Origin of the sequence: Novosphingobium sp. PC22D (genome assembly GCF_002556635.1) — a bacterium.
GTDB lineage: Bacteria > Pseudomonadota > Alphaproteobacteria > Sphingomonadales > Sphingomonadaceae > Novosphingobium.
In genome coordinates, this window is sequence record NZ_MWMO01000013.1 from 1 (window position 1) to 50,000 (window position 50,000).

A 50,000-nucleotide genomic window follows, 5' to 3' on the forward strand; every position below is an offset into this window, starting at 1 on the left:
GGCTATACCAAGGACTGGCCGGTCGAACGCTACCTGCGCGACGCCAAGCTGCTCGACATCGGCGCGGGCACCAACGAGATCCGGCGCATGCTGATCGGCAGGGAACTGATCGGCGCCGGCACCTGAGATCGGCAGTCCGGGCCAGCGCCAGGGGCCGCTGCACCGCAGCTCAACAGGGCGCGAGACCGGACTTGGCGCCGATCGAGATGGCGATGGAATCGGCGCGGCGAAAGTGCTGGAGGCACCGCCGACCGACGTGGTCTGTCAGGATGACAAGATCATAATGACAAGGATGCACGGCGCGCGTTTCGACCCGCCTGATTCTCGGGTCAATTCGGTGCCGGCGCTTCATCCGCGATGCGTGGCAAGCGCCGCAGGCCTGACCCGCGCTTCACGAAACATATTGATATAATTTAATAAAATATCCCAAGCGCGGCTACCTTTGCTGCGCGTGCGGTCCGTCCTGTCCATCTTTTGACTTGCCAGCCAAATTTATTTCGATATCAATGTAATTCGTACTGACGCCCACCAGAAGGCGTCAACCTTTGGGAGAGGAGATGGTCATGCGGCCTTCAAGAAAGACGATGGGCACGAGTCTGTTCGCGGTTATGGCGACCGCCTTTTTTCCGGCCGCAGCATTGGCGCAGGAAACCGCTGGGTCGACGGATACCGGCCAATCACAGGCGACGAAGGCCAATGACGGCTTCGGCGAAATCCTCGTTTACGCCCAGCGCAAGTCACGGGGCGAAGCGTTGCAGGATGTGCCGATGGCGATCACCGCCGTGAACTCCGAGGCACTCGAACAAGCCCATGCCGTGGACATCCGTGACGTGGGACGCCTCGTGCCGAACGCGCAGCTTGACGGCGTCGGGACCTTCCCCGGCTTCGCCAATTTCTTCATGCGCGGTGTCGGCGTCAGCACCAGCGTGCGCTCGCTCGATCCCGCGATCAACATCGTTCAGGACGGCATGGTCATCGGCTATCAGGCCGGCGCCGTGCTCGACACGTTCGACACGGAAAGCGTCGAGGTGCTTCGCGGGCCGCAGGGCGTGCTGTTCGGTCGCAATGCGTCCGGCGGTGTCGTTAGCCTCCGTTCCAAGCGGCCGACCGGCGACTTTTCAGCGGAGCTGAAGCTGACGATCGGCAATGAAGGCACGGTCGAAACGCGTAGCGCCGTTGAAGGCGCTGTCGTCGAGGACAAGATTCTGGCGCGCTTCGCGGTGCTGACGCGAAACAACAACGGCTTCTTCACCAACGATAACAACGGCACCTTCGTGGTCGTGCCTTCGAGCGTGAACGTCAATCCGACCGGTGCCGACGCGGCCCGGCATGAGGTGGAGTCCGTCGCCGACACCAACGAGATCGTGGTCAAGTCGACCTGGGTGTTCAACTTGGCCGAGGGATCGCAATTCACCCTGCTCGGTCAGTATCTGAACTTTGACGACGGCGGTGGGCCGACCCGCACCTATTATGTGCCGGGCACGCCGGAGCGGCAGCTTCAGACCGTCTGGGGCTGGTATCCCGAACAGAAGAAATGGGGCGTGAACCTCGGCGATTCCGGCTACACCAAGATCAAGGGCTATCACCTGATCGGCGAGCTGGAACAGGATGCCGGACCCGGTACGCTGACTGTGCTCGGTGCCTATCGCCGCATCAAATATGATGCGACGCTGAACGTCGGCGGCGATCCGTTCAACGTCCTGCTGTTCCCCGACAACCGCGAGAAGGCGACGCAGGAGAGCCTCGAGGCGCGGTACAATGTCGATCTGACCGATCGCCTGTCGCTCCTCGTCGGCGGCTTTTACTTCCACCTCGACACCGACGTGACCGAAAAACGCCTGCTGCGTCTCGCCACGTCGACGACCGACAAGCGCTATACGCTGAACGTCTGGAACTAGGACATCAAGTCCTTCGCCTTCTTCGGCAACATTGATTACGAACTACTCGACAACCTGACGCTCTCCGCCGGTATCCGCTACAGCAAGGATACCAAGAAGATACACATCCTGCCGCTGACGAACTGCCCGGGCCAGAGCTTTGACTCCTGTCCCAGCGATTTCCTCGACGCGAAGCAGTCGTGGGACGATGTCTCGCCACGCTTCGTAGTCAATTATGCGATCAACCCGAATGTCCGCGTCTATGCAAGCTACTCGCGCGGCTATCGCGCAGGCAACTTCAACGCGCGCGCGCCATCGGCGGGCGGCGCTGTCACGCCGGCCAGTCCCGAGACGGTGAGTTCGTACGAGGCGGGCGTGAAGTCGGACCTGTTCGGCAACACGGTGCGGATCAACGTCAACTATTTCTACCAGAAGTATGACGATATCCAGCGCTTGGTCCAGTTCGCGGTGCCCGGTGAATCGCCGCTGCAGCAGTTGTTCAACGCGGCCTCGGCGACGATCCAGGGCATTGAGCTGGAAACGGCATTCCGGCCGGTTCGGGGGCTGCGGCTCGATGCCAACGTCGGATATACCGACGCGAAGTACGATTCCTTCGACAACCTGACGGGGCTCGAGCCCGGACAGGATTCGACGGACCTGAGGTTCGACCGCGTGCCCAAGTGGACGGCTTACGCCGGGGCCACATACGACATGGACGTGGGGGCCTCGGACAAGCTTTCGTTCCACGCCGGTTATTCTTGGCGGTCGCACGTCTACACCGACGTTCTCAACACGCCGGTGCTGGAACAGGATGACTACGGCCTGCTCGACGCGAGCGTGACCTATGAGCGTGAGAACTGGACGTTCGGCATTTTCGGTCGCAACATCGCAAACACCGAATATGCCGAGATCAAATCGGCGGGCCTCGGCTACAACGCGTTCGGCGGCAGTCCCCGCTACTACGGAGCCGAGATCGGAGTCCGGTTTTGATCCCCGCGCGGTCGCGCGAGACGGTCGACATGGCAGACCTCGCGCGCCGCGCGGCGCTCACCGACCTGCAGCTTGATTACGCCTTCGGGATCGATAGCCGCGACTGGGCGCGCTATCGATCCGTTTTCACCGACATCGTCGACATGGACTTTTCGAGCTGGCATGGGGGCACGGCCTTGCGGATTCCGGCGGACGAATGGGTCGCCCAGGTCCGCGACCGGCAGTCGGGTTTCGACGGCACCCAGCATCTGCTGTCCAACCACCGCTTCGCTTTCGACGATGCCGGCGCGACCGGCACCGCCTATGTCGTCGCGCGCCACTATCTGAACGTCGACGGCGAGCCCCACGTCCAGGCGATCGGCGGCTATTATTTCCATCGGTTCGTAAGCGCGGCTGACGGCTGGAAGATCGCCGCGTGCACGCTCAATTTCCTATGGACGCAAGGCGATCGGAACTTGTTCCGCCATGCCGCCCGCCGCTGGGCGGACAAGTCATAGCTTGGCCAGTTGCTGGTCCACTCGTTTCATCGCCCGCCGGACCATCTCGATGTCATCGGCGCCGATCGCGTGGAACACCACATCGGTAACGCTCCGGCTGAGCGCGTTGCCTTCCTTTGCAACCTGCCGTCCCGTCTCCGTCAGGCGAGCCATGATCCGGCGCTGATCGTCGGGCGTCGGCTCGCGCACGATATAGCCCAGTTTCTCCAGCCGTTTGAGTTGGTGCGAGACTGTCGATTGCGGTAGCGCCATCGTCGATACGATATCACCGGCTGACATCTCCCCCTGTTCCAGAATCGCGACCAACAGTCGCGATTCGGTGAGGTCGATGCCCCACCGCTTCAGCAGCGGCTTGGTCACACGCAACAGGTGCGCGTTGATCCGGTGCACCAGAAAAGAGATGCGATCGGTCAGCGGCACCTGGGCCGTCTCTGGGATGTGGGCCGGTTCCTCCGAACGGTCAGTTGTCGTCATTGTCGAACTCGGGATAGCGACCGAGCAGGAGGATACTCCCCGCGGCGAGCACGAACAAGCCTGCCGCGATGTGAAAGCTTGCCGCGTAACTGTTCGTCCATTCGTTCACCCTCGAGAAAGCCGTCGGTGCCGTCGCGCTGCCAGTCGCCAGCGCGACGTAGCTCAGTGAATAAATTCGCGAGTAGGATGCAAGGCCAAAATAGCGCGCCGTCAGAAATGCCAGGACGTCGAGTTCGGCGCCGGCCGCGAGGCCCAGCAGTCCGCAGGCCATGACGAGCAGCCCGACATGGTTCGAGCTGGCGAGGATCAGGCATGCCAATGCCGGCAGGCTCAGCACGATGGCGGCCACGAGCGGCGCCCAGATGCGATCCATCAGGAAACCCGAGAGAATGCGGCCCGGCACCATCGCGATCGCAAAGACGCTGGCAATGGCCGCTGCCTCCGACACGCCGATGCCGCGATCGGTGAAGGCCGGCATCAGATTGGGGCCGGCGCCCGAGATCGCCAGATAGCCCATCAGGATCGAGAAAGTGAGGATCCAGAAGCGATAGCCCGAGAGCGCCTGCCGGGCGGTCAGTCCGCCCTTGAGGACGATGCGAGACCGTCCGCCGGGAATCGACGTCGCCGGCAGGAGCAGGGCCACCACCGGAACCGCCACGACGATCGGCATGGCGGCGATGACGCGCAGCGTGAAGCGCCAGCCATGACCGGGTTCGATCGCCGCGACGAGGTTGGGCAGGAGGAATGCGACGCCGGCAGTGCCGATCAGCGCGAGGCCGAGCGCGGTTCCGCGCGCCTTGTCGAACGACGAGGCGATGACCTGCGACCACAGTACCGGATTGGACCCGGCGCCGAGGATCGCGGCGAGCGCATACCCCAGCCAGAAGCCCGGAAGTGATTGGGCCAACGAAGCGAAGAAGAGGCCCGCCGCGACGCCGAACAACGAGGGGACGGCGATCCGGCGCGCGCCGAAGCGGTCGATCATCCAGCCCGTCACCGGGGCGGTCAGCGCCCCGATGCCGGAACTGAACAGGATGGCGAACTGGATGCTCGACCGGGTCCAGCCCGTGTCCGCTTCGATTGGCTTGGTCAGAGGCCCGATCGAGTAGAAGGGCAGGGCGATCGCGCTGCAGGCGACGCCGATGGCGCAGGCCAGGAGGATGGGCCAACCCCGGCGCAACTCGTCCCAGCCGTGAAAAGCTGCGCTCATCGCGCCACCTCCAGTTCCGTCGGCGCGAGGCCGTCGATCTGCATGAGGTAGCGGCCGGGCTCGGTCAGCGGCACCGCCGGCCCGAGCGCGCCAGTAAGCACCAGATCGCCCGGCCGCAGGCTGCGCCCGCGCGCTATCGAATCCTCCAGGAACCAGCGATAGATGCCAAGGACGCCGCCCAGGCAGTCAGCCGCGCTGCCCGTTGCGACCGTTTCGCCGTCGCGCGTCATGACCATGGAGGCCGCGGACAAGTCCACTTCCGTGGGAAGCGCGCTCTGCGGGCCGCGCACATGCCAGCCGCAACAGGCGTTGTCGGCGATCGCCTGATCCACGGACGCGGGCCAGCCGGCGATGCGGGAATCGGCGATCTCGAAGGCGGGCCAGATCCGCGCGATCGATCCCAGCAGCGTGGCTTCGTCGGCGCGCGGGTCGCACGCCTGGGCCAATTCCAGCATGATTTCGCCCTCCAGCCGGGGAGCGATCGCGCTCGCCAGGGCGAAGCGGGCGCCATCGCCAAGGCCGGCGTCGGCGAACAGACGCCCGACCATCGGCTCGCTCGCGCCGAATGCGTCCATCGCGGCGCGGGACGTCAGGCCGATCTTCCAGCCCGCCTGCGCCGTCCCCCTTGCGACGGCATGCGCGCCGAGCCCGTCGGACACGCAATAGGCTTGTTCGGCATCCGCGACGATTCCGTCGAGCGCGTCGCGATCGATCGGGCGAACGTCCAAACGGGCGCGCTCGAGCGCGTCGGCGAGAGCATCCATGGCGGGCACGCTCACAGTTCGACCTTCAACTGCCCGGCCCCGTCGCGCGCCGCTTCTTCGACCATGCGGTAAAACGCCAGCAGGCTCTCGTTCGGCCTGTAGACTTCGATCATATGGCCGAGCATCGGCCGGGTATCGACGTAGGTCGCGCCGCGCCCCTCCCGGGTCGTCAGCTCGGTTGCCGCCGGAAAGCCAAGCTTCGCGTACCACGCGACCATCGCATCATGATCGGCCGGCAGGATCGCCATGTGGTGCAGCCCTTCCTCGTGCGCGGCGAACATGTCGCGAAATGCGGAGGGCTCGTCTCCGTGCTGCTGCACCAATTCGATCTGGAGGTCCCCGATCTGGGCATGCGCGGCGCTCAGCGACAGCGTCGACGGCGTCCCGTGATAGCGCACGTCTTCCAGCGCGAGCCGCCGTCGCATGATGAACGGCCCGATGCCCCAAAGCGCATGGAAGCGTTCCACCGCCTCGTCGACGTCGCGGACATGATAGGCATTCTGAATGATCGCCTGACAGGCGGGCGTGGACGGAGTGAGCCGCATCTATCCCCTCGGATTCTATTTATATCGATTTCGATGCTTTATGCTTTGCGGCACGTTGTCAACTGGATTGGCTCCGGCTTTGCCCACGCCCCGTTTTGTCGCGCTTGCATTTATATTGATTTCGATATATCTGTTTGTGGCAGGATGAGGATAGACCGGAACGTGCCCGCATCGCCGCCTTATATCATTGAAAACGGAAAGCTATTCGATTCCGTGTGCGATACCGCGCGCGATGCCGCCATCGCTTTCGATCATGCCGTTGTCGCGATCGGCGCCGAGGCGGAGCAGTGGGCCGCGCGGCAGGATCACGTCGTGCGTATCGACGCGGCCGGCAAGACCGTGATGCCCGGTCTCATCGACGCGCATTGCCACATCAGCTTCGATGAACCGATGAGCAACGACGAGCTGTTCTTTCATCGTCGCGAGGGACTGGCCGCCATCGTCGCGGCGCATAATGCCCGCAAGGTGCTGCGCGCGGGCGTCACCACAATGTTCGACGCCGACACGATCTTCCGCGTTTCGCTCGACTTGCGTGACGCCATCGAGGGCGGGCTGGTCGAGGGGCCGCGCATGGCTTGCGGCGGCAACGCGCTTTTCACGTCCGTCGGCGGGACGGCGGGGATGCTGGTCCCCGACGAGGGGGCGATCGGCTACCTCAAGGTCACGCGCACCCGTGACGAGATCGTCACGGAAATCCGTCGCCAGGCGAAATATGGGGTCGACTGGATCAAGATTCACGCCACCGGCCTCATTCCCCGGCAGAAGCAGGCGGGGGAGATCCAGGTCTGGAACTACGACGAACTGAAGCTCGCCGCCGACACCGCACATGAACTGGGGCTGCCCATCGTCGGGCACTGCCGCAATGCCAGCAGCACCCGCGATTGCGCGCTCGCCGGCTTCGACATGATCCTGCACGCGACCTACATGGACGACGCCGCGCTCAAGGCCGTCATCGACGCACGCGTGCCGATCGTGCCCACACTTACCTTTCAGGCCGTCCTGGCCGACCACGGCGCGACGGTCGGCGCCAGCGCGTTCCTGCAGGACCTGTTCGCTCGGGAAGTGTCCGAAAGCAGCGTGATGCTGCGCGCCGCTTTCGACGGCGGCGCGCCGATCCTGTGCGGAAGCGAAAGCGGCTTTTCGATCACGCCTTATGGCGAGTGGCATTGGCGCGAGATGCAGGTCCTGGTCGAAAATCTCGGCCTCACGCCCGCGCAGGCCATCGCCAGCGCGACGCGTGAGAGCGCGCGCGTCCTGGGCTTCGGCGACCGCACCGGCACGCTGGAGCCAGGCAAGGCGGCCGACATCATCCTGGTCGACGGCGATCCGCTCGCCGACGTGACCGTTTTCGGGCGCGAAGACGCCGTCACGCACGTCTTCAAGGATGGCCGGGCGGTGGACCTCGCCACGCCGCTGCCCGAGCGGCGGCCGCTCCCCTCCTGGCGGGTGTCGCAATATTCCACCGTGATCGCGAGCCGCGCGGCGGCGATGCGCAACAAATGAGTTCGACGAATGTCCGCACATGAGATGACGACCATCGACGGCTGCATGCACGTCCTCAAGAGCCGCGACCTGCGGCAGGCGCTTTACGACGAGGCCGCGCTGATGATGGAGCACGCGCTGGTGAACCTGCACGGCGCCGAACATCGCGCGCGTCGCAACGTCGAGGCGAAGGTGTTCCGTAAGGACGTGTTCCTGCGCTATGAAAAGGAGGTGCTGCCCGCGACGCTCGAAGAGACGATCGCGCCGTATCTGGAAGCGGGACGCGGCGATCTCGTCGACATCGGCTACCGCATCATGATGAACCTGACGGTGGATTTCACAGGGATCGACCGCGCCGAACGCAGCGCGGAAGAAACCGAGGAGCTGATCCGCCTGCTCAAGGAATTCAGCCTGGCCCCCGCGCTCGGCCAGTCGCGCGGTGACGATGTCGAGGACAAGAAGGCGCGAATCCGGGCGGCGATGGCCACGTTTTCGGAGCGTTTCCTCGAGCCATCCATCGCCCGGCGGGAGACGCTGATCGCCGATGTCGAGGCGGGACGGCTGGCCGACGACGCGCTGCCGCGCGATGTCCTGACCATGCTGCTGCGCGAACGGGAGGCGATCGGCCTTAGCGAGGAGGCGCTGCTCCAGGAGGGGATCTTCTACGTTCTCGCGGGCGCGCATACGACGATCCACTCGCTCTCGCACGCCGTTCACGAATTGCTGACCTGGCTCGATGCGCACCCGGAGGACATCGCGCGGCTGCGCGAGGATCCCTTCTTCATCCAGCAATGCGTGTTCGAAAGCCTTCGTTTGCATCCTTCCAGCCCGGTCGCCCGGCGGCGGGCGCTTTGCCCCGTGCATCTGCCGGAAGGAGAAGACATTGCCGCCGGTGATGCGGTCACCGCCAATCTCTACGAGGCCAATCGTGACGAGACGATATTCGGCGCCGATGCCGGATCGTTCAATCCGCGCCGTCACGTGGAGGGCAAAGTCGCTCCGCACGGCGTGTCGATGGGGATGGGAATGCACGCCTGCCTCGGCCGCAATCTGGCGATCGGGGTGGAGCCGCGTCCCGGAACCAGCGCCGACGACCATCAGTTCGGCATCGTTCCGTTGATCGTGCGCGCGCTGCTGCAGGCCGGTGTCCGGCCCGACCCCGAAGGAAAAGCCAGAAAGGACGAGACCATCACCCGCATCACATGGGCCGAATATCCGGTACTGTTGCGTCCCGAGGAGGCCTTGCTGTGAGCGGGGCGGTCCGGCTGACGCGCTTCCGCGAATGCGAGGCGGCGCTGCGCAACCGCGACTTGCGGCAGGCGCTCTACGACGCGGGCAAGGTCGTGATGGAAGGCGTGCTTCTGGCCCTGCACGGCGATGAGCATGCCAAGCGCCGGGAAGTGGAAGTGCGCGTCTTTCGCCGCAATTTCTTCCGTTACTACGAAAAGGAAGTCTTCCCCGCGACGCTGGCCGAGACGATCGCGCCCTATGTGGAAAGCGGCGAGGCGGACCTGATCGCCATGGGCTATCGGCTCACGGTCAACCTGACCGCGGACTTCGCGGGGATCGACCGGCCGGAACGCAGCGGCGAGGAAACCGACCGCCTGATCACCTTGACGAAGAAGCTGAGCGAAGGCGCGACGATGGTGCATTCGACGCGCGACCCCGCCGAACTCAATGCCGAGGTGGCGCAGGCGCTCGCCGAACTGGACCGGGATTTTCTCGCTGCCTCGATCGCCCGGCGCAGGGCGCTGCTGGAGGCCGCCGGCACTGGCGACGATGACGCGGATCTCCCGCGCGACGTCCTCACCGTGATTCTGCGAGCCGAGGATGAACTGGAACTCGACGATGCCCAGCGCTTGCGCGAGATCGGCTTCTACCTGCAGGCGGGGGCTCACTCGACCGCAAATTCGGTGGTTCACGCGGTCGACGAGATACTGGGCTGGGCGGGTGACGACCCGGCGCGCTGGGACCGCCTAGACGATCCCATCTTCGTGCAGCAATGCGTCCACGAGAGCCTTCGGCTTCACCCCGCGAGCCCCGAGGCTTGGCGTCGGTCCCTGTGCCCCGTCGCGGTTCGCGAAGACGAAAGCGTCCCGGCGGACACCCGTGTCGAACTCGATCTGTTCCAGGCCAATCGCGACCGGGAGGTCTTCGGGGACGACGCCGACAGTTTCAATCCCGACCGCGAAGTGCCGTCCGGCGTGATGCGCTCGGCGCTGGCGTTCGGCATCGGCGTGCATAGCTGCCTCGGGCGCGAACTCGACGGGGGCGTTCTTGCCCGTGCCGGCAGCGATCCGGCGCGTGTGCAGTATGGCATCGTTCCGCTGATCGTCATCGAACTGCTTCGCCTCGGCGTGCGCAAGCGTCCCGATCGGCCTCCGGAGCCGGATGAATCCACCATCCGCCCCAACTACAAATCCTATCCCGTCACCTTCACGAGAGTTTCCCGATGACCCGGACCGCACTCGTCACCGGCGCGGCCCAGGGTATCGGTGCCGAGATCGCCGCGACCCTTTCCCGCCGCGGATACCGGCTCGCGCTGATGGATCGCGACGCCGACGCGGTGAACGAGGCCGCACGGGCTCTCCACGACGTGGTCGCGCTGCCGTGTGACGTCAGCGACGCTGCGGCGGTCGCATCGGCGTTCGAGGCGCTCGAGACGTGCCCGGACCTGGTCGTCAACAATGCCGGCGTCGTGCGTTTCGGACTCCTTGCCGATCAGAGCGTCGAGGACTTCGCCAAGGTCGTGTCGATCAACCTTGTGGGCGTGTACATCGTCACGCGCGAGGCCGTCCGCCGGATGCGCGAGCGCCGGTCGGGCCATGTCATCTCGCTTACGTCCATCAATGCTTACGGCCCCGGTCCGGGATCGGGCGCCTATCCCGCGACCAAGAGTGCGGTGAAGCAGTTGATGCGCCAGTTCAGTCTCGAATATGGCGACTGCGGCATCCGCTTCAATTCGATCGCGCCCGGCTTCATCGATGGCGGCATGTCGACCCCGATCTATGCCGACCCGAAGGTGCGCAAGGCGCGCAGCGCGGGCGTGCCGATCGGGCGGCTGGGCACGCCGGCCGATATCGCCGAGGCCGTGGCGTTCCTCGATTCAGAGGCGGGAGGGTATATCAACGGCCATGACCTAGTCGTCGACGGGGGCGTGACCAATGCCGTGCTGCGCAACCTGCCGCGCGAATGAGTGCCGCCGATCGCCATTGCGTGCTGCTGGCGGGCGGTTACTCCCACCCGTTCACCGAGACCGGCGACGTGCTGGCGATGCTCGCACGCGAGGCGGGCTGGCATGTCGATCGGCATGAGGAAGCGGAACCGGCGATCGATGCCCTGCAACCGGATACAGGGCTGTTCATCGCCAACGCGCTGTGGTGGTCGATGACCCAGCACGAGAAGTATGAGGCCGACCGACCGCAATGGTCGCGAACTCTCGGCGATGCACGGCTGGCAGCCGTCCGGCGCTTCGTCGAGGACGGCGGGGCGCTGTTGGCGGTCCATACCGCCGTCATCTGCTGGGACACGCAGCCCGGGTGGCGCGATCTGCTCGGTGGCGGCTGGCGCTGGCACCATTCCCATCACCCGCCCATGGGCGAGGCGCGGGTCCGACTGACGGACGCGGGCGCGGCGCTGGCGCCCGAAGCCGCCGGCGGTTTCACGCTGGTCGATGAGGTCTATCACGGGCTCGATCCGGCAGGTGATTGCGCCATCCTGGCCGAGGCCTGCGCGGATACCGACTTCGTCCCCGTCGCGTGGCTGCGCCGCGTGGGGAAGGGGACGGTCGCGGTCGATGCCCTGGGGCATGACGGACGCTCGCTGCGCCAGGCGGACCATCGGGCGCTGCTTCGCGCCGTGCTGAGGAGGGCGGCGGAGAATGTCGCTGCGTGACCGCACGGTCCTGATCGTCGGCTGCACCAGCGGCATCGGCGCCGCTGCCTATCGCCTTTGCGCGGAGGAGGGGGCCCGCGTCTTGGGTGTCGGCCGCAGAAAGGGCGAGGGCGAGGCGCTGGCGCGCGAATGCGGTGGCCGCTTCGCCCAAGTCGACATTCGCGACGAGGCGGCGGTCGATGCGTTTTTCGCCGGGCTGGCCGAAAACGGCGTGACTTTGGATGGGGCGATCAACAATGCGGCGACCACCCAAGACGCCGCGCCGATCGATGCCCTGGGCCTTGAACTGTTCGATCGGGTCTTCGCGCTCAACGTGCGCGCGCTGTTCCATTGCCTTGCGCGCGAGACCGCGATGATGCGCGGCGGGGGCGGTTCCATCGTCAACATCGCCTCGATTGCCGGACGTCGGGGTTTTGCCGGGCTGGCCGCCTATTCGGCCAGCAAGCACGCGGTGATCGGACTCACCCGGTCCGCTGCGCTCGACGGCGCCGGGGACGGCATTCGGGTCAACGCGGTCTGCCCCGGCACGACCCGCACGGAGATGTTCGCGCAGCAAATGAAGACTCGGCCCGGCGGCGAGGCGGCGACCGTGCGCGGCATACCGCTCGGCCGGGCCGCCGATCCGGACGAGCCGGCCCGTGCGGCGGTATGGCTGCTGTCGGATCAGGCAAGCTTCGTGACGGGTGAGATCGTCACGGTCGATGGCGGACGAACGATCGCCTAGGACGGCTCGCGTCGGTACAATTCGCAATCGTGCCCGACGACGCAGATCCGGCTCGGCTTCGCCAAGGCTTCGCAGGCCGCGAGCGCGCCGTCGGGGTCGCGGAACCAGAACTCCTCCACTTTCGCGCAGTCGAGCCCCCAGAGCTGTCCGCCCGGCCTGGGCAATGGCCGGGAGCGCACATGCCCTGCGATGCCGGGGGGCGTCGGGAGCGGCGTGTCGTCCCAGGCGAAGCAGAAGGCATGCCACCGCGCGGCCGGATCGGCGGCCATGATCGTCACCTCTGCCAGCGATGCGCAGTGCAGTGCGATCGGCTCGGCGAATGTGTCTTCCTCGTCGCGTTCCATGACTGCTTGCGACGAGCGATCCGCGAAATGCGCGTGGCGGTGCGCGATCGAGCGATGCCAGATCATCCCGACGCCATCGTGATCCCCCAACCATCCGCGCTGATCCCGCGAAGGCGCGATCAGGTCGCAGTGCACATAGCGCGCGACATTGCGCCAGCGCGGCTGCGCCATGCCGAGCGCCCCGTGCTGCCGCCAGCGAGCCGTCCAATCCTCTCGCGAGAAAGCCGGATTCCGACGCGTGAGATAGACGAGTTTCGGCGAAGTGAGCGACATGGCGAGGGCATTGCATATTATATCGATATCAATATATCAAGAGGAATGGTCGAGCTCTCCCCCTTGCTGTCCCCTTTTTCACTGGGCCGCCTTACCGTGCGCAACCGCGTGGTGATGGCGCCGATGACGCGGGAGATGTCGCCCGGCGGCGTTCCAGGTCCGGACGTGCGCGACTACTATGCGCGACGGGCACGCGGCGGCGTGGGTCTCATCATCACCGAGGGCGCATCGGTCGATCTGGCGGGCAGTTTCGGATCGCGCGTGCCCCGTCTGTATGGACGCGACGCGATCGCGGCCTGGCGGGAGGTCGTCTCGGCGGTTCATGACGAGGGAGCCGCGATCTTCGCGCAGCTCTGGCATGTCGGCGCGTTCTCGCCGTCGCTCATCGGCATGGTCGACACGCTGCCTGCCGACGTTGCGCGCCTCAGCCCCTCGGGGCTCGCGGCGCCGGATCGACCGTTCGGCAGGGCAATGACGGAGGCCGACATCGCGCATGCCGTCGCCGCTTTCGCTGCCGCGGCAGCCGCCGCCCAGGATGCCGGCTTCGACGGGATCGAGGTTCACGGCGCTCACGGCTATCTGCCGGACCAGTTCATGTGGGAAGGCACCAACCTTCGAGACGACCGCTATGGCGGCACGATCGAGGCGCGGATGCACTTCCCCGTCGAACTGGTCGAGGCGATTCGCCGGCGCACGGGCAACGGCTTCGTCATCGGCTTTCGCCTGTCGCAGTGGAAGCAGCTCGACTACGCGGCGCGGCTCGCGCCCGATCCCGACACGCTTGCCCTTTATGTGCGACCGCTCGCCGAGGCCGGCGTCGACGTGTTCCACGCCTCCACGCGCCGCTTCTGGGAGCCCGAGTTTCCAGGCGATCCGCGCAACCTCGCTGGCTGGGTCCGGGCGCTTGGTGGTCGGCCGGTCATCACCGTTGGGTCCGTTACGCTCGACGTCGACTTCAAGGCGCCCAGCGGCAAGCTGGCGGCCAAGGCCCAGCTCGATCATCTCGCGATGCTGGAAGATGGCCTTGCGCGGCAGCACTTCGATCTGATTGCCATCGGACGGTCGCTGCTGGCGAACCCCGACTGGGTGCACAGGCTGGAGCGTAGCGCGCTCGCCGGGCTGGAGGCCTTCGACCGCACCATGATCGACAAACTGAACTGACACGACCAGGGAGACACGGGATGCGAACCATCGAGGGACTAAGCGCGCTGATTACCGGGGGCGGATCGGGGCTGGGCCTCGCCATGGCGCACCATCTTGCCGAGCGCGGCGCCAAAGTGACGATCTCCGGAAGGCGCGAGGCGAAACTGCGCGAGGCGGCGGACGAGGTCGGCTGCGGATGGGTCGTCGGCGATGTCACCGAGGCCGCCGATCGCGAGCGCATGATCGCGCGGGCAGTCGAATATGGCGGTGGTCTCCACGCGCTCGTCAACAATGCGGGCAACATGTACCGCGCGCCGCTCGAAACGCTTGAGGAGAAACGGCTGCTCGATTTGTTCCACAGCAACGTGGTCGGGGCGATGATGCTGACGGCGCTGGCGGTCCCACACCTCGAGGCGGGCGAAGGGGCGGTCATCTTTCTCGGCTCCGGTCATACGCGCCGCGCGTTTCCCAATGCGTCGCCCTATGCGGCGACGAAGGCCGCGGTGCAGACCTTGACGCAGGTCCTGGCGGCCGAACTCGGCCCCAGGGGCATCCGCGTCAATTGCGTGATTCCCGGCGGCGTGGCGACGGAGATCAACGTCAGGGCCGGTCTCGTTACCGCCGAGGAAGCGGTGGCGCGGCAGTCGGCGATGCTGCCCATGCAGGCCCTCGACCGGCTGGGCACGGGCGAGGACGTCGCCGAGGCCGTGGCCTATCTGATTTGCGCCGAATGGGTGACGGGCGCGATCGTCGACGTCGACGGCGGACTGGGGCTGGGAATCTCGCGCGATTAGAGCCGCAGCAGCCGGCGGGCGTTGTCCGCCAGCGGCGCGTCGATGACGGGGAGCGTGAACCGTTCCGGCGCGTCCCACCCGGCGAAGTTGGTGCCGTAGACGAGCCGCGACGTGCCCACTCGCCGCGCCAGCAGCGCCAGCGCCTCGTCGTCATGCATGTGGATATCGAACCACAACTTGCGCGCTTCTTCTTCGAAGGCGCCGTCCGCCCTCAGATAGTCCGCCACCCATGGCCGTTTGTGCGCGGCATGACGGAGCCGCCCCCAGACGAGCGCCAACGCGCCGCCGCCATGGCTGATGCAAATGTCGATGCCGGGGTGGCGGTGCAGCACTCCGCCGAAGATGAGCGTGGCGACGGCGATCGTCTCCTGCATCGTGAAGCCGGCCAGAATGTCCAGTTCGTATTTCTTCAGCGCCGGACTGCCAGCCGGGCCGTCGATGCCGGCCGGGGCGGGATGGAGGAACAGCGGGACGTCCAGTTCCACCACGCGCGCGTAAAACGGGTCCATCGCGGGATCGTCGAGGCCGAGCGGCAGGTCGGTGCCGATATAGGCGGCGCGCAGGCCCAGGTCGCGCACGGCCCGATCGAGCTCCTCGATTGCGGCGGGAATGTCCTGCATCGGCAGACAGGCACTGCCTGCCAGCCGGTCGGGATAGGCGGCGACGAGATCGGCCATGGCGTCGTTGTGGCGACGGCAGAACCGCGTGGCTTCCTCGGCAGGAATGTAATGGAAATAAGTGAGCGGGTTGGGCGACAGCAACTGGAATGCGATGCCGCTGCGGTCCATCGCCACAAGCCGCACCTCGGGCTCCATGAATGCGCTGCCGCGATAGCGGACGTTGCGCAGTCGATACTCTCCGATGCGGAAGACCGGGGTGCCGTCTTCCTCCTCGAAGAGCCATGGGCCGAAGCGCCCCGCCTGTTCGAACGTTTGCGGCAGCACCGCATGCGCGTGGATGTCGATGACCGAAGCGTCGGACGCGCTCATGCGTAACCTCTGACCAGGCCGCCATCGACCTGAATTGCGGTTCCGGTGAGATAGGTCGCGGCGTCGGAGGCGAGAAAGGCGACGACATTGGCGATTTCCTCGACCTCGCCCAGGCGTCCGAGCGGAATGGTGTCGGCGATCGCCTTGCTTACGGCCTCCCCGCTGCGCCCTTCGGCTTTCGCGCGACTGGCGACCAACTGATCGACGCGCGCGGTCCGCGTCCAGCCGGGGCAGACGGTGTTGACCAGCACATTGTCCGGCGCGACTTGCTCCGCCAGCGTCTTGGCCCAGCCGAGCACGGCCATGCGAATGCTGTTCGACAGCGAGAGCCCGGGCACCGGCTGTTTCACGCCGTAGGATGAGATCGTGACGATGCGGCCCCATCGCGCCGCTCGCATGGCCGGCAATACCGCGCGGCTCGCGCGCACCGCCGACATCAGCGTCAGGTCGACCGCCGCTTGCCAGTCGGCGTCGCTCAGGCTGTCGATCGGGCCGGGCTTGGGGCCGCCCGCATTGTTGATCAGCATCTCGATCGGACCGAACGCGGTGACGACCTGTTCGACCGCGTCGTCGATCTCGCTGGCCCGGGTAACGTCGCAACGCACGGCGCGGCTTCCCGGCATCGTCGCGGATGCGGCCGCCAGCCGCTCGGGATCGCGCGCGCAGATCGCGACCCGGGCCCCCTCGGCGTGCAGCCGTTGCGCGGTGGCAAGGCCAATGCCGTCGCTACCCGCCATGACGAACGCGACGCGTCCCTCGAGTCCCAGATCCATGTCGTCAATCCACCGCCGTTTGCTGCGCCCGATAGGACGCGAGATCGAAATAGTCCCGCCATTCCGCGATCAGCCCGTTTTCCAGCCGGAACGCGCCCATGATCGGCAGCGCGACGGTGCGCCCGTCCATCCACATGCGGTCGACGCGCTCCGTCAGCACCGTGTCGCCGCGCCGGGCGATATGCAGGATATCCCAGCGGACGGCATCGAACGGCCCTGCCGATTGGAGGTAGTTCATCACTGCGGCGTGTCCCCGCAGCGGCGGCAAAGGTCCATTGAGGTAAAGGATCTCGGCCGCGAGCAGCGCCTCGATCCGCTCCCAGTCCGGACCTGACCACGCTTCGCAGAACGCCTCCACCAAGGCGACGCGCTCGTCAGGTGGCTTCACGAATGTATCCCTCGATTATATCGATATCGATGTTATTAGAGGGCTTGAGCGTTGTCAAACGGGGCGCGGCACGTCTCGCCCGGCGCGTCGAGCAACGCCCGCTCAGCAAACTCTTGCGGAAGACGAGCCCGCCGGGAAAGTTGCACGTACAGCGTTAGACTTTGTCCGACTGCCGAGTTTGGGAAGCGCGACGGATGAGTGCGGACGCGTCCGCCTTCACTCTGCGTGCCGACTTGGCATGTCCGACGCTCGCGGGCCTAAGGCCGCAGCACCCAGCCGCCGTCGACATGCACCGTCTGGCCGGTGATCCACTGGCCCGCTTCCGAGCAGAGCAGCAGCAAGGTCCCGACCAGTTCGTCGGGCGCACCGCGAGCACGCAGCGCGCAGGCCATTTCGAGGAATTTGATGAAGGGCGAATCGTCGGGGACGAGCATCTTGCCCGCATCCGACGTGACATTGCCCGGAGCGATCGCGTTGCAGGTGATGCCGTCCTTGCCGAACTGCTTGGCGAGGCTGGTGGTGAGGCCGACCAGCGCGAGCTTGGTGATGCCGTAGAGCCCCGAGGCGGGGAAGGCACCGCCCGAGGTCTGGTTGATGATCCGCCCGCCACCACGCTCGCGCATCGAGGGAATCGCGGCGCGCGCGCAAAGCAGCGCGCCATCGAGATTGACCGCGAACGCCTTGTGCCAGGCATCCATGCTGACGCTTTCGAAATTGTCGTAGCTGATATCGACCATCAGCGCGGCGTTGTTGACGAGGATGTCGATGCCGCCGAACGCCTCGATTGCCGCCGCGCCCATTGCCTTGGTCGAGTCCTCGCTGGCGACGTCGACTTCGACTGCCGCAGCCTTGCCGCCGCTTTTGTTAATCTCTTCGGCGACGGCTTGCGCCCCCGCCTTGTTGAGGTCGGCCACCACGACCGAGGCGCCCGCTGCCGCGAGCCCCTTGGCATAGGCCGCGCCGATCGAATTGCCCCGGCCGCCCGCGCCGGTCACCACCGCCACCTTGCCGTCGAGCCGGAACTGGTCGAGCGAGAATGTCATGCTGGTCTCTCCTGAAGGTCAGTTCGCGCCCGCGGCGCGCAGAAAGGCATTGGCGGCGTCGGCGAGCTGCTCGGCCGCATCGCTGTCGGGTAGGGTTGCGGCCAGCAGCTTTACGTCCTTGGCGAGCAGCCCCGCGCCGTGCGCGAAGGCATCGGGCTGGGGCAGCCGCGCATAGACTTCGAAGCCGAAGCTGCGCCCGCTGCTCGCCTTGATGAGGTCGCCGAACGCCTTGCGACCGATGCCGAGCGCTTCGCTTGCCTGCATCGCGGCATGGGCGAGGCCCATATTGGCCGCCATCAGTGCGTTGTTGACGATCTTGGCGCGCTGGCCCGATCCCGCCGGGCCGAGCAGTACGAGCAGGCCGGCAAAGCTCTCGAACACCGGCTTTGCCTGTTCAAAGGCGGCCTGCTCGGCGCCGCACATGACGGTGAGTGTCTGCGCCGCCGCCGCCGGACCGCCGCCGCTCACCGGAGCATCGACGAAGGCCACGCCGCGTTCGGCGCAGCGCGCGGCGAGCTTTTCGCAGCTTTCGGGCAGGATCGTCGAATGGATGGCGAGCAGGCTGCCCGGGCGCATCGCCGGGATGATCTGGTCGCACAGATCGGCGACGCCCGCATCGTCGACCACGCACAGCCCGACATGATCGCAGGCGGCGGCGAGTTCGGCGGGCGATGCCGCAGCCGTCGCCCCTTGCGCGACGAAGGGATCGAGCGCCTCGGGACGGCGCGCCCAGACAGTGAGCGGATAGCCTTCGGCCAGCATCCGCTCGGCCATCGGCCCGCCCTGACTGCCGAGGCCGATGAATCCGGTGCTCGGATTACCGGTCATCCCGCGGTGATCCCCTTGTCGATCGACAGGCACGATCCGTGGAAGCCGCGTCCGGCGGGCGAAGCAAGCATGAGGATCACGTCGGCGACATCCTCGACTTCCACCGTGCCGCGCATGCCCGAGAAGCGCTTGAGCAACTCGATGTCGCAGTTTTCGGGCGGGCGGAAGTTCTTCGCGATGTTGGTGATCATGCCTCCCGGCGCGACGGCGTTGATGCGGATGGGTTTCTTCTGGAACTCCATCGCCATCGCCTTGGTCATGCCGACGATGCCCCATTTGCTGGCGCAATAGGCCGCGGCATAGGCTTCGCCGATATAGGATGCCGAGGACGCGACATTGACGATCGCGCCGTCGCTTTCGAGCAGGTGCGGGATCGCCGCCTGCGAGAGTAGGAACGGCGCGTCGAGATTGACCGAGATCGTCCGGCGATACTGGTCGATCGGCATGTCCGCCGAATTGGCGAGATAGATGACGCCCGCGATGTTGCACAGCGCGTCGAGCCTGCCGAACTTCTCGACCGCCTTCGCGACCACCGCCGCGCAGGCCCCCGGATCGGAAAGGTCCGCCGTCTCGCTTCCCACTTCGCGGCCGCTGTCGGCAAGCATCGATACGGTTTCGGCCAGATCGTCAGCATTGACGTCGACCAGCCACAGATCGGCGCCCGCCGCCGCCAGCGTCAGCGCCGTCTGGCGGCCGAGGCCCGATGCCGCGCCGGTTACCAGCGCGACCTTGCCGTTCATGTCGGTATTCATGCGTTTCGCCTCATGCTTTCGGGGCGTGCTAGGGCAGGCCCTTGGCAACCTTGTCGATCATCTCGAGGATGACCATCTGCATCCGCGACGCCTTGGGCCAGCCGGCATGGGTGCCATATTGCAGCACGAATTCGAGCATCTCGTCGGGCTGGCAATTGCCGCTCGCCATCGCCGCGTGGATGTGGCTGCGGATCGGAATTTCCGCGCCCGATTCGCACACGCCGACCAGGGTGATCCAGCGGCGCGACGGCTCGTCGAGCCCGCGACGGCGCCACATTTCGCCGAAGACGAAATTGTTGATCCCCTGAAGATAGGGCGTCCTGGGCGGCCCGGGCGGGAACAGCATCACCTTGTCGAATTCGGCATGGCCCTGATCGTTGCGCTCCTGCGGGTCCCAGGCCTCGCCGCGGATCGGCGGCACTTCGGCAGGCGGCAGGCCCAGTTCCTCGGCGACGCGGGTGACAGCCCGGTCGAGCCGCCCACCATTGCCCCATCCGGCATAGACGGCGAGGTGCAGCGCGGCTTCACGCAGTTCGGCGAGCGTCAGTTCCTGATTGGTGAGCGCGCCGCGCACGAAATCGTCGATCTGGCTGTCTTCCAGATTGCACGTCGCGGCGGTCGCCATCGCCACCAGATAGCGCGCGCGCAGCGGCAATCCGGGGCGTGTCCACACTTCCGCCCAGACGAAGTCGCGCCAGCTCTCCTCGAGCAGCGTACTGGGCTGGACCGGGTCTCGCCCGGTCGATCTGGCTTCGGTGTCGAGGCCGGTCTGCGACCGGTCGGCGGGGTCGAGCATTGCCATGTCCGCGCTCCTCAGTCCTGCAGGTTGATCCAGACGTTGCGGACCTGCTGAAACTCGCGCAGCCCCTCGATCCCGCCGAGGCGGCCGTGACCCGAATGTTTCATCCCGCCGAAGGGGACGCAGGGCGTCATCGCCTCGCCCGATCCGTTGACCTGAACCTGCCCCGCCATCATCCGGTTGGCGACGCGGTGTGCGCGGGCGAGATTGGTGGTGTGGATATAGGCGCCGAGGCCGTAATCGCTGTCGTTCGCCAGCGCGATGGCCTCTTCCTCGCTGTCGAAGGGGGTGACGACCAGCACCGGCCCGAACACTTCGTTGCGCGCGATATGGCTGTCGGGCGAAACATCGGCGAGCACGGTGATCGGCAGGAAATAGCCGGCTTCATGATCGCCGCCCATGCGTTCACCGCCGACCACGACGCGCGCACCGTCGGAAACGCCGCCTTCGACCATCGACTGGATGCGATTGAGCGCGCTTTCGGAAATGACCGGCCCCATCACCGTGTCCTGCGCCAGCGGATCGCCGACCTTGATATAGCCCGCCATCGCCTGCAGCATCTGAAGATAGGGCTCGTAGATCGAGCGCTCGACCAGCAGCCGCGTGCCGTTGACGCAGCCTTGTCCGTTGGCGCTCACCGCTCCGGTCAGACCGCGTTTTGCCGCTGCTTGCAAATCGGCATCGCCGAACACGATCACCGCCGATTTGCCGCCCAGTTCAAGGCCAACCGGCTTCAGCGTGTCCGCCGCGCTCGCCAGGATCTTTTTCGCCGTGCCGCCCGATCCGATGAATTCGATCTTGCCGATGCCGGGATGCGACACCATCGCCGCGCCGACATCGCCGCCGCCGGTGACGAGATTGACCACGCCCGGGGGAAAACCCGCCTCACCGATCAGCTCGACCAGCTTCATCAGCGAATAGGGCGCGTTTTCGGGGGCTTTCAGCACCACGCAATTGCCCGCGGCGAGCGCAGGTGCCAGAACCATCGTGGCGGCGAAGAGCGGCCCGTTCCACGGCACGATAACGCCAACCACGCCATAGGGCTCGTAGCGCACATAGTCATGCGCGGGACCGCCCCAGGTCTCGATCGCGCGCCCTTCGATCTTGTCGGCCCAGCCGCCGAAATAGCGGAACTTCTGCGCCGCGTCGGCGCTCATATGCGGACCGGCGAGCAGGATCGATCCGTTCTCATAAGTGAGCAGCGGCGTCATCTCGTCGGCGCGCGCCTCGATCAACGCCGCGAGTTTGAACATCAGGTCGCGGCGCTTGTCGCCGGTCATTGCGCGCCATTCGGGGAAGGCCGCCTGCGCCGCCGCGACGGCCTTGTCTACGTCGCTCGCATCGGACATGCGGATCTCGGAGGTCACTTCGCCGGTGGCGGGATAGACATGCGCGTGCGTGTCGCCGCTGCCCTTGGCAGGCGCGCCGCCGATCACGGTGGTCGCCTTCGGCAGATTCGATCGATCCGGGCTGATAAACGCCATTTTCCTGCTCCAACTCCGATAGGCGCCCGCTTGGTGTGGGTCGTTTCTGCGCGCATGCTATTGCGCGTTAACTAGGCCGACAACTGGCTCGAAATGCGCCATTTCCGGCCAAATCTCGTCGACAAAGGCCAATACTATGCATAGTATTTCGCGCATGGCGAAGCTGACCAAAGTGTCGCGGCGGCGCGGAATCAATCTCGTCACAGCGACGGCGGCAACGCTGCGCGAGCATATCTTCGCCTGCGCTCCGGGTACGATGCTGGGCTCGCTCCACCAGCTTGCGCGCGAACTGGAGGTGGGCATCGTCACGCTGCAACAGGCGGCGCGCGTGCTCGAGCATGAAGGCATATTGGAGGTAAGGCGCGGTCCCGGCGGCGGCTATTACGGCATCCGCCCCGACGAAGCGGCGCTCGAGCGAGCGATGGACGCCTATCTGCGCGTGCATCCGGCGACTTATGACGAGGCACTCGACATGACCTCGCTGCTTTTCAACGAACTCGTCGCCGCGGCTGCGCGCTGCGAGGACGCCGCCATGCGCGCGAAGCTGGCTGCGATCGCCGATCAGTTCGACGAGACCAGGCTGGACTATGTGACGATCGGTGCGCTGGAAATCGAATTTCAGGAACTGCTGTTCCAAATGGTGCGTCGCCCGCTGTTCGAGATGCTCACCCGCGTGACGCTGCAATACGCGACCAGCCACAGCGTACCGTCTGTCCATCATGTGCAAAACGATGTGGCACGCTGGTGCGCGGGCCGCAGGACGATCATCGCCGCGATCGTCTCGGGCGACGAAGCGCTGGCCCGCTTCGAGGCCAACCGGCAGAACCGGATGATCGTTCGCAAACACCTCGAAAGTGCATTGGCCTGGGAGAAAGCCGATGCACCATGAAGCGGATTTACGCTGCCCTTAACCCCCGTTGATCCGTCCTGACCCGTCAGCGAAGAGCAGGATCGGTCAGATTGCAGCGAGCAAATCGGCCAGTTAACAATCCTGCCGAATTGCAGAATCTAAGGTCCTGCCATTTCTTGGCTTGCATGGCGGAGACGGAGGGATTCGAACCCTCGATACCCCGATAGAGGTATGGCTCCTTAGCAGGGAGCTGGTTTCAGCCACTCACCCACGTCTCCGGATCGCGGCCAGCGCGAGCGGCGGCCTATAGCGGCGGCGCCCGTGCGCTTCAAGGGTCTGCGCGCGGCAATTCGACATGTCGCCGCACGCGGCCGCGTCGAAGGGACGATTCGGCTGGCCGCAAAACCGACTCGGTCCACCGCCCGTTCATTGCGGGGTCATGCGTGCTGGACTCTCTTGGCGCCCGGAAAGCCTGGTGGGGCCGCGCGCGCGGTGCGCCTTGCCCGGCGTGTGTGGAGGTATTTGGTTCGTCATGATGTCGCGCAGCAAGACTTCGCTGGCCGCCGCGCTCCTCGCGCTGGTTGCCGCCCTGTTCACAGTGGCGCCGGCTACGGCTCAGGTTCGCGCGGTCGATCCCGACACCGCCATCGACGGCGATCTCATGGGTGGGGATACCGCCCCGCCGCAAAGCTCCTATCCCGAGACCAGCTATCCCGAAACGCGCTATCCCGACGCGGCGCCATCGCCCTCGGTCGATGCCGGCGTCCAGAACGACACCGCGATCGACAACGGCACGCCGGTCGACAGCTACGGCGGCGTCGACGCCTGGGAGGCGCGCGATCTGGGCACCGATCCCGCGGCCTCGGCGAACACCTATCACAAGGACGACCTGATCGGCGCGGCCGAAGGCGTCTTCGGCGAGGGCGCCGAGGGGCTTGCCAGCATGATCGAGGACCTGCTGCGCAAGCAGGGCGAGCCCAATGGCTACATCGTCGGACGTGAGGGCTCGGGCGCCTTCGGTATCGGACTGCGCTATGGCTCGGGCACGCTCTATCACAAGGTTGAGGGACAGCGCCCGGTCTACTGGACGGGGCCTTCGCTGGGCTTCGATGCGGGGCTCAACGCCGGCAAGGCCTTCGTGCTGGTCTACAACCTCTACGACACCGAGGATCTCTATCACCGTTATGCGGCGGGCGAGGGCCAGGCCTATCTCGTCGGCGGGTTCAACGTCAGCTACCTGCGGCGCAAGGACGTGGTGCTGATCCCCGTGCGGATGGGCGCCGGTCTCCGGCTCGGCGCCAATATCGGCTACATGAAGTTCTCGCACGACCAGGATTGGCTGCCGTTCTGAACCGTCTCGCCGCGCCCCGTCGCGCATTCGCTTGCACCCCATCGCGCCCGGCGCTAAGCCCCCGCGCGCCATGCTTACAGACCTGCAACAACAGCCCGCCGATGCGCTTCTCGCGCTGATCAAGCTCCACAACACCGACCCGCGTGCCGACAAGATCGACCTCGGCGTCGGCGTCTATCGCACCGGCCAGGGCGAGACTCCCGTGTTCGGCGCGATCAAGGCGGCGGAGAAGAAGCTGGTCGAGACGCAGGCTTCCAAGGCCTACCTCGGGCCCGAGGGCGACATGGGCTTCGTCGAAGCGCTGATGCCCTACATTTTCGGCAAGGCCTCGCCCGACATGGGCGACCGCATCGAGGGCATGCAGACGCCGGGCGGAACCGGTTCGCTGCGCCTCGCGCTGGCGATGGTCAAGAAGGCCGGTTACAAGCGCCTGTTCGTCGGCAAGCCGAGCTGGCCGAACCACAATCAGATCTGCGCCGACATCGGCCTCGACGTGGTCGAGTTCAACCACGCCGCGCCCGACGGCACCGCCGACATGGACGGACTGCGCGGCGCGCTCGCCGAGGGGGGCGAGCACGATGCGATCCTGCTCCACGGCTGCTGCCACAACCCGACCGGCATCGACTATTCGAACGCCGAGTGGGACGAGATCGCCAAGCTGATCGCCGGGGCCAAGGTGCTGCCGGTGATCGATCTCGCCTATCAGGGGCTCGGCATGGGCATGGAGGAGGACGCCTACGGCCTGCGCCGCGTTCTGGTCGCGGTGCCCGAGGCGCTGGTATGCTATTCGTGCGACAAGAACTTCGGTCTCTACCGCGATCGCGTCGGCGCGCTTTACGCGATGGTCGCCGATCCGGCGGACCTGCCGCGCGTGATGTCGAACGCGCACGCACTGGCGCGGGCCAACTGGTCGCAACCGCCCGATCACGGCGGTGCGGCGGTGCGGCTGGTTCTCGAGGACGAGGCGCTCACCGCGCAGTGGCTCGACGAGCTCGACCAGATGCGCGAGCGCATGCGCCAGGTGCGCGCCAGGCTCGCGGCCGCGGGCGAGACCGGCGGTGTCGATCTCTCGCCGATCGGCGGGCAGAACGGCCTGTTCTCGATCATCCCGTTCACGCCCGAGCAGGTGCAGGAAATGCGCGCGAAGCACGGGATCTACTTCGCCGGATCGGGCCGCATCAACATTGCCGGGCTGACGATGGGCAACATCGACAAGTTCATCGCCGCGGTCGCCGACGTAACGGCGTGATGGAGCGCCAGCCGGTCCTCGAAGGGGATCGCCTGCTGTTGCGGCCCTTGCGGCCCGATGACCGCGACGCGCTCTACGCCGTCGCCTCGGACCGCGAGATCTGGGCGATGCACCCGGCGCACGACCGCTGGCGGCCCGACGTCTTCGCCACCTTCTTCGCCGAAGCGCTGGCGCGCGGCGGGGCGCTGGCGATCATCGAACGCGCGAGCGGAGAAATTGTCGGGTCGAGCCAGTTCGGCGAAGAAGACCCGGCGCATCCGGGCGAGATCGAGATCGGCTGGTCGTTCCTCGCGCGGCGCTTGTGGGGCAAGGGCTGGAATGCCGAGTTCAAGCGGCTGATGCTCGCCCACGCCCTGGCGCACTACGAAGCCGCGATCTTCCAGGTCGGCGAGGACAATGTGATTTCGCGCAGGGCGATGGAAAACATCGGCGGCGTGCTGATCGCGCGCACGCGCGACGTCGAGCGTGCCGGCAGGATGGTGCGTCACGTGACCTATGCGATCACGCGCGAGAGCTTCGCCGGCGCCGCGCTCAGCCCTTCAGGCTCTGCATCCGCTTGAGATAACGGGCGAGGACGTCGATCTCGAGATTGACCTTGTCGCCTTTCCCCAGCGCGCCCAGCGTCGTCACTTCGGCGGTGTGCGGAATGATGTTTACCGCGAACTGGCAGGTGCCGTCCGGCTGGTCGGTCACGTCGTTGACGGTGAGCGATACGCCGTCGACGGTGATCGAGCCCTTGGGGGCGAGATAGGGCGCGAGATCGGCCGGGATGGCGAAGACGATCCGGCGCGAATCGCCTTCGGGGCTCACGCCGATAACTTCGCCCACGCCATCGACGTGGCCGGTCACGATATGGCCGCCCAGTTCGTCGCCGAGCTTGAGCGCAGGCTCGAGGTTCAGCTTCGTGCCCGCCTCCCAGCGGCCCGGCACGGTGCGCGTGACCGATTCGGCCGAGACGTCGACCGCGAACCAGGCGTCGCCCGGCGCGCCGCCGCGATCGACGACGGTGAGGCATACGCCCGAGCAGGCGATCGAGGCACCGATGGCGATCCCTGCGGGGTCGAAGGGACAGGCGACGGTGAGGCGCAGGTCGCCCGTCTTGCGGGATTCGCGGATCGTGCCGAGCGCGGTGATTATTCCGGTGAACATCGCGTGCGGCTGTAGACTTCGAGCGTGTCGCTGCCAAGCCGCCTGCGATCATCGAGCCGCCAGCGGCCATGCGCCTCGGCGAGCGCGCGAAGTCCGATGTCGGCGATGGCTGGGAGGCCGCCGCCGATCAGCACGGGCGCGCGATAGAGCAGGAGCCGGTCGACGAGGTCGGCGGCGAGGAAGGACGAGGCGGTCTGCGCGCCGCCTTCGACGAAAAGGTACTGCACGTCCGCCAGCGATCCGATCGCTTCGGGCGAGGGCAGGGCGCTCCAGCCGTCGGGCGCGCCCTGGCGCGTGAGGACCACGCGGCGCGGACTGCGTTGCGCAAGGCCGGGCAGGCGGACATCGAGCCCGGGCGCATCGGCGCGCAGGGTGCCGCCGCCGACGAGAATCGCGTCGGCCCCGGCGCGCATCGCATGGCTATGCGCGCGCGCTGGATCGCCGGTGATCCATCGGCTCTCGCCTCCTGCCGTCGCGATGCAGCCGTCGAGCGACATCGCGAGCTTGAGCGTGACGTGGGGCCGCCCCGCGCGCCTGACGCTGAGATAGCCTTCGAGGCTCGCTTCGGCTTCCGGAGAGGCTTGGCGCTCAACCCGAATCCCGGCCTCGCGCAGGCGTGCGATCCCCGCACCGGCGGTGCGCGGGTCGGGGTCTTCGCAGCCGATCACCACCCGCACGATGCCCGATGCGGCGACGAGGCCGGAGCAAGCGGGGCCGCGTTCGGACTTGTGCGCGCACGGTTCGAGCGTGACATAGAGCGTGGCGCCGCGCGCCGCCTCGCCCGCGGCTTCGAGCGCGATCGCTTCGGCATGGGGGCGGCCGCCCGGGCGAGTCCAGCCGCGTCCGACGATCCTGCCGTTCTTGACCAGGATCGCGCCGACCGCCGGGTTGGGGCGGCTCATCGGCTTGCCGCGCGCGGCCAGCGCGGCGGCGGCGGCGAGCCAGCGCGAATCCTCGCTCATCGCGGCTCACTCACCGGGGGCGACGGCCTCATCGGCGGCTTGTGCCGCGCGCGCGGCGTTTGCCTCGGCGCGGCGCTTGCGGATCGCCTCGAGCTTCGCCTTCTCGCGCGCGGCCTCTTCGGCATCGGCCTCGCGCGCGATCTTCTCGACGTCCATCCCGGACCAGCGACCGAGCGACTTGTAGATCGCGCGCACGTCTTCGTCGCGTCGCGCCTGTTCGCGGGCCACGGCTTCCTTGCGTTTCTGGTTCTCGATGTTCGAGGCCATGATCTCGGCATCGGTGCGATGCTCGGGCAGGACCGAGATGTAGTCGACCTTGGGCGGCAGATGCGGCGCGCTGCCTTCCTGCTGGAACATCACGTAGAACACGCCGAAGGTGCAGGCGCCCGCCAGCGCGGCGATGCGCCAGCGGTTGTTGCCCGCCTGCTTCCACACCTCGCGGAAGTCGGCGAACATGCCGCGTGGGCTGACGTCGCGCCAGATTCCGGTGGGTTTGATCAGAGGCATGACCCGCTATTTAGGCCCTTGCGGGCGGCGTGTCACCCTAGCGGGACATAGAGCGAGCGCCCGTGCCGCTTCAGCCAGGCATTGGCATGGTCGATGTCGCCCTCGAACAGGCCGGCGAGGCAGGCATGGAAGGCGCGCGAGTGATCGAAGTGGATCAGGTGCGCGACCTCGTGCGCGACGACCGAGCGCCGCACCGCATCGGGCGCCATGATCAGCCGCCAGTTGATCCGGATCGCACCGTCGGGCGCGCAGCTTCCCCAGCGGCGCTGCGCGTTCGACAAGGCAAGCTTGGGCGCGGACCGGCCTGCCTTCACGCAGTATTCGGCGAGGTCGTCGGCGAGCAGCGCGCGTGCCTCGTCCTGCATCCAGCGCCTGAGGCGCGAGGGCAGCGAGGCTTCGGGGCCGCCGATCCGCAGCGTCGGCCCCTCGATCGCCGGACGGCGGCGCGCGGCGGGATCGTGCGCGATTTCGAGTACCGCGCCGCGAAAGGCGATCGTTCCCCCATGTCCCAGCGCCACGGGGCCGGGAATCGCCGCGACCTGCCGGGCGAGCCAGTCGCGGCGCGACGCGGCAAAGGCGAGGGCGTCGGCGGTGCGGCCCCAGGTGGGCATCGAGATGCGCACTTCGCTGCCGTCGGGAGCCAACCGCATGGTCATGCGGCGCGAGCGGGCCAGCCTGCGGATCACGATTGGCAACTCGCGCTCGCCGATCGTGATCGCGGGCGCCGCGCTCTCGCGGCGCAGCCAGAGGGGCAGGACGTCAATCATCCTCTTCGGGCTCGTCCGCATGGTCCGCGTTCCAGCCGAGCGAATGGGTGACGTGGTTCTCGATCGGCCCGGCATCGGTCTCGCTCACGACCTTGCCTGCCACCGATATCCCCGCCGCGTGCACCGCGTCGCGGTCGCCGCACACGAGGTAGTGCCAGCCGGGCAGCGGCTCGCCGTCGGCGCGCAGGCGATAGGCGCAGGTCGGCGGCAGCCACTCGAGCCCGGCGGCATTGCGCAGCGTCAGCCGCAGGCAGTCGGGCACATAGGCGCGGCGGTGGCGATAGTCGCTGCAGCGCGCGGTCTTGAGGTCGAGCAGCTTGCACGCGACGTTGGTGGCCAGGTATTCGCCGGTGTCGGCGTCTTCCAGCTTGTGCAGGCAGCACTGTCCGCAGCCGTCGCACAGCGCTTCCCACTGCGCCCGGTCGAGCGTGTCGAGCGGCTGCTCCCAGAAGGGTCGGTCGCCGGTTACCTTACCCATTTTTCGAGTTCGGCGGCCACGGCGGCGCCCTTGTCGGCGACGCCCTTTTCGACAGGCAGCATGGCAATCGGATCGCCCTCGGGCGACATCAGGAACGCCACGCGCGAGTGGTCCATGAGGTAGCCACCCTCGGTTTCCTCGCCCTTCTTGTAGTAGGTGGCGAAGGCATCTGCGGCGGTCTTTACCTGGTCGGGCGTACCGGTGAGGCCGAGCAGCCGGGGCGAGAACGCGGCGGTCCACTGGCCGACGACCTTTGGCGTATCGCGTTCCGGGTCGATCGAGATGAACACCGGCTGGACCTTGGCGGCGAGATCGGGATGCGCCTTGGCGAAACGGTTGTACCCCATCATCATCGCCTGCACGTCGAAGGGGCAGGCGTCCGGACAGAAGGTGTAGCCGAAATAGATGATCGCATACTCGCCGCGCAGGTCGTCCCAGGTCACCGTATCGCCGTTCTTGTCGACGAGAGTGAAGGGACCGCCCAGCGCCGCGCCCTCGAGCGGAGGCTTTTCGCCTCCGGGCGAACCCGATGAACAGGCCAGAAGCATGAGCGGGGCGAGAACGCCCAGGAGCATTCTTAGGAGTGAGAACATGGCGCGGCGGTTCATGCTCTGCTAAACGCGGCCATGCAAGCGCAAGCGGGTCGCGAGACGCAGGGCGCGCGGCAAGGATCTGGAGGTAAAGGCGAAGTGGTGATGCGAGTTGAGTCCGGGCGGCGTGGCGCGATCAGGCTTTCCATGGCGGGGCTCGTGATGGCGTTGGCCGCGACGCTGGCCGCGCCGCAACCGGCGATGGCGCAGTTTTCGGACGGCTACAAATTTCTCGAGGCGGTCAAGAAGAAGGAAGGCGACAAGGTCGAGCAGGCGCTGAGCGAGGGCTCGACGATCATCAACTCGCGCGACGTCACTTCGGGCGTGACCGCATTGCACATCGTCACCGAACGGCGCGACCTCACCTGGCTGCGCTATCTGGTGGGCAAGGGCGCCAACGTGAACATCCGCGACGCCAAGGGCGTCACCCCGCTCCAGCTCGCGGTCAGCCTCGGCTGGGTCGATGGCGTGCGCTTCCTGGTGAGCGCCAAGTCCAAGCTCGACGAGACCAACGTCGCGGGCGAGACGCCGCTGATCAGCGCGGTGCACCGCAAGGACCTGACGATGACGCGCATTCTGCTCGATGCGGGCGCCGATCCCGACCGTGCCGACAATTCGGGGCGCTCGGCCCGCGACTACGCAAGGCTCGAAGGGCCGCACAGTTCGATCCTCGATGCGATCGAGGCGAAGGACAAGGACGAGAAGAAAGCCTCGTCCGGCGAAACCTACGGACCGACGATTTGACCGAGGCGGGAGAGCAAGAGATGGCGGACGAAACGCTGGACGATCTGCGGCGCCGACTCGCCCCGGCGATCGCCCGTGCCGCCGTATTCGACGGCTGGAGCGCCGATGCGGTGCGGCAGGCCGCGGCTGAGCTCGGCATCGACCCCGACGTCGCGGCCTATGCCTTTCGTGACGGTGCGATGGAGATGATCGCCGCCTGGATCGCGCATGTCGATCACGCGATGGCAAGGGCGCATCCGCCCGAGGCGCTTGCCGGGATGCCGGTGCGCGAACGAATTCGCGCGCTGGTGCTCGCGCGGCTCGATGCGGTAGCCGGGCTCGAGGAAGCGCTCGGGCGGGCGCTGTCGATCATGGCGATGCCTGCGAACGCGGCGCGCGCGGCGAAACTCGGCTGGCATAGCGCCGACCTGATGTGGCGGCTCGCGGGCGACCGGGCGATGGACTTCAACCACTATTCGAAGCGCGCCATCCTGGCAGGCGTCTATGCGGCGACGCTCGCCGTGTTCAAGGACGACGAAAGCGAGGGCAAGGCCGAGACCCGCGCCTTCCTCGACCGGCGAATCGAGGGGATCATCCGCTTCGAGAAGGCCAAGGCGAAGGTTCTGCGCAAGCCCGAGGAGCGCTTCAGCCTCGCGCGATTCCTCGGCCGGCTGCGCTATCCGGCGACGTGACGATTTGATCGCGGCCAAAGCCGTGGGCCGGGTGGAAGGCCTATCCTGCGAGTGATTCGAAAAAGCGAGCTATTGCGAATAAGTTGCAATATCCCGCTCTATCTGGCAGCGGGATTCGCATGAGGCTCGATCAACTTCCGATAGGGACCGCCGCGCGGATCACGGCCATCGACTGGCCGGTCCTCGTCAAGGAAGAGGCCGCGCGCCTCAAGGCGCTCGGCATCGACGAAGGGGCGAACGTTTCGATCGCGCATCGCGGGGTGTTCGGCGGCAGCGATCCGGTCGCGCTGGTGGTCGGCCGCATGACCGTCGCGCTGCGCCGCGCCCATGCCGCTGCGATGGAAGTCGAGGCCCTGTGAATCCGCAACGCAAGGTCGCCCTCGTCGGCAATCCCAACGCGGGCAAGTCCGCGCTGTTCAATGCCCTGACCGGTGCCCGCCAGAAGATCGCGAATTATCCCGGCGTGACCGTCGAGCGCAAGGCGGGGCGCATGTTGCTGCCGAACGGCGAACCGGTCGAATTGACCGACCTTCCCGGCGCCTATGCGCTCGATCCGACGAGCCCGGACGAGGAAGTCACGAGCAAGGTGATCCGCGGCCAGTTCGCCGGCGAACGCACACCGGACGTGCTGGTCGTCGTGCTCGACGCATCGAACCTGGAACAACACCTCGTCTTCGCGCAGGAAGTGATCGCGCTGGGCAAGCCGACCGTGGTGGCGCTCAACATGGTCGATCTCGCCGAGCGCGACGGACTGGTGCTCGATCCGGCGGTCCTCGAGGAGGAGCTCGGGGTCAAGGTCGTGCCGACCGTCGCGGTGCGCCGGCGCGGCCTCGCGGAACTCGGCGCGGCACTGGCGGCGGCCGGATCGCGCCATCCGGGCCCGGGCCAGACCGATCTTTCGCTCACCGAGAGGCGCGTCGCCGCGCATGCCATGGCCTCGGCGGCGATCCTGTCCGAATCGCGGCGCCATCGCCTCCACGCGCGGCTCGACAGGGCTCTGCTGCATCCGTGGCTCGGCCCGCTCTTTCTCGTCGTGCTCCTGTTCGTCGTGTTCCAGGCCGTGTTCGCCTGGGCGACCCCGTTCGCCGACGCGCTCGAAGCCGGTGTCGGCACATTGAGCGACTTTGCCATGGCGACGATCCCGGCCGGCTTCGTGCAGGATCTGATCGTCCAGGGCCTGCTTGCCGGCGTCGGCGCGGTCGTCGTGTTCCTGCCGCAGATCGTGATCCTGTTCGCCTTCATCCTGGCGATGGAGCAATCGGGCTACATGGCGCGCGCCGCCTTCCTGATGGACCGGATGATGGCCTTCGTCGGGCTTTCCGGCCGCAGCTTCATCCCGCTTCTCTCCAGTTTCGCCTGCGCGATTCCGGGAATCATGGCGACGCGCTCGATCTCCGATCCCAAGGACCGGCTGACGACGATCCTGATCGCGCCGCTGATGACCTGTTCGGCGCGGCTGCCGGTCTACGCGGTGATCATCGCCGCGTTCATTCCCAACGAGACGGTCGGCGCCGGCATCGGCTTGCAGGGGCTCGTGCTCTTCGCGCTCTACGCGGCGGGAGTCGTCGGCGCGATGGCGGTCGCGCTGGTGCTGCGCCGCTCGGTGACGATGGGCGCGGCCAGCGGCTTCATCATGGAACTGCCCAAGTACCAGCTTCCCAAGCTCAAGGACCTCGGCATCGGCCTGTGGCAGCGCGCGTGGATCTTCCTGCGCCGCGCGGGCACGATCATCTTCACGGTCACGATCGTGCTCTGGCTGCTGCTGAGTTTTCCCAAGGCCGGGCCCGGCGAGAGCCAGGTCGACGTTTCGATCGCGGGCAAGCTGGCCAATGGTCTGGCCGTCGTGGTGGAGCCGATCGGCTTCAACCGCGACATGGCGCTGGCGCTGATCCCGGCGATGGCCGCGCGCGAAGTGGCAGTCAGCTCGCTGGCGACGACCTACGCGGTCGATGCGGGCGACGACGAGGAAGCCGAGGCCGTCGCGCTCGGCGATCAGCTCAAGGCGCGCTGGACGCTGCCGATGGCGCTCGCCTTCCTCGCCTGGTTCGTCTTCGCGCCGCAGTGCATGTCGACGATCGCGGTGGCGCGGCGCGAGACCAACGGGTGGAAGTGGCCGACCTTCATGCTCGTCTACCTGTTCGCCCTCGCCTACGTCTCGGCCGGAGCGACGTTCTGGATCGCGAGCGCCTTCGGGCTGTAGTCGCTCACCTGCGAACAACCGCCGTTTGCGGACTCGCGCCGGCGGGTCGCATTGGCTAATCCCGTCGCTCAGATTCGAGAGGACAAGGAATCCATGGCAGGCAGCCTCAACAAAGTCATGCTCATCGGCAACCTCGGGGCCGATCCGGAGATCCGCTCGTTCCAGAACGGCGGCAAGGTCGCCAATCTGCGCATCGCCACTTCCGAGAGCTGGAAGGACCGCAATACCGGCGAGCGTCAGGAGCGGACCGAATGGCACAGCGTCGCGATCTTTTCCGAAGGGCTCGTCGGCGTGGTCGAGCGCTATCTGCGCAAGGGCTCGAAAGTCTACGTCGAAGGCCAGCTCCAGACGCGCAAGTGGCAGGACCAGTCGGGCAACGACCGCTATTCGACCGAAGTCGTCATTCGCGGCATGAACGGCACGCTGACCATGCTCGATGGCGCCCCGGGCGGCGGTGGTTCGCGCGGCGGCGGTGGCGGAGACTGGGGCGGCGGTGGCCGTTCGCAGCAGGGCGGTGACGACTGGGGGCGCGGCTCCTCGTCGGGCGGCGGCTCTTCGCGCGGCGGTGATGACTGGGGGCGCGGAGGCGGCGGCAGCCTGGGCGACGACCTCGACGACGATATCCCGTTCTGATCAGCGCGAGGGCACCGATCGGTCGCGCCGGTGGACGAAGCCCGCGACCGACAGCCGCACGCGGTCCCCCGCCGCCGGCTCGACCCGCGTGATCGCGTGCCGGACGTGGGGCGGGATGGTGACGAGCCGGTCGAAGGACGGCAGAATCCACGAGCCGTGACCGATTTGAGCGACCGAGCGGCGCTCTTCTTCCGGTTCGAAGACGGCCCGGCGAACCGGCGGTGAATCGGGATCATCGGGCACGAGCAGCAGCAGGCCGCCCCAGTGCACGTCCCATTCACGCGTGAGATAATAGGTGTAGGCCCCGTCGTAGAGCGTGTCGTCGCGGTGGAGGCCGAGCCCCGATGCGACCGGATAGATCCATGGCGTCAGGCTGACGATCCACGCGTTCGACCTTGGATCGAGCATCGCGCGGGCTATCTCGCGCGCCAGCGGCTGCAGCGGTTCGGGCAGTTCCGTGTTGACGCCGTTGCCGTGCGCGTCCGCGGTCCAGGTCGGGCCTTGCAGCGCGGGCTTCTCGGTCAGGCGCCAGACCGACTTCCACCGCTTCTCGTGAACCGACTTGAAGCTTAGTCGTTCGAACCAGGCGAGCAGGGATCGCGCCTGCTCCTCCCCCAGCAGATTGTTCGTGACGGAGACGCGGTCGCGCCGTGTCTCATCCGTCCGATTGTGCGAGCGCTGAATTGAAGTGGCCAAGGCAATCGTCGTATTTCGTGAGGGTCCTTCGGGAATCGAGACGCCGCACTTAGCGGCACCGGCTGACGATTTTAACCCCTGTTCCGACCGAAAATCGTCCGATCCCGCCTGATATCCTCAGGTTATTCGCACCGACGCGCGACCCTGTTCAATCGGTTGATGAGCCGGGCAGGCTTGCAAGCTGGGCCAGCGCCCGTGGGACCGACTCGCGTCCGATCGCCGGACTGTGGGCGCTTAGAATGGTATCGATTTCGAGCCGTGCGAGTCTGTCGACTTCGGCGCGAAAGGCCGCTGCGTCGACAAGCGAGAGCCAGGGGCAGAGCGATGCGTGGTGGAAGCGCGCGCTGCCTTCGGCCCAGCGTTCCGGCGCGATCTCGCTCACCCAGTCGACCGGGTGGTCCGGCATCGGCGCGCAGAAGGCGTCGGACGCATAGTAAACCCGCGTCAGCTCGTCGAAAACGCCGCGCGTGTAGGGGCTGTCATAGACCGGCGGTCGCACCGGGCGGAGCATGCGGTCGCCCACGCAGAAGGGCTCGTCGTTGCCCACCAGCCGCATCCGCTCATGCGCGATGCCGAACGAGGCGTGGCTGCGAAACGATTCGCCCGGGCTCGTCACCAGCGTGGCGTTGGGGCAGCGCGAGAGCGCCTCGACCATGTTGCCCGAATGGTCGCTGTCGTTGTGGGTGACGAAGATCCAGCGCAGGTCATCAGGCGCGACGAGCGAGAAGACGTCCTCGAACCACTGCTCGCGGTCTGTGACCATGCCGGTGTCGACGACGATCGGTTCGGCGGCGCGGATCACCATCGAATTGAGATTGGTCCACGATTCGCCGACCGAGGGCGTGACCGCGCGGATCAGGAACGTGGCGGGCGCGACCTCGAGCGGCGCCTGCCGGGGACGGGCCGTGCCGGGGGCGATGTCGAAGTGGTTCATGGCAAGCTTTCTCCGGCGCGCCCGCGATCCTGTGGGGGATCGGACTCATACGCCAAGGCTGGCGCGCGGTGGCCGAGGCGGCAACCGGCGGCTTCGCTCAAGCTGGAACGAATCGTGGTGGCGCCTAACTTTCGCCGCGCTTGCCGAGCCCCTTGAGCGCCGCGAACGGGCTCTGGTCCTCGGGCCGCGACAGGCCCGCGGCCTCGCGCGCGGCTTCGGCCTCGGGGCCGGTGAGGTAGGGATCGATTGCCAGGCCGAGCGTTTGCGCGACCGCCTCGCCGAGATCGAAGTGCGTGCCGGAATACTCGATCTCGTCGAGATCCTCGGCTTCGAGGTCGAGTTCCTCGGGAAAGCTGCCGGGATCGGCGGCGGGCACGAAGCGCAGCGCGATCGGCTCGCGGACTTGCACCGCGAGATCCTCGGCCGACACCGCGCAGCTTTGCACGATGTCGGCTTCAAGCATGCCATTGGCGGCAACGTCGCGGCCCTTGCGGGTGAGCAGCACGTCGGCTTCGAGCCGGTCGACGCGAACCAGCGCGAAGCGCTCGGCCAGCGCCGCGCGCTCGCGTTCGTTCGCCACCAGGCGCACCTGCCTGCCTTCCGACTGGCGCACGTCGAAGCTGTGGGAGAATTCGGCGCGGGTCATCTTCGGATCTGCCCGGCGAGCAGGTCGTCGGCGCCGGTCGCGCCGATCTCGGCTGCGAGCTTGCGCACCTCGCGCGCGAGCAGCGCGGTGTCGGCCCCTTCGTTCAGCGTCACGTTGCGTTCGAGCGCCTGCGCGAGCGAGGGGCCTTCGTCGGAGAGACCCTCGCGAAGCGCGGCGATGCGCCCGCCGAGCACGCTCATCAGCTTGCCCATGCGCTTGCCGACGACGAGGTCGCCGACGCCCGACTGGCGAAGCTGGCCGTCCATGTCGTCGACGAAGAGTTCGGTGAGGAACACCGAAGGCGTGATCAGCGCTTCCTCGCGCTCCATCCGCAGCATGACCAGCGCGAGCACCATCGTCACCGCGTCGAACCGGCCGGGCACCGTGTCGGCCACGCCGCATTGTGCGTACCAACGCTTTTCCCGCGCGATCTCGACCACGCGGTGCCAGAGCGGGCGCAGGCTCTCCTTCTTGTCCGGGCCTTTCCGGAGGAGGCGCGAGAGCATTGACACGAGGGGCAGGCCTTTCATTCAGCGGCGATTAAATGGCGCCCCGGCATCGCGTCCGCCGATCGCCGTCCATTGGGGATGGCCATTGCACGGCGCCGCGCGGGGCCCTAAGGCAACGGGCGATATATGAGCATCATGCCTGCTGGCAATGTCCGATCGCGCATCGAGCGTGCGCGCAGGGTCGGAAAAAAGCGCGGCGGGTTGGTGCGGGTTTGGAGAAGTACGTGATGCGTTCGATTGGTCCCAGGACCTGGCTGGCCAGCGCCGTCGTCGGCGCCGCGCTGCTGGCAAGCGGCTGCAGCTCGATCAAGGACCACCGCGGCTATCTGGTCGACGCCACGCTCGTCGATGCGATCCAGCCGGGGGTCGACAACCGCAACTCGGTGGAGCGCACGCTTGGCCGTCCGACCTTCGTCAGCCAGTTCGGCGAGAAGGACTGGTATTACATCTCGCGCAACACCAAGACCAACGCCTTCCAGCGGCCCAAGACCTACGAACAGACCGTGCTGCGGGTGAAGTTCGATGGCGCCGGCAACGTCGCCGCGGTCGACCGCCGTGGCGTCGAGCAGATCGCCAAGATCGATCCCGAGGGCGATACCACGCCCACGCTCGGGCGCGACCGCAGCTTCCTGCAGGACCTGTTCGGCAACGTCGGCGCGGTGGGCGCGGGCGGCGTCGGTCCCGCCCCGACCGGCCCGGGCCCGAACGGCAGCTAGCTTGAACGCGTGGCCATGCGCCATATATCCGCGCGCATGGATACAAATGGGGCGAGCCACGGCCTGATCCAGTGGCACGGAACCACCATCATCGGCGTCAAGAAGGGCGGCAAGACCGTCGTCGCGGGCGATGGCCAGGTTTCGATGGGCAATACCGTGATGAAGCCGAACGCGCGCAAGGTGCGGCGGATCGGCAAGGAGGACAAGGTCGTCGCCGGCTTCGCCGGCGCCACGGCGGACGCCTTCACCCTGTTCGAGCGGCTCGAAAAGAAGCTCGAGCAGTATTCCGGCCAGCTTACCCGCGCGGCGGTGGAACTCGCCAAGGACTGGCGCACCGACAAGTATTTGCGCAACCTCGAGGCGCTGATGATCGTCGCCGACGCCGAGGTGATGCTGGTGATCACCGGCAACGGTGATGTGCTCGAACCGGAGGGCGGGATCGCCGCGATCGGTTCGGGCGGCAACTACGCGCTCTCGGCGGCGCGCGCGCTCGTTGATTACGAGGACGACCCCGAGAAGATCGCGCGCCGCGCGATGCAGGTCGCGGCCGAAGTCTGCGTCTTCACCAACGACCAGGTTACGGTGGAAGTGGTTTAGCGAAGGGGCCGGTTCGGGCCCCGAGTGTTTCGATCCTCGGGCAAGCGGCCCGAACGAACTCGCGAACGGGAGGGTGCCTTGCTTGATCGGTCACATATGCTGTTTCTTTCACCCCTTGCGCTGTTAGCGGGCTCAGCCGTGGCTCAAGAAAAGCCGAGGCAAGCCTTCGATTGCGACGTTCCGGCAAACCACTATTCGTCGGTTTCTCAAGACTTGGTCGAGCCTTTCGGTATCAGCGGGTCGGTGAAGGTGGTCGAGATGCGGTCTGGCGACTACCTGCCCGTCGCCGGGGTGCTTCTGCGGAGCGCCGAGGGGCTAAATGGCGTTGGTTTTCAATTGGCAGCGCCTTCAAAAGATGCAGAGCTGTTCGATGTCATTCTGAATACGAGAAACAACGGCGTTTCAAATCAACGAATTATCGCGCAGATTTCCACGCGCGACACCATACCTTTCAGCCTTTTGATAGATAATAGCGGCAAGATCAGGCTGGCTATCGGCGGCACAAACTACGACATCGCTGATTTTCCCCCGTCCGAATTGAATGGCATGGTGTTCTGTTCGACCGGCCAGTTCAAATTCACCGAACTGACGTTTTCAGGACGCTAGGCCGCGTAGGCGGACTCCGGCTCAGGTTCCCGTGACCGCTCTTCAAAATGTCAGACCGGAAGCGGACCTTCCGGATGCGACGACAAAGCAGTCGGGGCACATCCCCAACTCCGCTCAGCCTGAGCTTGTCGAAGGCCTTCGCGCGTGGCCTTCGACAAGCTCAGGCTGAGCGGGTGGAGGTGCTTGCCGCTTGTCCGCTAACCCCGGCTTTTCTGCCGTTGAGACTACCTTCAGGATACCCCGATAGCAGACGCTCATTCAGGCAGGAACTTGTCCACCGGCCTGGCAGAATGTTGCGGCAGTCAACCACCGACGCCCCTCCGGTCGCAGTCTCTATCCCGGTCCCTCGATAGCGGCCATCAATCCGCCCACCGGGTTGTGGGCGGTTTCGCCGCTCTCACTCCATTATCCGGACACATCACGTCACGGTTCCTTTCCCCGTCGTGCCCGCTTAGAGCGATGCCATGGACCGACGGGGCTTCATCGGATCGGCGGCGACGAGCTTGGCGCTGGCAGGCTGTGCGAGCTTGCCACGCGAAGCCTTGGCGCCCTCTGCGGCCTGCCTGCCGCGCGTGACCGTTGCCGAATCGCGGGTGATTCGGCGCGTCGCCGGGCTTCGGCCCTATCGCCGCGCGGGCTTCGTCGTGCGCACCGAAGCGCTCGGGACCAAGCGGCTGGTGCATAACTACGGCCACGGCGGATCGGGCATCACCCTGAGCTGGGGTACGTCGCGGCTCGCCGCCGACCTGGGCCTCGCGGGCAGCGAGGGACCGGTCGCGGTGCTCGGCGCGGGGATCATGGGGCTCTCGACCGCGCGCCTCGCGCAGGAGCGCGGCCGCAAGGTGACGATCTACACTGCCGCGCTGCCGCCGGAGACGACCTCGAACATCGCGGGCGGGCAGATCAAGCCCGCGCTGCTCTATCGCGGCGATGCGGTCGACGATGCCTGGCGCGCGCAGTTCGCGGCGGCGCTCGAATATTCCTGGCGGCGCTTCCAGATCATGATCGGCGACGACTACGGGGTGCGCTGGGTTCCGACGTATCAGGAAGGCTCGGGCCCGGCGCGCATGCCCGACAATCTCGTTCATGCCGGACAGGTCGACATCCCCGTCGATCGCAGCCCCTTCGCCGGCCGCGCGGTCCGCCGCTTCGAGACCATGTATGTCGAGACCGGACGCTATCTGCGCCGGATGACGCAGGACGTGCTGACCGCGGGCGGCGCCATCGAGGTCCGCGCCTTCGGCTCGCGCGCCGAGATCGCCGGGCTGCCGGAAAGCGTCGTGTTCAACTGCACCGGGCTCGGCGCGCGTGAGCTGTTCGGCGACGACCAGCTCATCCCGATGCGCGGCCAGCTCGCGGTGCTGCTGCCCCAGCCCGAGATCGACTACGCCTATGAGTTCGACGACGGCTACATGTTCCCGCGCCCCGATGGCCTTCTGCTCGGCGGCACGTACGAACGCGGCGAGGAGCGGGCCGAGACCACGCCCGAGGCGATCGCGCGCATCCTCGCGGCCCACGCGCGGATCAACGCGGCGGGCTGTGCATCTTGACCCGGGGGGCCGGGCTCCCCAATTTCCGCCGCGATGACAGATACCCCCCAATCGCTCACTCCCAAGGCGATCGTCGCCGCACTCGACAACCACATCGTCGGCCAGAAGGACGCCAAGCGCGCCGTCGCGGTCGCGCTGCGCAACCGCTGGCGCCGCCAGCGCCTGCCTGAAGACCTGCGCGACGAGGTCACGCCCAAGAACATCCTGATGATCGGCCCCACGGGCTGCGGCAAGACCGAGATCAGCCGCCGGCTCGCGCGGCTGGCCGACGCGCCCTTCGTCAAGGTCGAGGCGACCAAGTTCACCGAAGTCGGCTATGTCGGCCGCGACGTCGAGCAGATCGCGCGCGATCTCGTCGAGGAAGCGATCCGGATCGAGAAGGACCGCCGCCGCGAAGCCGTCAAGGACGCGGCTTCCGAGGCGGCGATGGAGCGGCTGCTGAGCGCCATCGTCGGCGAGGGCGCGACCGAGGCGACGCGCGAGAGTTTCCGCCAGCGCGTGCTCGACCGGTCGATGGACGATTCGGAAATCGAGATCGAGGTCGAGGACACGCCCAACATGCCGATGGAGATTCCCGGAATGGGCGGGAACGTCGGCATGATCAACCTGTCGGACATCATGGGCAAGGCCTTCGGCAACAAGCCGACCAAGCGCCGCCGGATGAAAGTGCCGCAGGCCTGGGAAAAGCTGCTCGACGAGGAATCGGAAAAGCGCATGGACCAGGACGACGTCGCGCGCGTCGCGCTCGCCAATGCCGAGACCAACGGCATCGTCTTCCTCGACGAGATCGACAAGATCGCGGTTTCCGACGTGCGCGGCGGTTCGGTCAGCCGCGAGGGCGTGCAGCGCGACCTGCTTCCGCTGATCGAGGGCACGACCGTGGCCACCAAGTACGGCCCGATGAAGACCGACCATGTCCTGTTCATCGCCAGCGGCGCGTTCCACGTCTCGAAGCCCGCCGACATGCTGCCCGAACTCCAGGGCCGCCTGCCGATCCGCGTCGAGCTGAAGGCGCTGACCGAGGAGGACTTCGTGCGGATTCTCTCGGAGACCCGCGCCAACCTCGTCGCCCAGTACAAGGCGCTGCTGGGCACCGAGAAGGTGACGGTCGAATTCGCGCCCGACGCGATCGTCGAGGTGGCGAGGATCGCCGCGCAAGTGAACGAGAGCGTCGAGAACATCGGTGCGCGGCGCTTGCAGACGGTCATGGAAAAGCTGCTCGACGACCTGAGCTTCGAGGCCGAGGAGCGGGTCGGCGAGACGATCACGATCGATGCCGGCTATGTGCGCGAGCGGCTTGCCGATCTGGCGAGCGACACCGACTTGTCGAAGTACATCCTGTGATCTTGCCGCCGGTCCGCGATCGCGACCTGATGATCGCGGGAATGGCCCCGGTGCTCGATTCCGAGACTTACGTATTCTGCACCTTCGAGGGTGCGCGGCGCGATGTCGTACCGATGGCGCTCGCGGTATTCCGCGAGCAGGAGGGGCTGTCGGCGGTGCTGACGCGCGCCGACGCGTGCCGGCTGTCGCTGCCGCTCGATGCGCCGATGCGCCGGATCACGCTTTCGGTCCACTCCGCGCTCGCGGGCGTCGGGCTGACTGCGGCGGTTTCGTCCGCGCTGGCGAGCGAGGGCATCGCCTGCAACGTGATCGCGGCCTATCACCACGATCACGTCTTCGTGCCGGAGGCGGATGCGGTGCGTGCGCTTGAGGCGCTTGAACGCTTGCAAGCCGCCGCGCAATCGGCAGGATCGCCCGCATGACCGTTCCGCCCGACGACCGCCCCGTCTACCGCCTGCTCACCGGCAAGGACGACCGCGCCTTCTGCGAGCGTGTGTCCGAAGCGCTCGAACAGGGCTGGCGGCTCTACGGCTCGCCCTCGCTGGCGTGGGACACGGCCGAAAATTGCATGAAGGCGGCGCAGGCGGTGGTCTGGAAGGACGCCGAGGTGACGCACCCTACCGGATGAAGTAGCCGACGACGTTCCATCCGGCCGATCCGCGCGCGAGAACCACGGTCTCGACGGCGCCCTTCTTGTTGGCGAATGCGGTGTTGAACTCGATCAGCTCGTAATCGCCGTCGGGCGCGCCAGGCAGCGAATGCGATCTGGTCACCTTGCCGAAAACGCGCGAGCGGACGGCGCCCAGCGGTTCGCGCACCGATCGGATCGTGGCGGCCCACTGGTCTGCGGTTATCCGCGAGCGGAAATACGCGCCGGACTGCTGCCAGCTTTCCCGCCAGTTCTGTTCGTCGAGCAGCGCGACCCAGCGCCGCGCCGGATCGAGCGCTTCGGCCTGCGCGGCCACTTGGGCGGCATCCTTCGCCGGGGCATCCGCGCCGCCGCCCGAGAGCGATGCGCCCATCGCCGCTGCCAGTATCAGAGACATCACAAGTATTCCTCCTCCCAACCAAACCAGGGGCTGACCGAGGCCGAAGCGGCGCCCGGTGCTCTCTCCGGAATGTCGGGATTGGCGCCGGCCCGCCATCCCCAAATCCTTGCCCCCGAGATTCTCGGGTGCGGATTGCTCGGCGCGGGCGAGAAGCCGCGCGGCTTCGCGGCTGCTGGTCACCCCGAGTTTCTTGCGGGCTTCGCGCAGGCGATCGTTGATGGTGTGGACGGACAGGCCGAGTTCGACGGCAATCGACTTGGCCTCGTGGCCAGCAAGGAGCAGGCGCAAGGTTTCCTTCTCGCGCTCGCTGAGCCGTTGGATGCCCTCGGGTCTTGGTGTGTCCGGCTGCTGCATGCTTTCTCGCGGCTACCCTCCCGAAGACTCGCCGCCTTGTCGAGAGCTTCCGCCGCGAGGGCGGCGTATCAATGGGGGATCGCGCCCAGTTCGACCCCGGTCTTGTCGTGCAGCGCGAACTTGTCGACGATGTCCTGGCTCGCCTCGTTGTAGCCGATCACGCGGACGCTCGCGCCCGCCTTGTCGAGTTTGCCGACGACCTTGTCGAGCGCGCCGACGGCCGAGATATCCCAGAAATGCGCATGGGTGACGTCGATCGTGACGTTGGGTGCGGTCTCGCCGAATTCGGCCATACGGTCGACGAAGCGGTGCACCGAGGCGAAGAAGACCTCGCCCGAGACGCGGTAGGTCGCGCTCTGCCCGTCGGCGCTGACCTCGCGCTCTATGCGGAACAGGCGCTGCACCTTCTGCGCGAAGAAGATGCCCGAAAGCAGCACGCCCGCCGCGACGCCCAGCGAGAGGTCGTGCGTGCCGACCACCACCGCGACGGTGGTGAGCATGACCACCGAGCTCTGCCAGGGATGGCGGCGCAGGTTGGGGATCGAATTCCACGAGAAGGTGCCGATCGAGACCATGATCATCACTGCCACCAGCGAGGGCATCGGCACTTGTCCGACCCAGGGGCCGAGCAGGGCGAGGAGGATCAGCAGGAAGACGCCCGCCGTCAGCGTCGAGAGCCGCCCGCGCCCGCCCGAAGTGACGTTGATCACCGACTGGCCGATCATCGCGCAGCCGCCCATGCCGCCGACCAGCGCGGCGGCGACGTTGGCAATGCCCTGGCCCCGGCATTCGAAGCGCTTGTACGAATCGGTGTCGGTCATGTCGTCGACGATCTGCGCAGTGAGCAGCGATTCGAGCAGCCCGACCGCGGCCATCGCCGCCGAGTAGGGCGCGATGATCCGGATCGTCTCCCAGGTGAGCGGGACTTGCGGCCAATGCAGCGAGGGCAGGCCTTCGGGCAGCGTGCCCATATCCGCGACGGTGTTGACGGGCAGGCCCAGCGAAATCGAGACTACCGAGAGGATCAGGATAGAGACCAGCGGCGAGGGCACGGCCTTGGTCACGCGCGGCAGCAGGTAGATGATCGCCAGCCCCGCCGCGACCATCGCGTAGGTGTGCCAGGTTACGCCGGTGAGCTGCGGAAGCTGCGCCATGAAGATCAGGATCGCCAGCGCGTTGACGAAGCCGGTGATGACCGAGCGCGAGACGAACTGCATCACCAGATTGAGACGCAGGATGCCGGCAAGGATCTGAAACAGGCCCATCAGGATCGTCGCGGCGAACAGGTATTCGACGCCGTGCTCGCGCACCAGCGGTCCGACCAGCACCGCGACCGCCGCCGTCGCCGCCGAGATCATGCCCGGTCGTCCACCGGTGAACGAGATGACGATGGCGATTGCCACGGAAGCGTACAGCCCGACGCTCGGATCGACGCCGGCGATGATCGAAAAGCCGATCGCCTCGGGGATCAGCGCCAGTGCCACGACGACCCCGGCGAGGATGTCGGCGCGCGGATTGGCGGTCCAGTCGCGGCGGATCACGGAGAGATAGTCCATGGGCGGTCCGTTTGGCGGTCGGGCGCCGCAGCGCCGGTGGTGTCGGGAGACTTCGGCCTTCGCAAGCGCGGCTAGGGCAGGCGTGGCGCGCCCAATGCCTCATCGCGGCCGGCGGGGCAACCCTGCTCCGGGCGCGGGCCCCTGGCTACTCGGCCGCCTCGCTCACTTCTTCGGCCTCGGCGGCCTGGCGCGCCCACATCTCGGCATAGAGCCCGTCGCGGCGCAGCAGCTCCGCATGAGTCCCGCTTTCGGCGAGCCGGCCTTCGGACAGCACCAGGATGCGGTCGGCATCGGCGATGGTCGAAAGGCGGTGCGCGATCGAGATCGAGGTGCGGTCGCGCGAGACGCGATGAAGCGTCGCGAGGATGTCCTGCTCGGTGCGCGAATCGAGTGCGCTGGTTGCCTCGTCGAGCATCAGGATCGGCGGGTCCTTGACCAGCGTGCGTGCGATCGCGACGCGCTGCTTCTCGCCGCCCGAGAGTTTGAGACCGCGCTCGCCGACTTCGGTGTCGAAGCCTTCAGGCAGGCGTTCGATCAGCGGCATCAGCGCGGCGGCGCGCGCGGCCCGTTCCACGTCCTCGCGCCCCGCGCCGTCGCGGCCATAGGCGATGTTGTAGCCGATGGTGTCGTTGAACAGCACCGAATCCTGCGGAACGATGCCGATCGCGGCGCGCACCGAGGCCTGGGTCACTTCGCGAATGTCCTGCCCGTCGATCAGGATGCGCCCCGACTGCGGGTCGTAGAAGCGGAACAAGAGCCGCGTCAGGGTCGACTTGCCCGCACCCGAGGGGCCGACGATGGCGTAATGGCTTCCGGCGGGCACTTCGAACGAGAGCCCGTGAAGGATCGTGCGGCCCTTCTCGTAGCCGAAGTGGACGTCCTCGAAGGCAACCGAGGGCCGATGCACGACCAGCGCGGGCGCGCCGGGCGCGTCGGTCACTTCGACCGAGGTGTCCATCAGCCGGAACATCTCGGCCATGTCGATCAGGCCCTGGCGGATCGTGCGGTAGACCGTGCCCAGCATGTCGAGCGGGCGGAAGAGCTGGGTGAGGTAGGTGTTGACGAACACGAGGTCGCCCACGCTCATCGTCCCGCGCGACCAGCCCCACACGGTATAGCCCATCGCGCCCGCCATCAGCAGGTTGACGATCACCGCCTGGCTGATGTTGAGCAGGCCGAGCGAATTCTCGCTCTTCACCGCCGCCTTGGCGTAGGCGTCGGTTGCCTGGGCATAGCGGGCCTTCTCGCGCGCCTCGGCGCCGAAGTACTTCACCGTCTCGTAGTTGAGCAGCGAGTCGACCGCGCGGCTCATCGCCTGGCTGTCGAGCCGGTTCATCTTCTCACGCAGCTTGCTGCGCCATTCGGTGATCCAGCGGGTCAGCGCGGCATAGGCGATCACGGCGAGGGCAGTCGCGGCGACGAGGCCGAGACCGAAGTTGATGTAGAAGATCACCGCGACAGCGATCAGCTCGATGACGGTGGGCGCGAGGTTGAACAGCAGGAAATAGAGCATCACGTCGATGCTCTTGGTGCCGCGCTCGACCACCTTGGTGACTTCACCGGTGCGGCGGCCGAGATGGAAACGCAGCGAGAGCTGGTGAAGCCGCTCGAACACGTCCTCGGCCAGCGCGCGCGTCGCTTCCTGCCCGACTCGCTCGAACACGATGTTGCGCAGGTTGTCGAAGCAGACCGAGGCGAACCGGCCCAGCGCGTAGGCCATGACGAAGGCGAAGGCGATCGTCACCACCGGCTCGGCATCGCCCGTCATCGCATCGACCGCGTTCTTGTAGAAGAACGGCAGCGCCAGCGTGGTGCCCTTGGCGAGCAGGATCAGCAGCACCGACGCGACGATCCGCCAGCGCAGCCCGGTGTTCCGCGCGGGCCAGAGATAGGGCAGGAAGCGGGCGACGGTGCGCCAGCCGTCGTGGCGGACGTTCGGATCGTTGGTGGCGGTATCGGGCGGCATCGCCCCCTTATGTAGGTCGCGCCGTGCGAAACGAAAGCTTAGTCGATGAGCGAGGGCCCGTCCTTGTAGTTCACGAAGGCGCGCACCTGATTGACGTCGAAGCGCACTTCGCGGGTGGGAAAATCAATCGCGACGCGGCGGAAGGCGCGCAGCTCGCGCATGCCGAGAAACAGCGCCGGCTTGCGGTGCAGATCCAGCTCGCGGAACGCGGGCGTGTCGGCAAAGGCGATGGCGACGTTCGAAACCTCGAGCGTGCCGATGCTGAGCTTGTTCGCCACGCCGATACTGGCATCGAGCGTCTGGCCGGTGACGCTGGCGATCACCGCCGCGCCCGCGCCGCGCCCTCCGAGCGCGCGTTGCAGGGCGAGGTTGCCGATCGAGTTGCTGGCCCCCGTGTCGACCACCACCGAGGTCTTGATCCCGTCGATCACCGCCTTGGTGATGATGAGCTGGCCGGATTTGCGCCGGGCGCGCACGACGATTTCGAAGCCGCTGTTTCCGCCCAGCTCCTGCGGATCGCCGATCGCGATCAGGTTGCGATCGAAATCGAGCAGCACGCGTCGATCCTGCAGGCTGTCGGTGCCGACGATGCCGTCCGCGCCGATGTGGCGGCCGTCGAGGACCGGAACCTGAAGTCCGGTCAGGATCTGCTCGCCGAACTGCATCTCGCCGACATGCGCGCTGGCAACGCCCGCGACGCCAGCGATGCTGACGATCCGCACCTGCGGGCCCACGGCAAGGGCGAGCCGATCGGCGACCCCGGTCGAGACAACGGTGCGTTGCGAGCCGGTGTCGATCAGGAAGCGATAAGGGCCGGTGCCATCGAGCGCGACCGGCACGGTCATGCGCTCGTGCGCGTCCTCGAGCCCCTGGACGACCTCCTCGGTTTGTGACGCCTCGCCGCTGAGCGGCTGGGTCTCCGCCTGAAGGATGACCGGATTGGCCACCAGTAGCGCCAGCGCTGTCGCCGTGCCGGACATCGTTTCTCTCCCACCAGCCGGCCCGTTGTCCGGCACGGCGATCATAGCAGAATTGCGGGGCCCGTACCACGCGGCAGCCGACGAACGGCATATCGGCATCGTCCGGCGGTTTTCCGCGCGCCTGCCTGCCGCGCTTAACGCGCTGCTAACCGTGAGGCCCTAAGCACTCTTGCGTGTTCCGCCGGGCGGGGCAGGGCGAAGGATCTCCGGCACGAGGAGCAGGACTTGAGCGCAGCGTTGAAGGAGGCGGTCCGTACGCTGGCCCGCACGGTCGGCTACGACGTCACCCATATCACGCGCACGGTCGCCTACGCCGCGGTCGAGAAACGGCTGGCCGAGCTGCCGTGCGACCGGCTCGACGCGCTCGAGATCTCGGCCGGCTGGAAATGGCGGCAGATCGGCTGGGGCAGCTATCGCGAGATGAACTGGCCCGACCACGACATTTGCGAGGACGTGCTCGAACGCAAGTTCGACGTGATCCTCGCCGACAACGTCTGGGAGCATCTGCTGCATCCCTACCGCGCGGCGCGCAACGTGCTCGCGATGCTCAAGCCCGGCGGGCTCTTCGTGAACATCACTCCGTTCATGATCCGCCACCACCCGATCCCCACCGACTGCACCCGCTGGACAGAGCTTGGCATGCGCCATTTCCTCGCAGACGTCGGCTTCGACGCGGCCGGGATCGAGACCGGCTCGTGGGGCAACGCGGGCGCGGTCAAGGCGAACTTCCATCGCTGGGCGCGGACCGGCTGGCGCCGCCGACTGCCCAACGACCCGGACTTTCCGGTGACCGTCTGGGCCTTCGCCAAGGCACCGGTGCGGGCTCCGGGCGGCGTGCCCGCATGACGAGCGTGCCGAGGATCGTCGTCGGCGTCCTCGCGCACAACGAGGAACGGCGCATTGCACGCTGCCTGGCAAGCCTTCCACTCGGCGAGCCGGACATAAAGGTTCACGTCATCGTCAACGGATCGCGCGACGCGACCGCGCGGATCGCCGCCGAGGTCGGAGCAGGGCGCCTCACCGTCCACGACTGGCGCGAGGGCGGCAAGGCGAGGAGCTGGAACCGCTTCGTGCTCGATACGCCGGGGATCGAGGCCGAGGCCTTCGTTTTCGTCGACGGCGATGCCGAAGTGCTTCCCGGCTCGGTCGAGGCGCTCGCCGCCGCGCTCGCGGCGAACCCCGACGCGAACGCGGCCGCCGGGATGCCCGCGAACGGCCGCAAAGCGCAGGTCTACCGAGCCGGGCTGATTGCCGAGCACGGCCTGTTCGGCGATCTCTATGCCTTGTCGGGGCGGTTCGTCGCCCGGATGCGCGCGCAAGGCGTGCGCCTGCCCGAAGACCTGATCGGCGATGACGGCCTGCTCTGCGCCATGGCCAAGACCGACCTTGCCGACGAGAGCCAGTGGCGCGACGCTCGTGTCGTCCCGTGCCTCGGGGCGCAGTTTCTCTGCGAGCCGACGCGGTTCGCTTCGCCGCGTTCGCTGCGGGTTCAGTACCGGCGCATGATCAACTACTCGGTACGTCACTTCCAGAACCGGATGATCAGCGCGATCATGCGCAGCACGGGGCCGTCGGGCCTGCCGCATGCGATGCGCGAGATCTATCCGCAGTGGCTCTCGCGCCTGGCGCCGCGCCGCGACCCGAAAGTCTGGTGGTTCGACCGGCTCGGCCTCGCCCGGATGCGCCGCGCGGTCTAGGCGGCGGCCGGTACCGGCGGGCGGCGCTTCACCACCAGCGCGATCAGCTCCATCAGCGTCTCGCGCGAGAAGACCCACAGGATCGCGCCATAGGCGATTCCGCCGCAACCCACCTGGACGATGAGCGCGACCCAGTCCGGCAGCGCGCCGAGCTGGCTGCCGACAAGCCGGACGATCACCGCCATGCCCGCGCCCGCGCCGAGCGCGGGCAGCACCGCGCCTCCCAGATCGGACAGGCTCAGGCCGAGCAGCTTGCGCGACTGCCAGTAGGTGAAGGCGGGGATCAGCGGGAAGCCCGCGACCCAGGCCCAGGCGAGCCCCACCGAGCCGAAGCGCACGCCGACCAGGAACGCGGCGATCATCACCACCGCGCCGAAGATCGAGGCGCGCATCGAGATCCGGGCATGGCCGAGCGCATTGACCGCCGGTGCGAACAGGATGTGCAGGGTGAAGGCGGGCATTGCCAGCGAGAGGATCGTCACCAGCGGCGCCATCTCCAGCCACTTGGCGCCGAACACCACGCTGACCGCGTCCTCGGCGGTCGCGGCGAGGCCGAAGTAGAGCGGCACCGTCGCCAGCAGG

General features: G+C 66.9%; 58 protein-coding genes and 1 tRNA gene (1 of these 59 running past the window's edge). 30 read left to right on the forward strand and 29 right to left on the reverse strand.

Annotated features, from left to right (window positions below; translation table 11 throughout):
- From B2G71_RS17035 to B2G71_RS17050, 4 genes are all read left to right on the forward strand, one after another.
- Positions 1–126: acyl-CoA dehydrogenase family protein (locus B2G71_RS17035; RefSeq protein ID WP_276306930.1), on the forward strand; the 126-nt coding region annotated here is incomplete at its 5' end.
- Positions 127–563: 437 nt separating this feature from the next.
- Positions 564–1,898 (forward strand): TonB-dependent receptor plug domain-containing protein, encoded by a 1,335-nt coding sequence (locus tag B2G71_RS17040; RefSeq protein ID WP_168176394.1) that lies wholly within the window; start codon positions 564–566, stop codon positions 1,896–1,898.
- A 3-nt stretch (positions 1,899–1,901) separates the two neighbouring features.
- Positions 1,902–2,867 carry a TonB-dependent receptor gene (locus tag B2G71_RS17045; protein WP_098107890.1) on the forward strand — a complete coding sequence of 322 codons (966 nt, stop codon included), beginning with the start codon at positions 1,902–1,904 and terminating at the stop codon, positions 2,865–2,867.
- A 29-nt stretch (positions 2,868–2,896) separates the two neighbouring features.
- Positions 2,897–3,364: a nuclear transport factor 2 family protein gene (locus tag B2G71_RS17050; RefSeq protein ID WP_141521594.1), complete on the forward strand. Its 468-nt coding sequence runs from the start codon at positions 2,897–2,899 to the stop codon at positions 3,362–3,364.
- On the opposite strand, the gene B2G71_RS17055 is transcribed toward B2G71_RS17050, so the two are convergent.
- Genes B2G71_RS17055 through B2G71_RS17070 form a run of 4 tightly spaced genes read right to left on the reverse strand, consistent with a single transcriptional unit; the run spans position 3,359 to position 6,357 of the window.
- Positions 3,359–3,838: a MarR family winged helix-turn-helix transcriptional regulator gene (locus tag B2G71_RS17055; RefSeq protein ID WP_098107893.1), complete on the reverse strand. Its 480-nt coding sequence runs from the start codon at positions 3,836–3,838 to the stop codon at positions 3,359–3,361. The two genes, B2G71_RS17050 and B2G71_RS17055, sit on opposite strands and share 6 nt — an antisense overlap.
- Entirely contained in the window at positions 3,825–5,048 is a 1,224-nt protein-coding gene (locus B2G71_RS17060; RefSeq protein ID WP_098107895.1) for an MFS transporter, read from the reverse strand. Before B2G71_RS17060 ends, B2G71_RS17055 begins: the two co-directional genes overlap by 14 nt.
- A complete protein-coding gene (locus B2G71_RS17065) occupies positions 5,045–5,827 on the reverse strand; it encodes a fumarylacetoacetate hydrolase family protein (protein WP_141521595.1) in 783 nt (260 codons plus the stop codon). The genes B2G71_RS17060 and B2G71_RS17065 overlap by 4 nt, the downstream gene beginning before the upstream one ends.
- Positions 5,824–6,357 carry a VOC family protein gene (locus B2G71_RS17070; protein WP_098108050.1) on the reverse strand — a complete coding sequence of 178 codons (534 nt, stop codon included), beginning with the start codon at positions 6,355–6,357 and terminating at the stop codon, positions 5,824–5,826. Before B2G71_RS17070 ends, B2G71_RS17065 begins: the two co-directional genes overlap by 4 nt.
- Before the next feature lie 213 nt (positions 6,358–6,570).
- Between B2G71_RS17070 and B2G71_RS17075 the strand changes: the two genes are divergently transcribed.
- The 6 genes from B2G71_RS17075 to B2G71_RS17100 are packed head-to-tail and all read left to right on the forward strand — an operon-like array spanning position 6,571 to position 12,457.
- Positions 6,571–7,860 carry an amidohydrolase family protein gene (locus B2G71_RS17075; protein ID WP_168176395.1) on the forward strand — a complete coding sequence of 430 codons (1,290 nt, stop codon included), beginning with the start codon at positions 6,571–6,573 and terminating at the stop codon, positions 7,858–7,860.
- A 9-nt stretch (positions 7,861–7,869) separates the two neighbouring features.
- Positions 7,870–9,090, forward strand: coding sequence for a cytochrome P450 (locus B2G71_RS17080; RefSeq protein ID WP_098107899.1), 1,221 nt, complete (start codon positions 7,870–7,872; stop codon positions 9,088–9,090).
- Positions 9,087–10,295: a cytochrome P450 gene (locus tag B2G71_RS17085; protein ID WP_206049439.1), complete on the forward strand. Its 1,209-nt coding sequence runs from the start codon at positions 9,087–9,089 to the stop codon at positions 10,293–10,295. Before B2G71_RS17080 ends, B2G71_RS17085 begins: the two co-directional genes overlap by 4 nt.
- Positions 10,292–11,035 (forward strand): SDR family oxidoreductase, encoded by a 744-nt coding sequence (locus B2G71_RS17090; RefSeq protein ID WP_098107902.1) that lies wholly within the window; start codon positions 10,292–10,294, stop codon positions 11,033–11,035. The genes B2G71_RS17085 and B2G71_RS17090 overlap by 4 nt, the downstream gene beginning before the upstream one ends.
- The gene (locus tag B2G71_RS17095; RefSeq protein WP_098107904.1) at positions 11,032–11,733 is read left to right on the forward strand and encodes a ThuA domain-containing protein; all 702 of its coding nucleotides are present in this window, start codon (positions 11,032–11,034) and stop codon (positions 11,731–11,733) included. Before B2G71_RS17090 ends, B2G71_RS17095 begins: the two co-directional genes overlap by 4 nt.
- Positions 11,720–12,457, forward strand: a complete 738-nt coding sequence (locus B2G71_RS17100) for an SDR family oxidoreductase (protein WP_098107905.1) — start codon at positions 11,720–11,722, stop codon at positions 12,455–12,457. Before B2G71_RS17095 ends, B2G71_RS17100 begins: the two co-directional genes overlap by 14 nt.
- Here the strand turns inward: B2G71_RS17100 and B2G71_RS17105 are convergent.
- Positions 12,454–13,074, reverse strand: coding sequence for an EthD domain-containing protein (locus B2G71_RS17105; RefSeq protein ID WP_098107907.1), 621 nt, complete (start codon positions 13,072–13,074; stop codon positions 12,454–12,456). The genes B2G71_RS17100 and B2G71_RS17105 overlap by 4 nt on opposite strands.
- Positions 13,075–13,119: 45 nt before the next feature.
- Here B2G71_RS17105 and B2G71_RS17110 point away from each other — a divergent pair, with 45 nt between their 5' ends.
- Entirely contained in the window at positions 13,120–14,235 is a 1,116-nt protein-coding gene (locus B2G71_RS17110) for a 12-oxophytodienoate reductase (protein WP_098107908.1), read from the forward strand.
- Between the two features lie 20 nt (positions 14,236–14,255).
- Positions 14,256–15,011, forward strand: a complete 756-nt coding sequence (locus tag B2G71_RS17115) for an SDR family oxidoreductase (RefSeq protein ID WP_098107910.1) — start codon at positions 14,256–14,258, stop codon at positions 15,009–15,011.
- On the opposite strand, the gene B2G71_RS17120 is transcribed toward B2G71_RS17115, so the two are convergent.
- From B2G71_RS17120 to B2G71_RS17155, 8 genes are all read right to left on the reverse strand, one after another.
- Complete coding sequence (locus B2G71_RS17120; protein ID WP_098107911.1) at positions 15,008–16,000, reverse strand: amidohydrolase family protein; 993 nt, start codon at positions 15,998–16,000, stop codon at positions 15,008–15,010. The genes B2G71_RS17115 and B2G71_RS17120 overlap by 4 nt on opposite strands.
- Positions 15,997–16,773 carry an SDR family oxidoreductase gene (locus B2G71_RS17125; protein ID WP_098107913.1) on the reverse strand — a complete coding sequence of 259 codons (777 nt, stop codon included), beginning with the start codon at positions 16,771–16,773 and terminating at the stop codon, positions 15,997–15,999. The genes B2G71_RS17120 and B2G71_RS17125 overlap by 4 nt, the downstream gene beginning before the upstream one ends.
- Before the next feature lie 4 nt (positions 16,774–16,777).
- Positions 16,778–17,131, reverse strand: a complete 354-nt coding sequence (locus B2G71_RS17130) for a limonene-1,2-epoxide hydrolase family protein (RefSeq protein ID WP_240530208.1) — start codon at positions 17,129–17,131, stop codon at positions 16,778–16,780.
- Positions 17,132–17,418: 287 nt separating this feature from the next.
- Positions 17,419–18,204, reverse strand: coding sequence for an SDR family oxidoreductase (locus B2G71_RS17135; RefSeq protein WP_098107916.1), 786 nt, complete (start codon positions 18,202–18,204; stop codon positions 17,419–17,421).
- A gap of 18 nt (positions 18,205–18,222) precedes the next feature.
- Complete coding sequence (locus B2G71_RS17140) at positions 18,223–19,032, reverse strand: NAD(P)-dependent oxidoreductase (protein ID WP_098107917.1); 810 nt, start codon at positions 19,030–19,032, stop codon at positions 18,223–18,225.
- Complete coding sequence (locus B2G71_RS17145) at positions 19,029–19,784, reverse strand: SDR family oxidoreductase (RefSeq protein WP_098107919.1); 756 nt, start codon at positions 19,782–19,784, stop codon at positions 19,029–19,031. The genes B2G71_RS17140 and B2G71_RS17145 overlap by 4 nt, the downstream gene beginning before the upstream one ends.
- Before the next feature lie 28 nt (positions 19,785–19,812).
- The gene (locus B2G71_RS17150; RefSeq protein WP_098107920.1) at positions 19,813–20,586 is read right to left on the reverse strand and encodes a carboxymuconolactone decarboxylase family protein; all 774 of its coding nucleotides are present in this window, start codon (positions 20,584–20,586) and stop codon (positions 19,813–19,815) included.
- 11 nt (positions 20,587–20,597) lie between these two features.
- Positions 20,598–22,067 (reverse strand): aldehyde dehydrogenase family protein, encoded by a 1,470-nt coding sequence (locus B2G71_RS17155; RefSeq protein ID WP_098107922.1) that lies wholly within the window; start codon positions 22,065–22,067, stop codon positions 20,598–20,600.
- 154 nt (positions 22,068–22,221) lie between these two features.
- Between B2G71_RS17155 and B2G71_RS17160 the strand changes: the two genes are divergently transcribed.
- Positions 22,222–22,956 (forward strand): GntR family transcriptional regulator, encoded by a 735-nt coding sequence (locus B2G71_RS17160; RefSeq protein ID WP_098107924.1) that lies wholly within the window; start codon positions 22,222–22,224, stop codon positions 22,954–22,956.
- Positions 22,957–23,103: 147 nt separating this feature from the next.
- Here B2G71_RS17160 and B2G71_RS17165 read toward each other — a convergent pair.
- Positions 23,104–23,195, reverse strand: a tRNA-Ser gene (locus B2G71_RS17165).
- Positions 23,196–23,452: 257 nt separating this feature from the next.
- On the opposite strand from B2G71_RS17165, the gene B2G71_RS17170 reads away from it, so the two are divergent.
- The 3 genes from B2G71_RS17170 to B2G71_RS17180 all read left to right on the forward strand — a co-directional run bounded on the left by B2G71_RS17170 (position 23,453) and on the right by B2G71_RS17180 (position 26,077).
- Positions 23,453–24,268, forward strand: coding sequence for a DUF1134 domain-containing protein (locus B2G71_RS17170; protein WP_098108051.1), 816 nt, complete (start codon positions 23,453–23,455; stop codon positions 24,266–24,268).
- Between the two features lie 70 nt (positions 24,269–24,338).
- Positions 24,339–25,517: an aromatic amino acid transaminase gene (locus tag B2G71_RS17175; protein WP_098107926.1), complete on the forward strand. Its 1,179-nt coding sequence runs from the start codon at positions 24,339–24,341 to the stop codon at positions 25,515–25,517.
- Entirely contained in the window at positions 25,517–26,077 is a 561-nt protein-coding gene (locus B2G71_RS17180) for a GNAT family N-acetyltransferase (protein WP_098107928.1), read from the forward strand. The genes B2G71_RS17175 and B2G71_RS17180 overlap by 1 nt, the downstream gene beginning before the upstream one ends.
- Here B2G71_RS17180 and B2G71_RS17185 read toward each other — a convergent pair.
- From B2G71_RS17185 to B2G71_RS17210, 6 genes are read right to left on the reverse strand one after another with little or no spacing between them, the layout of a single operon-like run.
- Entirely contained in the window at positions 26,049–26,666 is a 618-nt protein-coding gene (locus B2G71_RS17185; protein ID WP_098107929.1) for a riboflavin synthase, read from the reverse strand. The genes B2G71_RS17180 and B2G71_RS17185 overlap by 29 nt on opposite strands.
- The gene (gene ribD / locus B2G71_RS17190; protein WP_098107931.1) at positions 26,651–27,628 is read right to left on the reverse strand and encodes a bifunctional diaminohydroxyphosphoribosylaminopyrimidine deaminase/5-amino-6-(5-phosphoribosylamino)uracil reductase RibD; all 978 of its coding nucleotides are present in this window, start codon (positions 27,626–27,628) and stop codon (positions 26,651–26,653) included. The genes B2G71_RS17185 and ribD overlap by 16 nt, the downstream gene beginning before the upstream one ends.
- A 6-nt stretch (positions 27,629–27,634) precedes the next feature.
- Positions 27,635–28,135, reverse strand: coding sequence for a hypothetical protein (locus B2G71_RS17195; protein ID WP_240530201.1), 501 nt, complete (start codon positions 28,133–28,135; stop codon positions 27,635–27,637).
- Positions 28,136–28,167: 32 nt separating this feature from the next.
- On the reverse strand, positions 28,168–28,902 hold the full coding sequence (locus tag B2G71_RS17200; protein ID WP_098107932.1) for a M48 family metallopeptidase: 735 nt from the start codon (positions 28,900–28,902) through the stop codon (positions 28,168–28,170).
- The gene (locus B2G71_RS17205) at positions 28,895–29,380 is read right to left on the reverse strand and encodes a YcgN family cysteine cluster protein (RefSeq protein ID WP_098107934.1); all 486 of its coding nucleotides are present in this window, start codon (positions 29,378–29,380) and stop codon (positions 28,895–28,897) included. The genes B2G71_RS17200 and B2G71_RS17205 overlap by 8 nt, the downstream gene beginning before the upstream one ends.
- Positions 29,368–29,973, reverse strand: a complete 606-nt coding sequence (locus B2G71_RS17210; RefSeq protein ID WP_240530202.1) for an SCO family protein — start codon at positions 29,971–29,973, stop codon at positions 29,368–29,370. Before B2G71_RS17210 ends, B2G71_RS17205 begins: the two co-directional genes overlap by 13 nt.
- Before the next feature lie 102 nt (positions 29,974–30,075).
- Between B2G71_RS17210 and B2G71_RS17215 the strand changes: the two genes are divergently transcribed.
- The 5 genes from B2G71_RS17215 to ssb all read left to right on the forward strand — a co-directional run bounded on the left by B2G71_RS17215 (position 30,076) and on the right by ssb (position 34,218).
- On the forward strand, positions 30,076–30,714 hold the full coding sequence (locus tag B2G71_RS17215) for an ankyrin repeat domain-containing protein (RefSeq protein ID WP_346426944.1): 639 nt from the start codon (positions 30,076–30,078) through the stop codon (positions 30,712–30,714).
- Positions 30,715–30,734: 20 nt separating this feature from the next.
- Complete coding sequence (locus tag B2G71_RS17220) at positions 30,735–31,385, forward strand: COQ9 family protein (protein WP_098107939.1); 651 nt, start codon at positions 30,735–30,737, stop codon at positions 31,383–31,385.
- A 119-nt stretch (positions 31,386–31,504) separates the two neighbouring features.
- The gene (locus tag B2G71_RS17225) at positions 31,505–31,744 is read left to right on the forward strand and encodes a FeoA family protein (protein ID WP_098107941.1); all 240 of its coding nucleotides are present in this window, start codon (positions 31,505–31,507) and stop codon (positions 31,742–31,744) included.
- The gene (locus B2G71_RS17230; RefSeq protein WP_098107942.1) at positions 31,741–33,585 is read left to right on the forward strand and encodes a ferrous iron transporter B; all 1,845 of its coding nucleotides are present in this window, start codon (positions 31,741–31,743) and stop codon (positions 33,583–33,585) included. Before B2G71_RS17225 ends, B2G71_RS17230 begins: the two co-directional genes overlap by 4 nt.
- A 93-nt stretch (positions 33,586–33,678) precedes the next feature.
- Positions 33,679–34,218, forward strand: coding sequence for a single-stranded DNA-binding protein (gene ssb / locus B2G71_RS17235; RefSeq protein WP_098107943.1), 540 nt, complete (start codon positions 33,679–33,681; stop codon positions 34,216–34,218).
- Here the strand turns inward: ssb and B2G71_RS17240 are convergent, their stop codons facing one another.
- The 4 genes from B2G71_RS17240 to B2G71_RS17255 all read right to left on the reverse strand — a co-directional run bounded on the left by B2G71_RS17240 (position 34,219) and on the right by B2G71_RS17255 (position 37,006).
- The gene (locus B2G71_RS17240; RefSeq protein ID WP_098107945.1) at positions 34,219–34,914 is read right to left on the reverse strand and encodes a 2OG-Fe(II) oxygenase; all 696 of its coding nucleotides are present in this window, start codon (positions 34,912–34,914) and stop codon (positions 34,219–34,221) included. It abuts the gene before it with no gap.
- A gap of 148 nt (positions 34,915–35,062) precedes the next feature.
- Positions 35,063–35,848 (reverse strand): MBL fold metallo-hydrolase, encoded by a 786-nt coding sequence (locus B2G71_RS17245; RefSeq protein WP_098107947.1) that lies wholly within the window; start codon positions 35,846–35,848, stop codon positions 35,063–35,065.
- Between the two features lie 124 nt (positions 35,849–35,972).
- A complete protein-coding gene (locus B2G71_RS17250; protein ID WP_098107949.1) occupies positions 35,973–36,494 on the reverse strand; it encodes a DUF177 domain-containing protein in 522 nt (173 codons plus the stop codon).
- On the reverse strand, positions 36,491–37,006 hold the full coding sequence (locus tag B2G71_RS17255) for a ubiquinol-cytochrome C chaperone family protein (RefSeq protein ID WP_098108052.1): 516 nt from the start codon (positions 37,004–37,006) through the stop codon (positions 36,491–36,493). The genes B2G71_RS17250 and B2G71_RS17255 overlap by 4 nt, the downstream gene beginning before the upstream one ends.
- Positions 37,007–37,230: 224 nt before the next feature.
- On the opposite strand from B2G71_RS17255, the gene bamE reads away from it, so the two are divergent.
- From bamE to B2G71_RS17290, 7 genes are all read left to right on the forward strand, one after another.
- The gene (gene bamE / locus B2G71_RS17260) at positions 37,231–37,719 is read left to right on the forward strand and encodes an outer membrane protein assembly factor BamE (RefSeq protein ID WP_098107950.1); all 489 of its coding nucleotides are present in this window, start codon (positions 37,231–37,233) and stop codon (positions 37,717–37,719) included.
- A 36-nt stretch (positions 37,720–37,755) separates the two neighbouring features.
- Positions 37,756–38,316: an ATP-dependent protease subunit HslV gene (gene hslV / locus B2G71_RS17265; RefSeq protein ID WP_098107952.1), complete on the forward strand. Its 561-nt coding sequence runs from the start codon at positions 37,756–37,758 to the stop codon at positions 38,314–38,316.
- A 96-nt stretch (positions 38,317–38,412) separates the two neighbouring features.
- Positions 38,413–38,922 carry a hypothetical protein gene (locus tag B2G71_RS17270; protein WP_098107953.1) on the forward strand — a complete coding sequence of 170 codons (510 nt, stop codon included), beginning with the start codon at positions 38,413–38,415 and terminating at the stop codon, positions 38,920–38,922.
- A 464-nt stretch (positions 38,923–39,386) separates the two neighbouring features.
- Positions 39,387–40,472: an FAD-dependent oxidoreductase gene (locus B2G71_RS17275; protein ID WP_098107955.1), complete on the forward strand. Its 1,086-nt coding sequence runs from the start codon at positions 39,387–39,389 to the stop codon at positions 40,470–40,472.
- Between the two features lie 33 nt (positions 40,473–40,505).
- On the forward strand, positions 40,506–41,816 hold the full coding sequence (gene hslU, locus B2G71_RS17280) for an ATP-dependent protease ATPase subunit HslU (protein WP_098107956.1): 1,311 nt from the start codon (positions 40,506–40,508) through the stop codon (positions 41,814–41,816).
- The gene (locus tag B2G71_RS17285; RefSeq protein ID WP_346426945.1) at positions 41,813–42,238 is read left to right on the forward strand and encodes an ACT domain-containing protein; all 426 of its coding nucleotides are present in this window, start codon (positions 41,813–41,815) and stop codon (positions 42,236–42,238) included. The genes hslU and B2G71_RS17285 overlap by 4 nt, the downstream gene beginning before the upstream one ends.
- On the forward strand, positions 42,235–42,444 hold the full coding sequence (locus B2G71_RS17290; protein WP_098107958.1) for a DUF1737 domain-containing protein: 210 nt from the start codon (positions 42,235–42,237) through the stop codon (positions 42,442–42,444). Before B2G71_RS17285 ends, B2G71_RS17290 begins: the two co-directional genes overlap by 4 nt.
- On the opposite strand, the gene B2G71_RS17295 is transcribed toward B2G71_RS17290, so the two are convergent.
- From B2G71_RS17295 to B2G71_RS17310, 4 genes are all read right to left on the reverse strand, one after another.
- Entirely contained in the window at positions 42,434–43,219 is a 786-nt protein-coding gene (locus tag B2G71_RS17295; RefSeq protein ID WP_098107959.1) for a DUF4019 domain-containing protein, read from the reverse strand. The two genes, B2G71_RS17290 and B2G71_RS17295, sit on opposite strands and share 11 nt — an antisense overlap.
- Positions 43,220–43,287: 68 nt before the next feature.
- The gene (locus B2G71_RS17300; RefSeq protein ID WP_098107961.1) at positions 43,288–44,775 is read right to left on the reverse strand and encodes a SulP family inorganic anion transporter; all 1,488 of its coding nucleotides are present in this window, start codon (positions 44,773–44,775) and stop codon (positions 43,288–43,290) included.
- A gap of 145 nt (positions 44,776–44,920) precedes the next feature.
- Complete coding sequence (locus B2G71_RS17305; protein ID WP_098107963.1) at positions 44,921–46,741, reverse strand: ABC transporter ATP-binding protein/permease; 1,821 nt, start codon at positions 46,739–46,741, stop codon at positions 44,921–44,923.
- Between the two features lie 38 nt (positions 46,742–46,779).
- Positions 46,780–47,721, reverse strand: coding sequence for an aspartyl protease family protein (locus B2G71_RS17310; RefSeq protein ID WP_098107964.1), 942 nt, complete (start codon positions 47,719–47,721; stop codon positions 46,780–46,782).
- A 225-nt stretch (positions 47,722–47,946) separates the two neighbouring features.
- Here B2G71_RS17310 and B2G71_RS17315 point away from each other — a divergent pair, with 225 nt between their 5' ends.
- On the forward strand, positions 47,947–48,567 hold the full coding sequence (locus tag B2G71_RS17315) for a class I SAM-dependent methyltransferase (RefSeq protein ID WP_206049440.1): 621 nt from the start codon (positions 47,947–47,949) through the stop codon (positions 48,565–48,567).
- A complete protein-coding gene (locus B2G71_RS17320; protein WP_098107967.1) occupies positions 48,564–49,418 on the forward strand; it encodes a glycosyltransferase family A protein in 855 nt (284 codons plus the stop codon). The genes B2G71_RS17315 and B2G71_RS17320 overlap by 4 nt, the downstream gene beginning before the upstream one ends.
- Here B2G71_RS17320 and B2G71_RS17325 read toward each other — a convergent pair.
- Positions 49,415–50,000 carry the final stretch of a lipopolysaccharide biosynthesis protein gene (locus tag B2G71_RS17325; protein WP_098107969.1) on the reverse strand. The gene runs 878 nt beyond the window's last position, so 586 of the gene's 1,464 nt are visible here — the last part of the coding sequence; the start codon falls outside the window, past its right edge; the stop codon is at positions 49,415–49,417. The genes B2G71_RS17320 and B2G71_RS17325 overlap by 4 nt on opposite strands.

Bases quoted from the DNA above. Each gene is read 5' to 3' on its own strand.
- B2G71_RS17270 (WP_098107953.1), top strand. From the start codon at position 38,413: ATGCTGTTTCTTTCACCCCTTGCGCTGTTAGCGGGCTCAGCCGTGGCT.
- B2G71_RS17140 (WP_098107917.1), bottom strand. From the start codon at position 19,032: ATGACCGGTAATCCGAGCACCGGATTCATCGGCCTCGGCAGTCAGGGC.
- hslU (WP_098107956.1), top strand. From the start codon at position 40,506: ATGACAGATACCCCCCAATCGCTCACTCCCAAGGCGATCGTCGCCGCA.
- B2G71_RS17155 (WP_098107922.1), bottom strand. From the start codon at position 22,067: ATGGCGTTTATCAGCCCGGATCGATCGAATCTGCCGAAGGCGACCACC.
- B2G71_RS17310 (WP_098107964.1), bottom strand. From the start codon at position 47,721: ATGTCCGGCACGGCGACAGCGCTGGCGCTACTGGTGGCCAATCCGGTC.
- B2G71_RS17300 (WP_098107961.1), bottom strand. From the start codon at position 44,775: ATGGACTATCTCTCCGTGATCCGCCGCGACTGGACCGCCAATCCGCGC.
- B2G71_RS17060 (WP_098107895.1), bottom strand. From the start codon at position 5,048: ATGAGCGCAGCTTTTCACGGCTGGGACGAGTTGCGCCGGGGTTGGCCC.
- B2G71_RS17320 (WP_098107967.1), top strand. From the start codon at position 48,564: ATGACGAGCGTGCCGAGGATCGTCGTCGGCGTCCTCGCGCACAACGAG.
- B2G71_RS17225 (WP_098107941.1), top strand. From the start codon at position 31,505: ATGAGGCTCGATCAACTTCCGATAGGGACCGCCGCGCGGATCACGGCC.
- hslV (WP_098107952.1), top strand. From the start codon at position 37,756: ATGGATACAAATGGGGCGAGCCACGGCCTGATCCAGTGGCACGGAACC.
- B2G71_RS17080 (WP_098107899.1), top strand. From the start codon at position 7,870: ATGTCCGCACATGAGATGACGACCATCGACGGCTGCATGCACGTCCTC.
- B2G71_RS17195 (WP_240530201.1), bottom strand. From the start codon at position 28,135: ATGCCTCTGATCAAACCCACCGGAATCTGGCGCGACGTCAGCCCACGC.
- bamE (WP_098107950.1), top strand. From the start codon at position 37,231: ATGCGTTCGATTGGTCCCAGGACCTGGCTGGCCAGCGCCGTCGTCGGC.
- B2G71_RS17040 (WP_168176394.1), top strand. From the start codon at position 564: ATGCGGCCTTCAAGAAAGACGATGGGCACGAGTCTGTTCGCGGTTATG.
- B2G71_RS17145 (WP_098107919.1), bottom strand. From the start codon at position 19,784: ATGAATACCGACATGAACGGCAAGGTCGCGCTGGTAACCGGCGCGGCA.
- B2G71_RS17215 (WP_346426944.1), top strand. From the start codon at position 30,076: ATGCGAGTTGAGTCCGGGCGGCGTGGCGCGATCAGGCTTTCCATGGCG.
- B2G71_RS17305 (WP_098107963.1), bottom strand. From the start codon at position 46,741: ATGCCGCCCGATACCGCCACCAACGATCCGAACGTCCGCCACGACGGC.
- B2G71_RS17160 (WP_098107924.1), top strand. From the start codon at position 22,222: ATGGCGAAGCTGACCAAAGTGTCGCGGCGGCGCGGAATCAATCTCGTC.
- B2G71_RS17115 (WP_098107910.1), top strand. From the start codon at position 14,256: ATGCGAACCATCGAGGGACTAAGCGCGCTGATTACCGGGGGCGGATCG.
- B2G71_RS17055 (WP_098107893.1), bottom strand. From the start codon at position 3,838: ATGACGACAACTGACCGTTCGGAGGAACCGGCCCACATCCCAGAGACG.
- B2G71_RS17210 (WP_240530202.1), bottom strand. From the start codon at position 29,973: ATGTTCTCACTCCTAAGAATGCTCCTGGGCGTTCTCGCCCCGCTCATG.
- B2G71_RS17070 (WP_098108050.1), bottom strand. From the start codon at position 6,357: ATGCGGCTCACTCCGTCCACGCCCGCCTGTCAGGCGATCATTCAGAAT.
- B2G71_RS17245 (WP_098107947.1), bottom strand. From the start codon at position 35,848: ATGAACCACTTCGACATCGCCCCCGGCACGGCCCGTCCCCGGCAGGCG.
- B2G71_RS17110 (WP_098107908.1), top strand. From the start codon at position 13,120: ATGGTCGAGCTCTCCCCCTTGCTGTCCCCTTTTTCACTGGGCCGCCTT.
- B2G71_RS17150 (WP_098107920.1), bottom strand. From the start codon at position 20,586: ATGGCAATGCTCGACCCCGCCGACCGGTCGCAGACCGGCCTCGACACC.
- B2G71_RS17170 (WP_098108051.1), top strand. From the start codon at position 23,453: ATGTCGCGCAGCAAGACTTCGCTGGCCGCCGCGCTCCTCGCGCTGGTT.
- B2G71_RS17135 (WP_098107916.1), bottom strand. From the start codon at position 18,204: ATGACATTCTCGCTCGACCAGTTCCGGCTCGACGGCAAGGTGGCGGTG.
- B2G71_RS17050 (WP_141521594.1), top strand. From the start codon at position 2,897: ATGGCAGACCTCGCGCGCCGCGCGGCGCTCACCGACCTGCAGCTTGAT.
- ssb (WP_098107943.1), top strand. From the start codon at position 33,679: ATGGCAGGCAGCCTCAACAAAGTCATGCTCATCGGCAACCTCGGGGCC.
- B2G71_RS17185 (WP_098107929.1), bottom strand. From the start codon at position 26,666: ATGTTCACCGGAATAATCACCGCGCTCGGCACGATCCGCGAATCCCGC.
- B2G71_RS17095 (WP_098107904.1), top strand. From the start codon at position 11,032: ATGAGTGCCGCCGATCGCCATTGCGTGCTGCTGGCGGGCGGTTACTCC.
- B2G71_RS17295 (WP_098107959.1), bottom strand. From the start codon at position 43,219: ATGCAGCAGCCGGACACACCAAGACCCGAGGGCATCCAACGGCTCAGC.
- B2G71_RS17125 (WP_098107913.1), bottom strand. From the start codon at position 16,773: ATGGATCTGGGACTCGAGGGACGCGTCGCGTTCGTCATGGCGGGTAGC.
- B2G71_RS17175 (WP_098107926.1), top strand. From the start codon at position 24,339: ATGCTTACAGACCTGCAACAACAGCCCGCCGATGCGCTTCTCGCGCTG.
- B2G71_RS17200 (WP_098107932.1), bottom strand. From the start codon at position 28,902: ATGATTGACGTCCTGCCCCTCTGGCTGCGCCGCGAGAGCGCGGCGCCC.
- B2G71_RS17290 (WP_098107958.1), top strand. From the start codon at position 42,235: ATGACCGTTCCGCCCGACGACCGCCCCGTCTACCGCCTGCTCACCGGC.
- B2G71_RS17090 (WP_098107902.1), top strand. From the start codon at position 10,292: ATGACCCGGACCGCACTCGTCACCGGCGCGGCCCAGGGTATCGGTGCC.
- B2G71_RS17275 (WP_098107955.1), top strand. From the start codon at position 39,387: ATGGACCGACGGGGCTTCATCGGATCGGCGGCGACGAGCTTGGCGCTG.
- B2G71_RS17105 (WP_098107907.1), bottom strand. From the start codon at position 13,074: ATGTCGCTCACTTCGCCGAAACTCGTCTATCTCACGCGTCGGAATCCG.
- B2G71_RS17100 (WP_098107905.1), top strand. From the start codon at position 11,720: ATGTCGCTGCGTGACCGCACGGTCCTGATCGTCGGCTGCACCAGCGGC.
- B2G71_RS17120 (WP_098107911.1), bottom strand. From the start codon at position 16,000: ATGAGCGCGTCCGACGCTTCGGTCATCGACATCCACGCGCATGCGGTG.
- B2G71_RS17250 (WP_098107949.1), bottom strand. From the start codon at position 36,494: ATGACCCGCGCCGAATTCTCCCACAGCTTCGACGTGCGCCAGTCGGAA.
- B2G71_RS17220 (WP_098107939.1), top strand. From the start codon at position 30,735: ATGGCGGACGAAACGCTGGACGATCTGCGGCGCCGACTCGCCCCGGCG.
- ribD (WP_098107931.1), bottom strand. From the start codon at position 27,628: ATGAGCGAGGATTCGCGCTGGCTCGCCGCCGCCGCCGCGCTGGCCGCG.
- B2G71_RS17180 (WP_098107928.1), top strand. From the start codon at position 25,517: ATGGAGCGCCAGCCGGTCCTCGAAGGGGATCGCCTGCTGTTGCGGCCC.
- B2G71_RS17205 (WP_098107934.1), bottom strand. From the start codon at position 29,380: ATGGGTAAGGTAACCGGCGACCGACCCTTCTGGGAGCAGCCGCTCGAC.